The 57,671-nt window shown below is 50.3% G+C and carries 51 protein-coding genes (1 of these 51 running past the window's edge); 26 read left to right on the top strand and 25 right to left on the bottom strand.

The genetic code is table 11. The features are described from left to right. The 12 genes from DWB84_RS09985 to DWB84_RS09930 form a co-directional block, all read left to right on the top strand. A protein-coding gene (locus tag DWB84_RS09985; RefSeq protein ID WP_187409660.1) for an NAD(P)H-hydrate dehydratase crosses the window boundary here: on the top strand, positions 1–655 show its 3' portion. 839 nt of this gene lie to the left of the window's left edge; only the last 655 of its 1,494 coding nucleotides appear in the window; its start codon lies off the left edge, out of view; its stop codon occupies positions 653–655. Continuing rightward, a complete protein-coding gene (gene tsaE, locus DWB84_RS09980; protein ID WP_187409659.1) occupies positions 652–1,170 on the top strand; it encodes a tRNA (adenosine(37)-N6)-threonylcarbamoyltransferase complex ATPase subunit type 1 TsaE in 519 nt (172 codons plus the stop codon). The genes DWB84_RS09985 and tsaE overlap by 4 nt, the downstream gene beginning before the upstream one ends. 7 nt (positions 1,171–1,177) lie before the next feature. After that, positions 1,178–2,557, top strand: a complete 1,380-nt coding sequence (locus tag DWB84_RS09975) for an N-acetylmuramoyl-L-alanine amidase (protein WP_187409658.1) — start codon at positions 1,178–1,180, stop codon at positions 2,555–2,557. 104 nt (positions 2,558–2,661) lie between these two features. After that, positions 2,662–4,476, top strand: a complete 1,815-nt coding sequence (gene mutL / locus DWB84_RS09970; protein ID WP_187409657.1) for a DNA mismatch repair endonuclease MutL — start codon at positions 2,662–2,664, stop codon at positions 4,474–4,476. Beyond that, a complete protein-coding gene (miaA, locus tag DWB84_RS09965) occupies positions 4,476–5,432 on the top strand; it encodes a tRNA (adenosine(37)-N6)-dimethylallyltransferase MiaA (RefSeq protein ID WP_187409656.1) in 957 nt (318 codons plus the stop codon). The genes mutL and miaA overlap by 1 nt, the downstream gene beginning before the upstream one ends. 162 nt (positions 5,433–5,594) lie before the next feature. Beyond that, complete coding sequence (hfq, locus tag DWB84_RS09960; RefSeq protein ID WP_187409655.1) at positions 5,595–5,861, top strand: RNA chaperone Hfq; 267 nt, start codon at positions 5,595–5,597, stop codon at positions 5,859–5,861. Between the two features lie 11 nt (positions 5,862–5,872). After that, positions 5,873–7,174, top strand: a complete 1,302-nt coding sequence (hflX, locus tag DWB84_RS09955; RefSeq protein ID WP_187409654.1) for a ribosome rescue GTPase HflX — start codon at positions 5,873–5,875, stop codon at positions 7,172–7,174. Positions 7,175–7,300: 126 nt separating this feature from the next. Beyond that, positions 7,301–8,473, top strand: coding sequence for an FtsH protease activity modulator HflK (hflK, locus tag DWB84_RS09950; RefSeq protein ID WP_187409653.1), 1,173 nt, complete (start codon positions 7,301–7,303; stop codon positions 8,471–8,473). Next, complete coding sequence (gene hflC / locus DWB84_RS09945) at positions 8,473–9,345, top strand: protease modulator HflC (protein ID WP_187409652.1); 873 nt, start codon at positions 8,473–8,475, stop codon at positions 9,343–9,345. The genes hflK and hflC overlap by 1 nt, the downstream gene beginning before the upstream one ends. 136 nt (positions 9,346–9,481) lie before the next feature. Then, a complete protein-coding gene (locus DWB84_RS09940) occupies positions 9,482–9,667 on the top strand; it encodes a DUF2065 domain-containing protein (protein WP_187409651.1) in 186 nt (61 codons plus the stop codon). 165 nt (positions 9,668–9,832) lie between these two features. Then, positions 9,833–11,014: an ATP phosphoribosyltransferase regulatory subunit gene (locus DWB84_RS09935; RefSeq protein ID WP_187409650.1), complete on the top strand. Its 1,182-nt coding sequence runs from the start codon at positions 9,833–9,835 to the stop codon at positions 11,012–11,014. A gap of 74 nt (positions 11,015–11,088) precedes the next feature. Further along, positions 11,089–12,384, top strand: a complete 1,296-nt coding sequence (locus tag DWB84_RS09930) for an adenylosuccinate synthase (protein ID WP_187409649.1) — start codon at positions 11,089–11,091, stop codon at positions 12,382–12,384. A 192-nt stretch (positions 12,385–12,576) separates the two neighbouring features. Here DWB84_RS09930 and DWB84_RS19360 read toward each other — a convergent pair whose 3' ends face one another. The 5 genes from DWB84_RS19360 to DWB84_RS09905 form a co-directional block, all read right to left on the bottom strand. Beyond that, entirely contained in the window at positions 12,577–16,281 is a 3,705-nt protein-coding gene (locus tag DWB84_RS19360) for a thrombospondin type 3 repeat-containing protein (protein ID WP_222868128.1), read from the bottom strand. A 102-nt stretch (positions 16,282–16,383) separates the two neighbouring features. Next, entirely contained in the window at positions 16,384–17,553 is a 1,170-nt protein-coding gene (locus tag DWB84_RS09920; RefSeq protein WP_187409648.1) for an ABC transporter permease, read from the bottom strand. 2 nt (positions 17,554–17,555) lie between these two features. Beyond that, positions 17,556–18,722 carry an ABC transporter permease gene (locus DWB84_RS09915; RefSeq protein WP_187409647.1) on the bottom strand — a complete coding sequence of 389 codons (1,167 nt, stop codon included), beginning with the start codon at positions 18,720–18,722 and terminating at the stop codon, positions 17,556–17,558. Continuing rightward, complete coding sequence (locus tag DWB84_RS09910) at positions 18,719–19,411, bottom strand: ABC transporter ATP-binding protein (protein WP_187409646.1); 693 nt, start codon at positions 19,409–19,411, stop codon at positions 18,719–18,721. The genes DWB84_RS09915 and DWB84_RS09910 overlap by 4 nt, the downstream gene beginning before the upstream one ends. Then, the gene (locus DWB84_RS09905) at positions 19,408–20,412 is read right to left on the bottom strand and encodes an efflux RND transporter periplasmic adaptor subunit (protein WP_187409645.1); all 1,005 of its coding nucleotides are present in this window, start codon (positions 20,410–20,412) and stop codon (positions 19,408–19,410) included. Before DWB84_RS09905 ends, DWB84_RS09910 begins: the two co-directional genes overlap by 4 nt. 187 nt (positions 20,413–20,599) lie before the next feature. Here DWB84_RS09905 and DWB84_RS09900 point away from each other — a divergent pair, with 187 nt between their 5' ends. From DWB84_RS09900 to DWB84_RS09890, 3 genes are all read left to right on the top strand, one after another. Beyond that, entirely contained in the window at positions 20,600–22,762 is a 2,163-nt protein-coding gene (locus tag DWB84_RS09900; RefSeq protein WP_187409644.1) for an FdhF/YdeP family oxidoreductase, read from the top strand. A 321-nt stretch (positions 22,763–23,083) separates the two neighbouring features. Continuing rightward, positions 23,084–24,421 carry a hypothetical protein gene (locus tag DWB84_RS09895; protein WP_187409643.1) on the top strand — a complete coding sequence of 446 codons (1,338 nt, stop codon included), beginning with the start codon at positions 23,084–23,086 and terminating at the stop codon, positions 24,419–24,421. Between the two features lie 197 nt (positions 24,422–24,618). Further along, on the top strand, positions 24,619–26,028 hold the full coding sequence (locus DWB84_RS09890; RefSeq protein ID WP_187409642.1) for a hypothetical protein: 1,410 nt from the start codon (positions 24,619–24,621) through the stop codon (positions 26,026–26,028). Between the two features lie 51 nt (positions 26,029–26,079). Here the strand turns inward: DWB84_RS09890 and DWB84_RS09885 are convergent, their stop codons facing one another. The 4 genes from DWB84_RS09885 to DWB84_RS09870 form a co-directional block, all read right to left on the bottom strand. Beyond that, positions 26,080–28,341 (bottom strand): LemA family protein, encoded by a 2,262-nt coding sequence (locus DWB84_RS09885; protein ID WP_187409641.1) that lies wholly within the window; start codon positions 28,339–28,341, stop codon positions 26,080–26,082. 49 nt (positions 28,342–28,390) lie between these two features. Beyond that, positions 28,391–28,741 carry a DMT family protein gene (locus tag DWB84_RS09880; RefSeq protein ID WP_187409640.1) on the bottom strand — a complete coding sequence of 117 codons (351 nt, stop codon included), beginning with the start codon at positions 28,739–28,741 and terminating at the stop codon, positions 28,391–28,393. Between the two features lie 115 nt (positions 28,742–28,856). Next, positions 28,857–30,689 (bottom strand): glycoside hydrolase family 9 protein, encoded by a 1,833-nt coding sequence (locus DWB84_RS09875; protein WP_187409639.1) that lies wholly within the window; start codon positions 30,687–30,689, stop codon positions 28,857–28,859. 82 nt (positions 30,690–30,771) lie between these two features. After that, positions 30,772–31,053, bottom strand: coding sequence for an acylphosphatase (locus tag DWB84_RS09870; RefSeq protein ID WP_187409638.1), 282 nt, complete (start codon positions 31,051–31,053; stop codon positions 30,772–30,774). A gap of 58 nt (positions 31,054–31,111) precedes the next feature. Between DWB84_RS09870 and DWB84_RS09865 the strand changes: the two genes are divergently transcribed. The 3 genes from DWB84_RS09865 to DWB84_RS09855 all read left to right on the top strand — a co-directional run bounded on the left by DWB84_RS09865 (position 31,112) and on the right by DWB84_RS09855 (position 34,656). Beyond that, the gene (locus tag DWB84_RS09865) at positions 31,112–31,870 is read left to right on the top strand and encodes an endonuclease V (protein ID WP_222868127.1); all 759 of its coding nucleotides are present in this window, start codon (positions 31,112–31,114) and stop codon (positions 31,868–31,870) included. Positions 31,871–31,951: 81 nt separating this feature from the next. Then, a complete protein-coding gene (locus DWB84_RS09860; protein WP_187409637.1) occupies positions 31,952–33,295 on the top strand; it encodes a DUF2868 domain-containing protein in 1,344 nt (447 codons plus the stop codon). After that, a complete protein-coding gene (locus DWB84_RS09855) occupies positions 33,292–34,656 on the top strand; it encodes a GTPase/DUF3482 domain-containing protein (RefSeq protein ID WP_187409636.1) in 1,365 nt (454 codons plus the stop codon). Before DWB84_RS09860 ends, DWB84_RS09855 begins: the two co-directional genes overlap by 4 nt. Here the strand turns inward: DWB84_RS09855 and DWB84_RS09850 are convergent. After that, a complete protein-coding gene (locus DWB84_RS09850; RefSeq protein ID WP_187409635.1) occupies positions 34,653–35,570 on the bottom strand; it encodes a DMT family transporter in 918 nt (305 codons plus the stop codon). The genes DWB84_RS09855 and DWB84_RS09850 overlap by 4 nt on opposite strands. 124 nt (positions 35,571–35,694) lie before the next feature. Between DWB84_RS09850 and DWB84_RS09845 the strand changes: the two genes are divergently transcribed. Further along, positions 35,695–36,210 (top strand): VOC family protein, encoded by a 516-nt coding sequence (locus tag DWB84_RS09845; protein ID WP_187409634.1) that lies wholly within the window; start codon positions 35,695–35,697, stop codon positions 36,208–36,210. Between the two features lie 60 nt (positions 36,211–36,270). On the opposite strand, the gene DWB84_RS09840 is transcribed toward DWB84_RS09845, so the two are convergent. After that, positions 36,271–37,032 (bottom strand): ABC transporter permease, encoded by a 762-nt coding sequence (locus tag DWB84_RS09840; protein WP_187409633.1) that lies wholly within the window; start codon positions 37,030–37,032, stop codon positions 36,271–36,273. Next, on the bottom strand, positions 37,032–37,955 hold the full coding sequence (locus DWB84_RS09835; RefSeq protein WP_187409632.1) for an ABC transporter ATP-binding protein: 924 nt from the start codon (positions 37,953–37,955) through the stop codon (positions 37,032–37,034). The genes DWB84_RS09840 and DWB84_RS09835 overlap by 1 nt, the downstream gene beginning before the upstream one ends. 502 nt (positions 37,956–38,457) lie before the next feature. Here DWB84_RS09835 and DWB84_RS09830 point away from each other — a divergent pair. The 5 genes from DWB84_RS09830 (at position 38,458) to DWB84_RS09810 (ending at position 42,680) form a co-directional block, all read left to right on the top strand. Beyond that, positions 38,458–39,675 carry a triacylglycerol lipase gene (locus tag DWB84_RS09830; protein WP_187409631.1) on the top strand — a complete coding sequence of 406 codons (1,218 nt, stop codon included), beginning with the start codon at positions 38,458–38,460 and terminating at the stop codon, positions 39,673–39,675. A gap of 296 nt (positions 39,676–39,971) precedes the next feature. After that, positions 39,972–40,607: an FMN-binding negative transcriptional regulator gene (locus DWB84_RS09825; RefSeq protein ID WP_187409630.1), complete on the top strand. Its 636-nt coding sequence runs from the start codon at positions 39,972–39,974 to the stop codon at positions 40,605–40,607. 160 nt (positions 40,608–40,767) lie between these two features. Continuing rightward, positions 40,768–41,175, top strand: a complete 408-nt coding sequence (locus DWB84_RS09820) for a ketosteroid isomerase-related protein (protein WP_187409629.1) — start codon at positions 40,768–40,770, stop codon at positions 41,173–41,175. Positions 41,176–41,193: 18 nt separating this feature from the next. Next, positions 41,194–41,793 (top strand): GNAT family N-acetyltransferase, encoded by a 600-nt coding sequence (locus DWB84_RS09815; protein WP_187409628.1) that lies wholly within the window; start codon positions 41,194–41,196, stop codon positions 41,791–41,793. Further along, positions 41,793–42,680, top strand: coding sequence for a carbon-nitrogen hydrolase family protein (locus DWB84_RS09810; protein ID WP_187409627.1), 888 nt, complete (start codon positions 41,793–41,795; stop codon positions 42,678–42,680). The genes DWB84_RS09815 and DWB84_RS09810 overlap by 1 nt, the downstream gene beginning before the upstream one ends. A 28-nt stretch (positions 42,681–42,708) precedes the next feature. On the opposite strand, the gene DWB84_RS09805 is transcribed toward DWB84_RS09810, so the two are convergent. Continuing rightward, the gene (locus DWB84_RS09805; RefSeq protein WP_187409626.1) at positions 42,709–43,617 is read right to left on the bottom strand and encodes a LysR family transcriptional regulator; all 909 of its coding nucleotides are present in this window, start codon (positions 43,615–43,617) and stop codon (positions 42,709–42,711) included. Between the two features lie 145 nt (positions 43,618–43,762). Between DWB84_RS09805 and DWB84_RS09800 the strand changes: the two genes are divergently transcribed. Further along, entirely contained in the window at positions 43,763–44,458 is a 696-nt protein-coding gene (locus DWB84_RS09800) for a glutamine amidotransferase (protein WP_187409625.1), read from the top strand. Positions 44,459–44,505: 47 nt separating this feature from the next. Here the strand turns inward: DWB84_RS09800 and DWB84_RS09795 are convergent, their stop codons facing one another. The 9 genes from DWB84_RS09795 to DWB84_RS09755 all read right to left on the bottom strand — a co-directional run bounded on the left by DWB84_RS09795 (position 44,506) and on the right by DWB84_RS09755 (position 52,756). Then, positions 44,506–44,958 carry a DUF2799 domain-containing protein gene (locus DWB84_RS09795; protein WP_187409624.1) on the bottom strand — a complete coding sequence of 151 codons (453 nt, stop codon included), beginning with the start codon at positions 44,956–44,958 and terminating at the stop codon, positions 44,506–44,508. Between the two features lie 11 nt (positions 44,959–44,969). Next, a complete protein-coding gene (locus tag DWB84_RS09790; RefSeq protein ID WP_187409623.1) occupies positions 44,970–46,355 on the bottom strand; it encodes a tetratricopeptide repeat protein in 1,386 nt (461 codons plus the stop codon). Positions 46,356–46,363: 8 nt separating this feature from the next. Next, the gene (locus DWB84_RS09785) at positions 46,364–47,050 is read right to left on the bottom strand and encodes an energy transducer TonB (RefSeq protein WP_187409622.1); all 687 of its coding nucleotides are present in this window, start codon (positions 47,048–47,050) and stop codon (positions 46,364–46,366) included. Next, positions 47,043–47,450, bottom strand: coding sequence for a biopolymer transporter ExbD (locus tag DWB84_RS09780; RefSeq protein ID WP_187409621.1), 408 nt, complete (start codon positions 47,448–47,450; stop codon positions 47,043–47,045). Before DWB84_RS09780 ends, DWB84_RS09785 begins: the two co-directional genes overlap by 8 nt. Then, complete coding sequence (locus DWB84_RS09775; protein WP_187409620.1) at positions 47,434–47,850, bottom strand: MotA/TolQ/ExbB proton channel family protein; 417 nt, start codon at positions 47,848–47,850, stop codon at positions 47,434–47,436. Before DWB84_RS09775 ends, DWB84_RS09780 begins: the two co-directional genes overlap by 17 nt. 10 nt (positions 47,851–47,860) lie before the next feature. Next, positions 47,861–49,159, bottom strand: a complete 1,299-nt coding sequence (locus DWB84_RS19040) for a MotA/TolQ/ExbB proton channel family protein (RefSeq protein WP_187409619.1) — start codon at positions 49,157–49,159, stop codon at positions 47,861–47,863. A 10-nt stretch (positions 49,160–49,169) separates the two neighbouring features. Then, positions 49,170–49,931 carry a DUF3450 family protein gene (locus DWB84_RS09765; RefSeq protein WP_187409618.1) on the bottom strand — a complete coding sequence of 254 codons (762 nt, stop codon included), beginning with the start codon at positions 49,929–49,931 and terminating at the stop codon, positions 49,170–49,172. 311 nt (positions 49,932–50,242) lie between these two features. Beyond that, positions 50,243–50,827, bottom strand: a complete 585-nt coding sequence (locus DWB84_RS09760) for a GNAT family N-acetyltransferase (RefSeq protein ID WP_187409617.1) — start codon at positions 50,825–50,827, stop codon at positions 50,243–50,245. A 30-nt stretch (positions 50,828–50,857) separates the two neighbouring features. Continuing rightward, positions 50,858–52,756 carry an ATP-binding protein gene (locus tag DWB84_RS09755; RefSeq protein WP_187409616.1) on the bottom strand — a complete coding sequence of 633 codons (1,899 nt, stop codon included), beginning with the start codon at positions 52,754–52,756 and terminating at the stop codon, positions 50,858–50,860. 205 nt (positions 52,757–52,961) lie between these two features. On the opposite strand from DWB84_RS09755, the gene DWB84_RS09750 reads away from it, so the two are divergent. Further along, on the top strand, positions 52,962–53,909 hold the full coding sequence (locus tag DWB84_RS09750) for an ABC transporter substrate-binding protein (RefSeq protein ID WP_187409615.1): 948 nt from the start codon (positions 52,962–52,964) through the stop codon (positions 53,907–53,909). A 10-nt stretch (positions 53,910–53,919) separates the two neighbouring features. Here DWB84_RS09750 and DWB84_RS09745 read toward each other — a convergent pair whose 3' ends face one another. From DWB84_RS09745 to DWB84_RS09735, 3 genes are all read right to left on the bottom strand, one after another. Further along, positions 53,920–55,833, bottom strand: a complete 1,914-nt coding sequence (locus tag DWB84_RS09745; RefSeq protein WP_187409614.1) for a PilZ domain-containing protein — start codon at positions 55,831–55,833, stop codon at positions 53,920–53,922. A gap of 445 nt (positions 55,834–56,278) precedes the next feature. Next, positions 56,279–56,968 (bottom strand): hypothetical protein, encoded by a 690-nt coding sequence (locus DWB84_RS09740; RefSeq protein WP_187409613.1) that lies wholly within the window; start codon positions 56,966–56,968, stop codon positions 56,279–56,281. 167 nt (positions 56,969–57,135) lie between these two features. Next, positions 57,136–57,645, bottom strand: coding sequence for a hypothetical protein (locus DWB84_RS09735; protein WP_187409612.1), 510 nt, complete (start codon positions 57,643–57,645; stop codon positions 57,136–57,138). Positions 57,646–57,671 lie beyond the last annotated feature (26 nt).

The raw sequence follows: 57,671 nt of genomic DNA, 5'->3' as shown, positions 1-57,671 counted from the left end.
CTTGGCAACGCGTTCTGAGCATGTATCGGCAGCCTTGGTTCGTCGACCTGAATTGATGGTGATCGGTGTGCCTTCGGGACAGGAGCTGGAGCCATATCTGGAACGTCCGACTGTACTAGTGGTGGGCCCTGGGTTGGGTCGCACCCCCTGGTCGGAACAACTGCTGCAACAAGCCTTCAATAGTGGCCTGCCACTGGTGCTCGACGCCGACGCGCTCAATATCCTGGCGCAGCGCCGTATTCCTCTGCCCGGTCACTGTCGCTGGGTATTGACCCCCCATCCTGGCGAAGCAGCGCGCTTGTTGGAGTGCAGCACCCAAGATGTGCAGGAAAATCGCATCGATGCCGTCCAAGAGCTGCACAGCCGCTTCGGCGGAGTGGTGGTGCTCAAAGGCGCGGGAACTCTGATTTTCGATGGCGTCCAACTGAGCGTAGCGAAAGTCGGCAATCCCGGACTGGCCACCGGTGGAACCGGCGATGTCTTGAGCGGATTGATCGGCAGTTTGATCGCGCAAGGTTTGGAGCTGGTCGATGCGGCCCGGCTGGCGGTTTGCTTGCACGGCAACGCCGCCGATCTCGCCGTGGAAGAAACTGGCATGGCCGGTCTGCAGGCTTCTGAGTTAATTCCCTATGTGCGGGAGCTGCTCAAACCATGACGCTGGCCAGCCTACAGTTTCAGTTGAGGGATGAGCAGGCGACGGTCGAACTAGGCGGGCGTTTAGCCAAGGCATTGGGAAAAGGCGGTGCAGTGGTATTTCTGCAGGGCACTTTAGGCGCGGGCAAAACGACTCTGACCCGCGGTGTATTGCAGGCTCTTGGGCATCAAGGGGCGGTAAAAAGCCCGACCTATACCCTGGTGGAACCCTACCAGCTAGGCGATCGCGGAGTGTTCCATTTCGACCTTTATCGCCTGGGCAGCCCGGAAGAACTGGAATATATGGGCATAAGAGACTATTTTTTAGATCAAAATCTTTGCATCGTCGAATGGCCGGAAAGGGGGGAGAGTGTTCTGCCGGGGCCGGATTTGACGGTGGATCTCAGCGCCAGCGGCGCGGGACGCTTAGCCGTTTTTACAGCATCCACGGAACGGGGACATGCCATTCTTAAAGCGATTTTTATGGGACCAAATTTATCCGCTATGGAACCCAACTCTACCCAAGCAGAGCCATAGGAGCTGTATGCGGATGTTGCGCATAGTGACAGGGGTTTTGTTGTGCCTGCTTGTTCAGCTGGCTATTGCGGCACCGGCGCGGATTGACGGTGTGCGGGCATGGCGCGCGCCGGACAGTACGCGTCTGGTGTTCGATTTGAGCGCGCCTGTGACCTACAACATGTTTACCCTGGACTCGCCTAGCCGAGTCGTTATAGACGTGGACAATGTGGCGGTCGCCAAAGGTATTGCTGATCCGGCTCTTGCTGGCACGCCCGTCAGCGCGGTTCGCTACGGCAGTCGTGGCAATGGCGTGCGCGTGGTGCTCGATCTGCGGGGTTCCGTGCAACCGCGCAGCTTTTTGCTGCCGAAACACGGCGACAAGGCGGATCGCCTAGTGATCGACTTGTTCGATAACAAGCCGGCTGCAAGCGCACCCACTTCTACAGCATCTACATCATCTGCTGCCGCCAGTTCAAAACCCGTTGTTACCCAAGCGCTCGACGATCTGATTCCGGGCAAGCGCGACATCATTATTGCTGTGGACGCTGGTCACGGCGGCGAAGATCCGGGCGCAATCGGACCGGGAAAAATTCAGGAAAAAGCCATTGTTCTGGCGATCAGTCAGCAATTGGTGGACATGATCAACCGCGAGCCGGGTTATAAAGCTCACTTGGTGCGCACCGGCGACTACTACATCCCTTTGCGCAACCGCCGCGACAAAGCCCGGCAGCTGCGCGCGGACTTGTTTGTGTCAGTCCACGCCGACGCCTTTAAAAATCCCAGCGCCGCCGGCGCTTCCGTGTTTGCTCTGTCGCGCAGTGGGGCAACGAGTGAAACCGCGCGCTTTTTGGCGCAAAAGGAGAATGAAGCGGACTTGATCGGCGGTGTTGGTGGGGTAAACCTGAATGAGGTGGACAACGTATTGGCGGGAGTCCTGGTGGATCTCTCGATGACGGCGACTTTGACCAACAGCCTGCAGGTTGGCGACCGGGTTTTGAAGGAGATGGGCAAAATCACCAAGCTCCATAAAAACCAAGTGGAGCAGGCGGGTTTTGCGGTGCTGAAATCACCTGATGTGCCGTCGATCCTGGTGGAAACTGGCTTTATCTCCAATCCGCAGGAAGCGCAAAAACTAAACACGCCCAGCCATCGTCGCGCTTTAGCCGAAGCCATATTCCGCGGCATCAAGGATTACTTCTACGACGTGCCGCCAGCGGGTACTCATATCGCCTGGGTTAAATCCCAGGGAGGTAAACAACAGCATTACACCATTGCTAGTGGCGATACCCTGTCGGATATAGCCAAGCGTCACAATATCAGCCTGGCAAAACTGTTGGAGCACAACGGGTTGGAGCCTTCAGCGGTGATTCGCGTCGGGCAGAAGCTGGTGATTCCGTCGAGCTGATGTGCCAACTCGGCTGAATGAGTATCCCCGGCGCAGCCTAAGGTTGCGCTGGACTCTTTGGGCGCCGACAATGAAGCGCTTCACCCGGCCGTCTGATCAGTGTTATGTCCCGAATCCAACTGTTAAGCCCTCGTCTCGCCAACCAAATCGCCGCTGGGGAAGTGGTTGAGCGTCCCGCTTCTGTTATCAAAGAGCTGATGGAGAACAGCCTCGATGCCGGCGCCACGCAGTTGGATGTCGAGATTGAAGGCGGCGGCGTCAAACTGATGCGCGTGCGCGACAACGGCGGCGGAATCGCGAAAGAGGATCTGCCACTGGCGTTGTCCCGCCACGCCACCAGCAAAATCCGCGATTTGGATGATCTCGAAGCCGTGGCCACGCTCGGATTTCGCGGCGAGGCTTTGGCGAGTATTAGTTCCGTTTCGCGCCTGGAATTGATCAGCCGCACTGCGGAGCAGGACTGCGCCTGGTCGGTAAAGGTCGAAGGCCGTGATATGGAAGCCGAGATCAGCCCTGCAGCCCATCCTTGCGGCACCACTGTCGAAGTGCGCGATTTGTTTTTCAATACGCCCGCCCGGCGCAAGTTCTTGCGCACCGAAACGACCGAATATGCGCGTATTGAAGAGGTGGTGAAGCGCTTGGCTCTGGTTAATTTCCGCGCCGGATTCAGCCTGAAAAATAATGGGCGAGTTGTACACTCCTGGCGGCCAGCATTGGAAACCGTAGAACAACAGCGCCGCGCGGCGCAGATCTGCGGTCCGGCGTTTATGGAAAACGCGATTTACGTGGATTTTGAGCGCGCCGGTTTGCATTTGTGGGGCTGGGTGGCGCTGCCGACCTTCTCGCGAAGTCAGGCTGATTTGCAGCATTTTTACGTCAATTCGCGCGCGATTCGCGACAAATTGGTGACTCATGCGGTGCGTCAGGCGTATCAGGATGTGCTCTATCACGGCCGTCATCCCGCTTATGTGTTGTTTCTCAGTCTCGACCCGGCGGCGGTGGACGTAAACGTTCATCCAACCAAACACGAAGTGCGTTTCCGCGATTCGCGTTTGGTACACGATTTCCTGTTCAGCTCGTTGCACAAAGCGCTGGCGGATGTCCGCCCGGACACGGTTAGCACGAGCGCTCCCGTGGCGAAATTAACTGCAGTTGCAGACACGCCCGCTCCAGTACAGGCGCCTTTCCGCTTCAGCTATGACCGGCATGAACCTGCGCCGGCGCGCCCCAGTTTCAATTTTGATGTCGCTGAGCAAATTCAGACGTATCAGAGCTTGATCACTCCCCGCCCGAGCCTTGTCCCGCGTGAAGAACCTGAGTCCGCTGAGGAGCAGATTCCGCCCCTCGGTTTTGCCATAGCGCAGCTCAAAGGCATCTATATCCTGGCGGAAAATGCCCATGGTTTGGTGCTGGTCGATATGCACGCGGCGCACGAGCGCATTACCTATGAGCGCATGAAATGCCAGTACGACCAGAATGGTGTCCAGTCGCAGCCGTTATTGGTACCGCGCTCCATGGCCGTCAGTGAGCGGGAGGCCAACTATGCCGAAAACAATATCGATGTCTTCACCCAGCTGGGATTTGTGATCGAGCGGGCGGGGCCGGAAAGTTTGCTGGTGCGCCAGGTTCCCGTGCTGCTCAACCGCGCTGATGTCGAGACGCTAGTGCGCGATGTGCTGGCGGATTTGATCGAGCACGGCCAGAGCCAGCGCATCAAATCGGAAATGAACAGCGTGCTCGGTACTATGGCTTGTCACGGCAGCGTGCGCGCCAACCGCAAACTGACCATCCCGGAGATGAACGCTCTGTTGCGCGATATGGAATCTACCGAGCGCAGCGGGCAGTGTAATCACGGTCGACCGACTTGGGTGCAGCTGTCGCTGGGTCAGCTGGACAGCCTGTTTATGCGTGGGCAGTAATGAAACCGCTTGCTATTGCTCTGATGGGCCCCACCGCCGCCGGCAAAACCGATTTGGCGATTGCGTTACACGAACACTTGGGAGCGGACATCATCAGCGTGGATTCCGCGTTGATCTACCGCGGTATGGATATAGGTACGGCCAAGCCGTCGGCGGAGGAGTTGCGGCGCGCGCCGCATCGGCTAATCGATATCCGCGATCCGGCGGAAGCCTATTCGGCGGCGGAATTCGTGCGCGACGCAAGTGCAGCTATGGAGGAAATCGTCGCTGCAGGACGAATCCCCCTGTTGGTGGGCGGCACCATGTTGTATTTCAAAGCGCTGCTGGAGGGTTTGTCCCCCATGCCGCCGTCCGATCCAAAAATTCGCGCGCAGATCGAACAGGAAGCGGCAAAGTCGGGCTGGCCGGCTATGCATGCGCAGCTCGCCGAGATAGACCCCGAGTGCGCTGCCCGATTACATCCCAATCACTCTCAGCGAATCAGTCGCGCACTCGAGGTCTATCGAATTTCTGGCAAACCTATGAGTGAATGGCAAGCGGCTGAAGGGCAGGGGTTATTGGATTCTTATCGCTGGATTCAAGTCGCTGTTGCACCACAAGAGCGCAGCGTGCTCCACCGGCGCATTGCAGAACGATTCGACAAAATGCTCCGCATCGGCTTTATTGAAGAGGTGGAAGCACTGTTTCGTCGCGGTGACTTGCACGAAGACATGCCATCCATACGGGCGGTGGGATACCGGCAGGTCTGGCAATATCTCAAGGGTGAGATCAGCGCCAGCGAAATGCGGGAGCAGGGTATAGCCGCCACACGTCAATTGGCAAAACGCCAGTTGACTTGGCTGCGAGGTTGGCACGCTTTGAGCTGGATAAACACGCTTGACGACGCTGGCAAGGCTCTCGCAAATGATGAAATTTTGCGGAAAACCTTGAATATTGTGGAGCAAACAACCATATAATGGCGGCTCCCCTGAACTTTGGGGTGTTCTTTTGTGTCTGTGAAGCGCCTGACTTGCTTACTACCGTTCTTCCGATGGTAAATGGGCCGATGGTATGGGCGATTCGAGCCAGCGTGGAATGCGCTTAAATAATCCAAATTAATCCTGACTAGGAGAATCACCATGTCAAAAGGGCACAGCTTACAAGACCCTTATTTGAATGTTTTGCGCAAAGAACGTATCCCTGTTTCCATCTATTTGGTCAACGGAATTAAATTGCAGGGGCAAGTTGAATCTTTCGACCAGTTTGTTGTGTTGTTGAAAAACACCGTAAGCCAAATGGTTTACAAACATGCAATCTCCACCGTTGTTCCATCACGTCCAGTTCGGGTGCCTATGTTGAACCCTGATGCGGCTGGTGGCAGCGATGACGGCGAGATTGAAGCGTAAAGAGGTAAAGATTGTTTTTTGATCGCCCCGCCTCCGGTGAACTTGCTGTTTTGGTTCACTTGGAGTTGACGCAATCGGACGAAGCCGACGATCCGCGTGAGTTTGAAGAACTTGTCCTTTCGGCAGGGGGTGATCCTGTCGCCTTTCTGACGGGTGCCCGTGCGGCACCCAACGCTAAATTCTTTATAGGTACTGGCAAACTCGAAGAGCTGAAACAGCTCGTTGCAGAGCACAAGGCCGAACTGGTGATTTTCAACCACGTTTTGTCCCCCAGCCAGGAACGCAATCTGGAAAAAGAATTGAAGTGCCGTGTTCTCGACAGGACCGGGCTGATTCTCGACATCTTTGCTCAGCGCGCCCGCACCCATGAAGGTAAGCTCCAGGTGGAGCTGGCCCAGTTGCACCATATGTCCACCCGTTTGATTCGCGGTTGGACGCACTTGGAGCGGCAAAAGGGTGGTATTGGTCTGCGCGGTCCTGGTGAAACTCAGCTCGAAACCGACCGTCGTTTGTTGCGTGCGCGCATTAAAACCATTGAAAAACGCCTTGAGAAAGTGCGTCGCCAGCGCGATCAAGGGCGTCGAGCGCGCACCCGCGCCGAGATTCCTACGGTTTCGCTGGTGGGTTATACCAACGCAGGAAAATCCACGCTCTTTAACGCGATAACGACCGCGGACGTGTACGTGCAGGATCAGCTGTTCGCCACTCTGGATCCGACCATGCGGCGGATTGAACTCGAGCGGGTGGGCGCGGCAATTCTGGCGGACACCGTAGGTTTTATCAGCCACTTGCCACACAAGCTGGTTGAAGCCTTTCGCGCGACCCTGGAAGAAGCCAGTAATTCTGACTTGCTGTTGCACGTCATAGATGCGGCCACAGAAGATCGTCAGCGCAATATAGAACAAGTTCATGAAGTGTTAACGGAAATTGGTGCCGACCAGATTCCGCAACTCTACGTGTATAACAAAACCGATCTGCTCGAAGGCATGCCGCCGCGCATTGATCGTGATGAGCACGGCCGGCCAGTCGCTGTTTGGGTATCGGCAAAAAATAAAATCGGCTTGGAAGAATTGCGCCAGGCACTCGTCGAACTGTTGGGCAACAAAATGTTCGAAGGGCACGTGCGCCTTACCAGTCAAATGGGAAGGTTGCGCGCCAAGTTCCACAACGCCAACGCCGTGGTGGAGGAACATTATCAGGATGATGGCGGATGTGTTTTGTGGTTACGTCTACCAGAAATGGATCTCAATCGAATTCTTGCCGCGGAAACTGTTTCACGCAGCGACTTGGAATGGTTGATAAACGCTGCCTGATTGCAGTTGTCCAAAGCAGCTCCATGATTTAGCGGTGTTTTTGCTAGATCACATACCTTAAAATGCCAGCTTTTTTATTCCTTTAGCCTGTTTTCACTCACTCGAAGTCCTTAACGGAGCAATCCTATGGCCTGGAACGAACCGGGTAATAACAACAACGATCCCTGGGGGAATCGTAATCGCAATAGCGGCGGGAAAAATGACGGCCCGCCGGATCTCGATGAATTTCTTCGTAAAACCTTTGGCCGTTTTTTGCGTGGCGGTGGCGGTTCTGGCGGTGGATCGCGCAGCGGCAGCGGCGGATCATCCGGATCGACGGTTATAGTCGTCGTTATTGCCGTGCTGGCGGTTCTTTATTTCATTAAAGGTATCGGCATAGTCAACGAGCAGGAGCGGGCGGTTGTACTGCGCTTCGGTGAATATAAAGAAACGCGCGGCCCAGGTTTCCGCTGGAACCCGCCTTTTATCGACAAAGTATTTACGGAAAACGTCACGCAAGTACGCACCTGGAGTACCAAGGAGCAAATGCTGACGAAAGACCTCAACATCGTCGATATCAAACTGTCCGTGCAATTCAGTATCGATAGTGCGCGGGATTTTGTGTTGAACACCAAAAATCCCGAAATGAGTTTGCAGCAAGCGTCTTACTCCGCGTTGCGTCACGTAGTGGGCTCCACGGTGATGCACGAGGTTTTGACTGAAGGTCGAAGCCGCATTGCGGTGGAAGTCGAAGAGCGTTTGCAGTCCTATCTCGACGCATACACGACCGGTATCAACGTACAAAAGGTCAACATCGAAGACACCAACCCGCCGAAAGAAGTGCAGTGGGCATTTGACGATGTGATCAAAGCGCGCGAAGACGAAGAGCGTTACAAAAACGAAGCACAAGCCTATGCCAACGACGTTATCCCCCGCGCACGCGGTCGCGCGCAGCGGATGGTGGAAGAGGCGAGCGGTTATCGCGATCAGGTGATCGCCCGGGCGGAAGGTGAGGCTGCGCGTTTCAAATCGCTGCTGACGGAATACCGCAAAGCGCCTGAAGTGACACGCGAACGTCTGTATCTCGAAATGATGCAGGAAGTGCTCAGCAATTCCTCAAAAATCCTTGTTGATGTGGAAGGTGGAAATAACCTGATGTATTTGCCGCTGGATAAATTGATGGAAAACCGTCCGCGTACGACTGTTCGCGCCACTCCGGTAACCAGCGGCAGTGAGCTGGATGAATTGGCAGCGCGGGTTGTGGAGCGTCTGCAGGCTGAAAGCCAGTCCAATAATTTGCGTCGTCGGGAGGGCCGCTAATGACACCGCGAGCTATGTTTAGCCTTGTCGCCCTGGTGGTCGTCATACTGCTGGGCGCGCAATCGGTTTATATCATCACAGAAATCGAACGTGCCGTTCTGTTGCGTTTGGGGAAGGTAGTTAACCCGGATGTCAGCACAGGTCTGCATTGGAAAATTCCCTTTGTCGATCAGGTGCGCCGCTTTGATGGCCGTATTCTTACCTTGGAAGCACGCGCCGAGCGGTTTCTGACGGTTGAGAAGAAAAGTACCCAGGTCGATTCCTACGCAAAATGGCGCATTGTCGACGTAACCCGCTACTACACTGCGACCAGCGGTGATCAGGAGCGTGCCGAGCGACTGCTGTCGCAGCGCATCAATGAAGGTTTGCGCAACGAATTCGCCACCCGTTCTCTGCAGGAAGTGGTCAGTGGTGAGCGCGACCAATTGATGGTCGACCTGCGTGCGAGCCTCAACAGAATCATGGTCGAATCCATGGGCGTCGAAGTGGTCGACGTGCGGGTCAAGAAGATCGATCTGCCCGACGAAGTCAGCGAGCAGGTCTACAAACGGATGAGCGCCGAGCGGGAGAGAGAGGCCAAAGAGCACCGCGCCATAGGTAACGAACAGGCGGAAATCATCCGCGCTGAGGCCGATCGCCAGCGTGTGGTCATCGAGGCCAATGCCTACAGTCAGGCGGAAAAAATTCGCGGTGAGGGGGATGCTCGCGCGGCTTCCATTTATGCGGAAGCGTTTGGCCAAAGCCCTGAATTTTATTCATTTATCCGCTCATTGAATGCGTATAAGGAAACCTTCTCCGGGCGTGAGGATCTGATCCTGCTCGATCCGAAGAGCGACTTCTTCCGTTATTTCAATGCGCTGAACAAAAAATAAACTATTCTTTGAGCAACGGTGCGCATTATTTGCGCATTACCCCGGAGCGAGCTTTTTCGTCCGGGGTAAACGGTGGTAAAATTCCGCAGCCGGGTCAACCCCGGTTTTTTTATGTCGTCTACTCACAGGCTGAAGTATGTGGGAAAGTTTAGTCCAGGCCTTGTGCTTGTTATTGATCATTGAAGGTATGGCACCTTTCATACACCCGGCGCGCTGGCGCAAACTGGTAACGTCCATAGCGACGGTTAAAGACCAGCAGCTGCGTGCTTTTGGGCTGGCGAGCATGCTGCTCGGCCTAGCCGTGTTGACTCTGTTGACCTGATTTACCCAGGCTTTAGTCGAACCCCAGCCACCGGAACATCCGGAGGGTGCTGATTTGCGACGGCTTTGGGTCGCAGGTTATGAAAATGCCCATCGGATTAGTCCGGCCAGCCTTCTGTGACGGTTTTGCACAACGCAGTCTTTGAACAATGAAATAGGCTTCGAAATGACGCCAGTGGAACGATGGATGCTGCCCGACGGCATCGAAGAGATTTTGCCGCCCGAAGCGCAGCAAGTTGAACATTTGCGCCGCAGTCTTCTCGATCTCTTCCATCGGTGGGGATACGACCTGGTAATACCCCCGATGGTGGAATTTACGGATTCCCTCTTGGTTGGCTTAGGCAAGGATATTGATCTGCTGACTTTCAAGGTGACAGATCAACTGTCCGGCCGCAGCATGGGTATCCGCGCTGACATGACTCCTCAAATTGCCCGTATTGACGCCCACAGCTTGAAGCGCAGTGGCGTCAACCGGCTTTGTTACGCCGGTCATGTCATCAAAGCGCAGATGCCCAGCGCCTTGGACACGCGCAGTCCGATTCATGTGGGTGTCGAGCTGTACGGCGAGAAAGGGCTGGAAGCGGACGCTGAGGTGATATCTCTGCTGCTCGCCACCTTTGCTCATGCCCAGGTGGACAATGTCTGCCTGGATCTGGGGCACGTCGGTATCTACCGCGCTCTGGCCAAGGCCGCTGGCCTGACTCCAGAGCAAGAGGACACCTTCTTCAATTTGCTCCAGGGCAAGTCTATTACTGATATTCAGGCCTGGATTGCGGCGCATGTATCAGATCCGCAAGCGGCGGGCTGGTTGTCCGAGTTGCCGCGGCTGGCTGGGGCAAAGAATGTGCTGGCGGTGGCCCGTAAAGTCTTTGCCAATGCACCAGCCGAACTTTTCTCAGCGCTGGATGAACTGGAAGCCGTCGCTGACACTGTGCAGCAGCGCTACCCGGAGGCTCAGCTTTATTTTGACTTGAGCGAGCTGACGGGGTACCACTATCTGACGGGAATCGTATTCGCCGCCTTCGTACCGGGCAAAGGCGCAGCGATTGGCCGGGGTGGCCGTTATGATCGTATCGGTGAAGTATTTGGCCGTTCACGTTGCGCCACCGGCTTCACCGCTGACCTGATCGCCCTCAGTCGTGTGGGTCGATTTGATTTGGATATCACGCCCGGTATTTATGCACCGCAATCCTCCCGGCCGGATTTTTGGCAGTCGGTTCAAGCTTTGCGCAGTCAGGGGGAGCGAGTTGTTGTTGGGCTGGTTGGCCAGTCGCAACCGGAAAGCCATCAATTGTGCAACCGCATCCTGGTTGAGGAAGAAGGACAGTTTCAGGTTAAGCCGCTGTAGTAGTTCGGTAGACCTATCCAATTAATTGATTAATCCACCTTAATTTATTGAATTTATCGCGAGAGCACTTACTCATGGGTAAGAACGTTGTTGTTTTGGGCACTCAATGGGGTGACGAGGGGAAAGGAAAAATCGTCGACTTGCTGACGGAACAGGTGAAGTATGTAGTGCGTTTTCAAGGCGGTCACAACGCCGGACACACTCTGGTTATCGAGGGTAAAAAGACGGTTTTGCACTTGATCCCTTCCGGCATCCTGCACGAGGGCGTGCTCTGCCTGATCGGCAACGGCGTGGTGCTCGCGCCCGATGCATTGATGAAGGAGATCCGCGAGCTGGAATCACAAGGTGTGCCGGTGCGCGAGCGCCTGCGCCTGTCGCCCGCTTGCCCGTTGATTCTGCCGTTCCACTCGGCGTTGGACCAGGCGCGTGAAAAAGCGCGCGGCGACGCCAAGATTGGTACTACTGGTCGTGGTATCGGTCCTGCCTATGAAGATAAAGTCGCGCGCCGCAGCTTGCGTCTCGGCGACCTATTGGACAAAGAGCGTTTTGCCAGCAAGCTGCGCGAAGTGATGGACTACCACAATTTCGTTCTGGCGAATTATTACAAGGCCGAACCCCTCGATTACGACACTGTGTTGCAGCAATCCCTGGTATTGGGCGAGCAACTGCGTCCGATGATTGCGGATGTCTCCTGCATTCTCCACGCAGCGCGCGCTGCGGGTGAACATATCATGTTCGAAGGCGCTCAAGGTTCCTTGTTGGACGTTGACCACGGTACCTATCCGTTCGTGACCTCTTCCAACACCACCGCCGGTGGTGCTGCCACAGGTACCGGCTTCGGACCTCTGTATCTGGATTACGTCCTCGGTATCACCAAAGCCTATACCACCCGTGTGGGTTCTGGCCCTTTCCCGACGGAATTGTCCTGTGAAGTTGGTGAGCACCTCGGTATCAAAGGTCACGAGTTCGGCGCGACCACGGGCCGCAAACGCCGTACCGGTTGGTTCGATGCAGTTGCTCTGCGCCACGCTGTGCAGATCAATAGCGTCAGCGGAATTTGTTTGACCAAACTCGACGTGCTCGACGGCATGGACGAAGTGAAAATCTGCGTGGAATATCGCGATAAAGCGGGCAATCCGGTCGGTGTTCCGTGCGACGCGGAAGGTTGGGAGGAAGTGCAGCCGGTGTATGAAACTCTGCCGGGCTGGAAAGAAACAACTGAAGGCGCTAAAAAACTGGAAGATTTGCCGGAAAATGCGCGCCGTTATATCCAGCGCCTCGAACAATTGATCGGTGCTCCAGTAGATATTATTTCAACCGGCCCAGACCGAGTTGAAACCATTATCTTACGCCATCCATTCGCTGGTTAATTCTTTGCCCAATTTAATCGGCTGAGGATTTAATTAGGTTCTTACGAAAACCCCGGATATGTCCGGGGTTTTTTGTTGGTGCACCTCGTATCAGACTCAATAACATTCGTGAGAGATTCGGTGATGTTTTTCAGGAAGTCTGAAAAATGGAGCCAATTAAAGACCCCGGATTTAAATCCGGGGTTTTTAAAACTAAGCGGCTTTTTTTCTGCAAAGAGGCGCTGCTGCCAGCATCAATAAAAGGAAAAATCCGCTGATAGGGAAGGCGCCGGCTTGAGCGGTATTGGCATTTTGGATTTCTTCATGTTCGGAAGATTCTTCCTCAAATAAGGGTTCCAGCTCTTCGGCTGGATCGATTGGCTCCTGCTTAAACGCGAAACTGTCTAGCTCCATTTCTTCATAGGTATACCAGCCGATGTTGGCTGCGAAGGTGACTTCCTGTATACGCCCAACTCCAAATAACGGATGGCCATATTCGTAACGGATTGTCACGGTTGGATAGGTATTTCCTGCTATCGAAACATTGCCGAAGTCCACGATCTGCAAGCGGATTTCAAATTCGCTGCCGCTACCAAAACCGTCTGACTGGATACCTGTGGATGTGATTTTCTGACCTAGTTTCAGTTGATTCGGGAGATAGAGAAAATTGTCATATAGGGAGCCGCGGAAAGTACTGGAGCTCGCCCGGCTTAGCATGTAAATGCCGTCGTCGCGTATTTCATAGCGCTCGGATGTTCCATCGGTACTGATAACGGCAGTTTCATCGCGACCGCTGAGTTTGCGGATTTCCCTGATGACATAGACCAATTCATTGACGTAGGCATATTCACCTTCCTTCAATGGAAGGAAAACTGTCATATCCAAATATGGAAATTCGTCCGGCTCAGATGGATTATTACCTGTTCTAATTTCCAAAATGTTGCTGACGCCATCATTGTCGTAATCCAGTTCTGCATCTTCGGGGTTATACGGATCTAAGAACTCAAATTGAGCTTCAATATCATTGGTTAGCCCATCACCGTCTATATCATCATCACACGCGTCACCTATATTGTCGTGATCAAGATCGGCTTGGTCGGTGTTAGCAACCAAAGGACAGTTATCTCGGGAATCAGGAATTTTATCCTTGTCGGCATCTGGCGGACGATTGTCGATGGCGTCGCACGCATCACCAATTCCATCACCATCAACATCTTCTTGATTGGGATTTGAATTTGCAGGGCAATTATCCTCGTAATCAACAATGCCGTCGCCATCCAAATCGGCTGGCTCGTCTGGTTCATAAGGATAGGGATCGCAGGAATCGCCGATGCCATCTTCGTCGGCGTCCCTTTGATAGGGGTTGTAGAAAGTAGGACAGTTATCGACGTCGTCAAAAAAACCATCATGGTCGCTATCGATTCCCAAGATTAAATTATCGATGAGAAAATATTCGTCGTTGCCAAAATCAAGCGTGTGCTGCGCGCTGGAGCGGAAAGTGATGGTATGTAATCCCGCGTCAACCGAAATAAAGTTGGTTGTCCATAAATAAAATCCATCCAAAGTTGCGACTACATTTCCATCAATTAACACCTGAAGGTATCTGACAAAGTAGAGCGGGCCGATGCTGACAAATTGAAAGCTAAGAGAGGTGTGCTCTTCGAATAGAGCTGTAAAGCTAACATCGCTATGCGGTTGCAAGCTGGAGATAGGGCCTGAGCGCAGCCCATTCCCTGTGAAGCCTTGCGAAGACAGAGACCAGCGATTCTCTTCCTGCCCCAGATTGAACCAACCGGTGCCGGATTCAAAGTCCTCGACATAATGAGTTAGCGCTGTAGGCCTGTCGTCAGGGTTGTCCAGCAAAAAACCAAGAATGGCTTCAATACGATTGGAGACCCCGTCGCCGTCCAGATCCAAATCAGCGTCGGTTGGATCTAAGGGATTCAAACCGACTTGTAGTTCAATTACGTTGCTGATTTGGTCGTTATCTGCATCGGTATCACAACTGTCGCCTATGCCATCCTGATCGAAGTCGGCTTGATCCGGATTAGCAATGTCCGGGCAGTTGTCCAGAAAATCATTGACTGTGTCGAAGTCTGAGTCGGATAAATCATCCAAATCAAATGCAATGATTTGAGGTCCTTGTGCAGTCTGTTTAACCAGCACTAAATCATCATTGATTGCGAAGATGCGGACGTTTGAGGTGTCGTTCAGATCATATGAATTAATTAATTCGAAATCATTATTCCAAAATTGCAATTGTGTGCCCGAAGAATCGATCGTTACCAGTCGACCACTAATCGATGCGGCATCACTGATTGTAGAGGAAAGAGTTTCCACTATGCGGAGCGACTGAGCATTAAGTACCTGTCCGGCACCGTTTAATAGGTAGTTGCCATTGTTTATGACCCGCAGAGGCGCAACGATCTGTAGTTGATTGCCATGATAGGGCGATTCTCCTGTTTGGCCCCATTGCCCCGTGACCTGATTAACCTCCCCCCAGTCGATATCGCTGACCGGTAGTCCTACCTGGTAGTGATAGATGCGATTAAGTTCTGGATTGAAAACAAATGCCGTTCCGCTGGGGCGCTGTGAGAAATGGACAGTAATAGTACCCTGCGCATCAAAAAGATATTGAGCATTCCAAACCCCAGAATCATCGGCTGCAAAGAGAAAGTTGCCAACGGCGAGCAGGCCAGTAGAAGCTGCCGCCAAGGTAGAAAAATGCGTTTCGACGGCGTTTGGGTCGGTGACATCAAAAAAGGTAATGCGTCCGTCTTGATAAGCGATATACAAACGTTCATGCGCTGATGAATAGGTCACCCAGGTGGGCGCATTTCCCAGCCACCAACTTTCCAGGTATTTGTTTTGGCTGACAGACCAACGGAAAATACTCTGGGTTTGTTCATCCACAAGATAAATCAGATCCTCCCCATCCGTTTCAATAAATTCCGGTGTGTAGTTCGTAGTATTTGGATCTGCTGGCTGGCCTGGTTCCGGTAGGACAAAATCAGATAGGTCAAAGGTTCTGCAGGAATAATCCGCATCACCAATGAAAAACGCGGTAATGGTATTGTCCAAGCTTGCCAAATACAGCGGGGTCTGATTGATGGAAATGGACCCCAATGACAAGAATGTGTCGCTGAATAGTTCAAGTTGCCCGGCTCGAGCAACAACGGGTTTATCTCCAACAAATGTCAATGCTTCAAAGCTACCTCCCAGGCTGCCCGCATAGGTCAGATCAGAGGTGTGGTAAACAATTCCGTTATCCTCAATTAACCTTGTTTGCGAGGCGTTAAGGTAAAGCCTGCTACCAATTGGATACTCTGCGCCGTAGGGAGAGTCTAAGATTGAATCCACCGAGCCTGAATTATTCAGGCTGAATTTATAAATGTCGGGATAGAAAACGTCTGGATCGCGGGAAAAGATCGCATTTAGATCAGGTGAAACAACGAAATGTGGGCCGGCATCAAAAGTATTCGTGGTGCCGACCAGGGTTAGAGAAGCAATATCCAGATAGTGGAAGGATCTTGAGCTTTTTTCCTTGATGTAAATAAATCCGCCGAGAATGCCGATATCTGTAATAGTGTAGGGAAAATTATGCACAAATTGGCTGCTGCCATTGGCAAGATCGATCGCAAATAAGTCTCTGTTTAATCCGACATAAGCAATGCCGTTATATATTGCTAATGCGGTTGGCGCATTATCCAGACTGATGTCGGGCAGCTTTCCGCTGGTGAGATGGTAGCGCGCCAGTTTATTCGGTTCTGAATAAAGGAAATAAACGATATTATCTTTTTGAACAGTTGTAATATGCTTCGCGTGGCTGATGGGGGTGTAAAGACTGGTAATAAAGAGAAAAATAAGAAAATTAAATGGTAAACAAAAATTTTTGACTCCCGGAGGTTTACGCAGCATTTTCATCTCCTGATGATAATGTGGTGGGGGTAAATAAATGTATAACATATTTATTTTTACAAATATATCAGGCGCAAAGGTTGTTGGTCGGATTTGGTTTTTTCAGCGAATTGTAGCGAACGCTTGTTTTACGGGTAGGCGAGCTGCGCGAAATGCTGGGTGCAAGCCGCCGCTAAATCCAATAGTAAGCGCCAGGATAATTCCTTGTATAAAAACATTTGCGTTCATTTCAAATTGAAATGTGATTTGGGTAAATCCATTACCCATGGTTGATGCGGAAATCCCATCGAAAAACAAGAAGGCGATTGTCGTGCCAATGATTCCGCCTACAAAAGATAGCACCAGTGACTCAAGCAGGGTGGCAGTGAATATTGGCAAGCCGGAAAAGCCGATTGCGCGCAGTGTTGCAATTTCGCCAGTGCGCTGAGCGACGGAGTTGTACATGGTGTTCAACGCACCAGCCAGGGCGCCGAGCGACATGGTGATGGCAAGCGGCCAGCCGATATAAAAAATAAGATTTGAAATTCCTTGGGATTGCTTTTGGTAAAAGGCTTTTTCGGTTTTGACATCCAGGTTGAGGCGCTGATCGGCATTAATGGCATTGAGAATTGGATTAACATCACCTGTATTGACCAGCTTGGCCCGAACAATTTGAAAAGTGTTGCCGCGGTTGAACTGATTTTGCAGAGTGCGCACGTCTGTCCAAATTTCCCCGTCGAATATGGATCCGCGGGCGCTGAATATTCCGACCACCTGCCATTCGGTATTTCCAAGTTTGACAGTATTGCCCAGTTCAAAACCTGCGAATTCGCGCTGAATGGCTTCGCCCACGACAATTTCATTTTTCCCTGGTTCAAACATGCGGCCGGCTTTAAGGTGAATATTGGGGCGCAATTCGAGCCCTCGTTCGTCGAGTCCTCGAAATGGTAAATTGACCTTGGATTGTGAATTGCGTTGCTTGGCATCCACTGTCAAATACAGCTCGGCAGAGATCAGTGCTCCTTTGTGATCACGAGCAATTCCTGCGGACTCTGCAATAATGTTGACCTGGTCTCGAGTTAAGACGCTGGTCAGTTCCGCTTGTGAGCCGGAGCGTAACATCATGGCAAAATCATCTGAGCCTGAACCTTCGAGCGTGGTGCGGAATCCATTAGCCATGGCAAGAAAGGTGAGCAGTACCGCGACGACTACGGCAATTGCCGTAACACTTGCCAGCGACATCCAAAAACGCAGAGGAATAGTACGGAGATTCAGCAAAATTATGGCAAACATTTTTACCTCCTGGTCAGTCCGTTAACGATATTCAATTGCATGGCGCGGTAAGCAGGAACAAATCCCGTAATGAATCCCAATGCGATCATGTAAAAAACGGCTTGCAAAAAAATACTTCTGCTTAGTGATAGCCCAGGGAAAATGGCGCGGATTTGTGGTGATTGACTCATGCCGCCGACAAACATATGCGCTAATGCCAAACCAGCGAATCCGCCCAAGGCAGCGAGCAGTACAGATTCTGACAGTACAAGGCTGAAAATTTTTTGCGCGGAAAATCCTAATGTTTTATAAACAGCGATTTCCTGAGTGCGTTCGCGAACCGCAAGCGCCATTGAATTGCCAACGATCAAAAGCAGGGTGAAGAAGGCGGCGGCAACTACGGAGGTGACGATAAAGCCGATATTGCCAAATTGTTGCAGAAACGCTTTGTTGAACTGCCTCTCGCTCGTGGTTTCAGTTTCATAAAAGGAGTTGGCAAACTGATCATCGATTTTATTGATGATGTCTTCATTAAGAGCAGGATCAACGGTCGTCAGAACGACCCAGCCGATCCAATCACTGCCGAAGGTTTGGGTCTCTATAAAATATTGGTAATGGAATAGCAGAAAGTTCGTATCGGTTTGTAAGTCAGTTCCGGTGAAAATGCCCTCCACCACCATGTCCCAAACCTGGGATCCATCCGCTTTATAAAAAATATTGGACGATATAGGAATTCGGTCGCCAATATTCCAGGCGAAAGTCTGTGCCAGTTTTTCGCCTATCAGAACGCCCTGGCGATTACGCTGCCATGCACGTTTTTGCGTGGTATCTACCAAGAAAGAATCGGCATGGACCTCCAGATAGGTTTCCGGGTCGACCGCAAACCCAGCGAAATAGGTTTGTGAACCCTGTGCATAAGCGCCGAACCAATTTGCATGGGTTGCCAGTTTTACACCGTCAAGTGCGCGGATTTTTTCTACGTGGCCAAGTGGAAGAGGCTGGGTAAAGCTGATTTTATTGAACACTATCAGCCGATTATTTTCAGATGGCTCTAACCCGGCGTGCAGGGCTTTGTTCACGCTGCCCAGTACACCGAAGAGAAAAAAGGCGACCAGAATGGCAAAGGTGTTTAGCAGTAAATGCGGTTTATCGCGCGTCAGATTTTTAACGATCAGATAAAGGTTAATCATGCTGCAGTCTCCAGATCCGTAAATATGCCTTTATCGAGGTGCAGCTGGCGGCTTGAATATTTCGCCACTTCTGGATCGTGCGTCACCATGATGATGGTTTTATTAAATTCGCGATTCAGTGTTTGCAGCATTTCCATAATTTGCGTCGCAGTGGTGCGATCCAGGTCGCCAGTCGGCTCATCGCACAAAACAATATCCGGATCCGTCACTATGGCGCGGGCAATTGCAACCCGCTGTTGCTGGCCACCGGATAATTCACGTGGATAATGCTTGGCCCGCTCCTGCAATCCGACCAAGGTCAAAGCCGCATTTACCCGTTTTTTGCGCTCCGCGCGGCTCAGATTTTTTAACAATAATGGCAATTCCACATTACGCTCGGCGGATAGCATGGGCATAAGGTTGTAAAACTGAAAAATAAAACCCACGTGGTCGGCCCGCCATTTGGCCAGCTGGCTTTCACTAAATTGCGCAATATCCGTGTGTTGAAAAAAGAGCTGCCCATGTGTCGGTTTGTCGATCCCACCGAGCATATTGAGCAGGGTGGTTTTTCCGGACCCGGAAGGACCCATAATGGTAATAAATTCGCCTCGCTTTATATGCAAGCAAAGGTTGTCAAAAATAGTGATCTTTTGTTTACCCCGGCTAAATTCTTTATGAACGTTGTGTAATCTAAACAGATCATCATTCATTGTTCAGTTCCTCCGGCTAAAAAACTGACTTTTACGCCCATCTCAGGCAGGATCTTGGAGCTTTTTTCCAGTATGCGAATGCGCACGCGCACAGTGCCTTTAGCGCGATCCGCGGTGGGAATAAGGGTGATGACGCGTGCGGGAATTTTCCAATCGGGATACGCATCGAGAACCGCCGCTACGGGTTGTCCTTGATATACGCGGCCGATGTAGGCCTCATTGACGTCGACCTGAATTTCCAGAGAATCCATATCGACGATGGTGCATATGCCCGTACGGGTAAATCCGCCCCCGGCGGAACTCGGCGCAATGATTTCTCCTGCCTGGGCATTTTTCCCTGTAATGATTCCAGCAAATGGCGCTCGGATTACATAATTGTGCAGGAGGCTTTGCTGTTGCGCGACTTGAAAATGCGTCGCTGTTAATTCTGTTTCTGCGCGACGAATCGAATTTCTTAATTTTGCTGCATGAGTTTGTGCGCGGGTGAGTTGGGATTCACTGGAAAAGTTTTTAAGATTTTCCAGACGCTGCAGTTCACGCACAGCAGCCGCATATTCAATACGCAAGCCATCAAGAACTGACTCCTGAGTTGCAACTCTGGTTTTGGCCAGATCGAATGCAATACGCGCCTGGGAATCGTCGATGCGGGCGAGAACCTGTCCCTTTTCAACGGACATGCCTTCTTCGACATCAACGCTGACAAGCAAGCCCATGACCTGTGCAGATACAGTGGCGATCTGGCGTGCAGTGATATAACCGGAAGCGTTGAGAATATGGCTTGTTGTATTCGAATGATTGGATTCGGGGGGAGCGGTAATTGAGCTGACGTTATCGAGAGCGTCTACAGATGGATTTTGCGTGCTTGACGTTAGAACCTGCCAAGCCAGCGTGCCGGCTAGAACACTACCTATGGCAACCGGCCAAAGCCTGGGACTTTTTTGGGCTGTGTTGCTGCTATTGTCTAAACGCAACTGCTGCAATAGTGCCTTGCTGTCCATCATATTCACACACCTTTTCCGATGGTGAAAATGTCGCACAAAGACAGCACCAGCCACCATGCACGCCTGTCATGACTTCAGCATGACAAACGTCATAATCTTTTGCTGGTCAAATTTCCATAAGTGATTTGACGGATAGAGCCGCAGGGGAATTTCGGCTAGTCTTAGGAGAGGTTCATTCGGAGGTTTTATGGTTGTCGGTGGTGGTTGGAAGGCGGTTCGCAGTGTACTGCGTTACAGCTCGCGTATTGGCCCTTTTAAACTCTTGCAAACGCTGCGTTCGAAGAATGCCTGTAAGGCCTGTGCCTTTGGCACCGGTGGGCAAAATGGTGGATTTTGGAACGAGGCGCGGCACGGTATTGAAATCTGCAATAAAAATATTCAGGCCCATTTGAGCGATATACGGCCTGCCATCCCTGTGCCGTTGTTTTTGCAAAAATCCATTGCGGACCTCTCGCAACTCAGTGGTAAACAACTGGAAGATCTCGGTCGTTTGACCATGCCGCTTTATAAGGCTGCTGGTGATTCCCATTACCGACCGATGGATTACGATGAAGCACTGCAGATTTGCGCTGACCGTTTGCGCAAAACCTCGCCGGAGCGCAGTTTCTTTTACGCTTCAGGCCGCAGTTCCAATGAGGCCGCATTTTTATTGCAGCTGCTGGCGCGGTTATACGGCACCAATAACGTCAATAATTGCAGTTATTACTGTCACCAGGCTTCTGGTGTTGCACTTGGTGAAACCATTGGTACGGGCACAGCAACGGTTCAGTATGGTGATATCGAAAAAGCCGATTTAATTTTTGTCTTCGGCGCTAATCCGGCCTCCAACCATCCCCGTTTTGTCAAAACCCTGATTCACCTGCGCCGCCGCGGCGGTACGGTAGTAGTGGTCAATCCGGCTAAAGAACCGGGAATGGTGAGATTTGCTTCGCCGAGCGATTGGCGCTCTATGATGAAGGGTGGCGAAAAAATCGCATCGGAATATGTGCAGCCACATTTAGGTGGCGATTTGGCGTTTATTCAAGGCGTTGCCAAAGCGGTATTGGAGCAGGGCGGGCAAAATAGGGAATTTATTGAAAATCACACCGCGGGATTTTATGGATTTGCCCAAACGCTTTCTCAATTCAGTTGGGAGGAAATTGAGCGCAGTTCCGGTGTGGAGCGCAAAATCATCGAAAAAATCGCCGATATTTATTGCCGCTCGCAAAATTGCATTTTTACCTGGAGCATGGGACTGACGCACCACACTCACGGCGTCCATACGATTCAAGCACTGGTAAGCCTGGCATTGTTGCGCGGCATGATCGGCAAGCCGGGTGCTGGTTTGTTGCCGTTGCGCGGCCACAGCAATATCCAGGGTACTGGCTCCATGGGTTTTACGCCAGAGCTGAAAAAAGCCATTGAAGTAAAATTGGAACAGACGCTCGGTCATACTCTGCCAAAGCAACGCGGCTTGGACACTATGGCGTGTATGCACGCAGCAGCCAATCAGGAAATCGATGTTGCCATAATGTTGGGCGGAAATTTATTGGCGTCCAATCCTCATACGGCATTTGCCACTGCAGCGCTCAATAAAATTCCATTTAAATGCTTTTTTAGCCCCACTATCAATATGAGCCACGTACACGGCGTGGAGCAGGAAGTAGTGATATTCCCGGTACGCACGCGCGATGAAGAGCAGCAGGGCACAACCCAGGAGTCCATGTTTAATTTTGTACGCTTAAGCGATGGCGGCATCAACCGATTTGCCCAGTTGCGATCGGAAGTGGAATTGATTTGTCGTCTGGGTGAATTATTGATTGATCGCGCACGTCTGGATTTTTCTATCTTCCGCAGCCACGAGAAAATCCGCAAAATGATCGGCGATGTTATTCCCGGCTTTGGCAAAATTACCGATATCGATCAAAGCAAGGAAGAATTCCATATCGAAGGGCGCACTCTGCATACGCCGGTATTCAATACTCCGGATAAAAAAGGCCATTTTTTTGCGCATCCACTGCCGGTGCGTGAGGAAGGGGTATTTTATTTGACGAGCGTACGCAGTGAAGGGCAGTTTAATTCGATTATTTATCACGAATACGACACTTATCGTGAGCAAACAGATCGTTGGGTGGTGTTGATGAATCCGACTGATATGGCCAGACAGGGTTGGAAACCAGATCAAAAAGTGGATTTGGTCACACCAGTAGGGAAGATGTCCGGCGTTAAGGTAAAACCTTTCGAGATAAGACCGGGCAATTTAATGACGTATTATCCGGAAGCGAACGTTCTGATCAGCAATCATGTCGACCCGCACAGCAAAACGCCCGGATTTAAATCGCTGCCAGTCTTTGTTATTCCCGCTGTATAAAACCATTATCTCAATGGGCTTGTGATAGGTATCACAAGCCCTGCATCCTATTGTCGGTCATTAAACAAATTGAGGTAAGTTAACCTGGTACCCGCTCTGTGATTCAAAGAGATTGGGTATCTCTCCCGAGAGTGCGTTCTCTGATGGCGGGTTAAGAATAATGAATGACCGCCTCAGGGCGGCATAGGGAGCTTCGTCATGCAGCTTTACAAAGTTTGGCTGCCGTTTTTCTTGTTGATCAGTTTGGCGGCCTGTAAATCGGACGATACCAATTCGAGTTCGTCATCCTCCAGTTCTTCCAGCTCGTCCAGCAGTTCGGGTGTGTTTGAAGGTTCGGAAGAGCAACGGAATTTCTTGACGTGGAATACGGATTTTCTTCGGGCTCACGACCACGGAAATGGCCGGCAATTACAGATTTTCAAAAATCAACAAGTTGTTCTTGCGCCCTCTTCGCAAGCAAATTTCTCGGATTTTCTGCAAAAATTTGACTTGATTTTGCCGGGGCATAATTTCGAAGTGGCTTTAAAAAAGCTCGCGGCGGCCTTTATGTTCGAGATTATGGCTGCAACAAATGGCGTTCGTCCTGAAGAAGAAATTCAATGGCCTCGAGAAGTTACGCCCGGTGGATACCGACTTTTTAGACAAGGCGTAGCAGATACTCGGCATTTATATGTCATAGATCAAACCCTCACGCTCTCATCGAGCGACTGCCAAGGGCAAAGTTGCAAGGTGGTGGTCCAGGCAAACGTCGAGCTGGGTTCCTCTGTGACGGGCACCTATACACTAGACGAAAGCCAAACTGACGTCATTTTTAAATACATATTCGATAAGGGCAGCATTCAAATAACCGGTTTATACATCGAAAATCAGGGGATTTCACTTCAGTTTACTGGCAATCTCGCAATAACTTTCGAAAAGATACTGACTGAGCATCTCACCGGGCCAGGTTTGGGATCCGAAGTCTTCACCAATATCTGGGTTTATCCTGAAAAGCTGGATATTTACGGCGCTACGCTGTCCTATAACGGCTTTATTGTTATTGCCAACTCAGATACAGCACAGGAGACGGTTTTGGATCTTAATGTGGCAGCGATATTAGAGCCCAATGTGGTTCTGGTATCTCTGCCCAGCATCACTCCTACTTTTGATTTTTCTGTTCTGTTTTCAAATGTGGACCAAAGTATTCAGCTGTTATCAGAGATCAAGTTGGAAGAGCAGAACCGCAGTGTAAACGCGGGTTTTGAAGGCTACTTGGTTATCCCAAAAGGCCAGCATGCTTTGGCAGATCTTAAAAAAGATTGGCGATCGCTTTGGATTAATAACCCGGATTGGTCATCGCGACTTGGATTTGTCAAAGCGAGATTCAGCGGCACCTACGCTGAAAACGACGATGAAATATTAAAAGTCAGTTCGGATCTGGAAGTGTTTCTTCTTGAGAAGAATCACTATCAAGTGACCACTGCGGAGCAGGTTCTTAATCATGAGCATATCCGGGAACTAAGCGGATCTTGGCTGAAATTGGATGCGCAGGGAGAGGATATATCTATAACAGTTTCCCATGGTGCTGACGGAAAACTGCAAGGCTATATCAGCGGCGATCCTCCACTTCAGATCAATAAAGATAATTTTGCCGAGTGGTATCAGGCAGAACAAAATTAGATTTCAATAGGGAGTTTATAGGTAGGGAAGCAAGCGGAGAAGCTATATCAAAGTTGGGTCGAGAAATACAGGCACTTTTGAAATGGCTTTTAGAAAAAGTAGGTGAATCTGTAGGACCTCCCAATGTGGAGAATGATTCATCGGGGTAACGATAAAACATTTCAAAACCACAACCCTTTGATACTGGGAGGCAGTATATGAAATACCTTAAATTTACTTTGGCATTGCTGATATGGATCAGCATGTCGGCGTGTAGAGATACGGATACAACATCCAACGGCTCTAGTTCATCGAGTTCCAGTTCATCAAGCTCGAGTGCGTCCAGCAGTTCTGCTTCATCCAGCAGCAGCTCCAGTTCATCCAGTTCGAGTTCGGGGCGTGTGGATTTATCGTCATTTGTCGAGTGGAATCGAAACCTGCAGAGTTCCTATATTGTCGGTAATGCTCGCCATCTGATACATCTCGATGCGCACGAGTGGCTGCTGGATCAGAATCGCGTCTCTGGATATAGGCGCATTTTATCTGGCCTGCTTGCTGACGATATCCAGGTTGAGCAGAAAATTATTAGTCTTTCTCCGGTATTGCTGCAGGATTTTTTGGATCACCTTTTAACTGAGCTGCAGAAATTTCCCTTTCCTACGGACGGTAGTGGATTCCAATTGGCAGTCGATTATCAAAGGGATGGCGAAGTGGTAGCCAACGATACTATTTGTTTTTCCTCCGATTGCAGGGTTTATGTTCAGGCGGATATTCGTTTTACAGCGGATTTTCCACCGGGCTATCTCGAGCAGATACCGCGTTACCAAATACCATTTCCCAATGTGGTTTTAAGCATCAATAAATTGCGCCTGGTGCGGCCAGCAAGTTCTTTGGAACTGGAAAAGCCGGTGACCATTCACTTTGATGTGTTCGATTATCCACCACCCGGAAGCAGTGATGGCAATGCGCCTTTGCCGGATGCAAAATTGGAAGCGCGCGGATTATCCATTCCAGATGCGGCAACATTCGTCATCCGAGATACGGAAAAACCCGAAGATCATTCCATTAAATTCAGTGTAGCGGCACCTGCGCCGATTGAACTGATCAGTCTCAACTTGAATACCAATGTGCTGACTCTGAGTGCGCACCAAAGTCCTGTTGTTGGCAAATTGGAGTTTAATCAGGGCAGTGATCGTGTTCTGTTGGATTATGCACTGGATTTAACGGCGAGCGATTTGAGCCGCGAAATGAACAATGTGCTGCAAGAATTCACCAGTCTATGGATGGATAATCCTGGCTGGGACGGAGCCAAATCGAGTTTCGAAGGCGAATTAAATTATCTCGTGGTGCTCGATGGTGAAACGCTGTTGACCAGTCGCTATGGGGTATCTGCCGGTACTGAAGAACTCAATGAGCATACCCTTAACTATCAGGACCGGGAATACCGTCAGACCTACTCGCGCAGTAATTCCAGGGTTCAGTGGTTGAAAGGTCGGGATGAAGCGCGGGGTTTGAATTTGAATATTGTCTACGCGGATAACTTAGGTGTGATCGAGGACGATAATGGCAATGCTCTAGCAGAGATTACCTTCTCGTTCTGGAATTGGATACTGCGGTATTTGCCGTAACATTGGCAGACAGTGGCCCTCGCGGCCACTGTTTTATTAGTTTGTCTAATTCTATTCAGTAATCAGTTCCAAACGCCGGAAATAAAAAAACTTGGCCAGTATGATATCCGGTATGGAAGTAATGCGGGTGTTGTAGGCTGTTGCCGCGTCGTTATAACCCTGCCTTAAGAGTGCAATTTCCGTTTCTCCGTCGCTGATCACCGTCATTAACCGTTGCATCAATTCCCGGCTTTTAAGATCCGGATAATTCTCGGCGACCGCACGCAATAATCGCTGAAAGGCTTTTTCCTGGCGTAAATATTCCGCTACCTTTATTTGGTTCCCTTGGGTTTGTGTCAGGGCAGCGCGTAGCAGCGACAATTTTTGCAACAGATTACGCTCATGCTGAAGTACAGTTTGCGCAGTTTTTGCCAGGGCGTCGATCAGGTCTTTGCGTTTTTTTAGCGATACATCGATGTTGGCCCAATTGCGCAAAGCGCGCTGGCGTAAAAAGATCAGATCGTTGTAATGCAGGATCAGCATGATCACCAGCATATAAATGGGAAGTACGGCAGCCGCAATTAGAGAATCCAGCGGTGAAAAACTGCCGTGGATGCCAAACGCCAACATGACCGCAAGCAACACACCGCTGACTGCAGCACAAAGCGACAACATGCTGCTGCTCGCTTTGCTTAACATCACTTCCTGCTCGGCATAATTGCTCAAAATAAAAGGCTCTTTCATGTCCCCTGCGCGCAGCATCAAGCGGTCTGGCTGTGCCGGATCTATAGCCGCGACTGCCACTGCATATATTGGATCGCCCGCTTTCAACACCGCCTGGGTGTAACGCAATTTGCCCACAGTTTTGCGCGTGACATGGCGGGTGATGACCTCTGCATTATCTGCTTGAACAGGCAATTGGCCTTCGGCATCGCGCACAAAAAATGGCGCATTGCGAATTTCTCGTTCCAGCGGATGCCAGCGTGCATTTTTTCCTGCGCCGCGTTTTTCTTCTTTTTTGTAGAGATACCAAAGACATTTGGTGGCGAAATATGGTGTGGTCAACAATTCCGCACCTTCGGCCGGCTGAATTTCTCCGCAGATTTCCGTCAGGCCGCAACTGACACCGCGAGTTGGAGAGGTAGTGAGATTTTCGATAAGTCGTTTAACGCGAATCGTCCGCAAGGCAGTCCACGTGAAAATTAACGCGACCAGGGCGGCGATTGTCATGGCAATCCACGGGAGTAAACCAGGCAAGTGCGTTTGCGGAAATTCGGCGAGTTGGCGACGGATTTCCACTTCGTCTTCGGGATCCATTCCTTTTATAGGTGCGGGTGGAGTCAGTTCCCAAACCGGCAATAACCAGCGCTCCGGTGCAGAATTCATTTGCACAGCCAAACGTTGTTGGTTGATTGCCAGATACCGCTGATAAGCACGCAGGCGTTTTTCATCCTCAGCGGAGAGATTGGCTTGTGCCAGAGATTGCCAACCGTCCCAAGTCAGACCCTGCGCGTTAAAAAGCGCAGCCGCTTGGGATTCGGCGGCAGCATTTTGTTGGTGAAAGCGCTCGATGCCGCTGCGCAAATCAGCGCGGATCATCAGCAGGGAGAGATGAATCAGCGCGACCATTTGCACCACGCCGAGCAGGCTGACAAAAGCCAAAATCCGGTGCACACCGAGCACATGCGCCAGCGCAAAAACCGCAATCGCTAAGCAGGAGAGCCCGCCCCATAAAGTCCATAAACCGCTGTTGCCAAAACGGCTTTGCGAGCTGGCCTGGGAATAATGGGAGAGAATCGGGTTGTACGCGCCCTGCCGGTCAAAATGCAGGGCCATGCCATGTTCAGCCAACTCGGCTTTGCCGAACACGAAAACCTTATCGCCGGGTTCCAGGCGCCATTCGGTGTGGCGGATATCGCCATGGGTTTCGACAAACGACTGGCGCAACGACCACTGCACGGCGTCCGCGTGGTCGGCGATGCGCACGCGCAGATGGCCGGATAAGTCTTCCAATAAAAAATCGACGCCGTCGGTATGACGGAACTCAGTGCGCCACTGGGTTTTGCCGTCGCTGTCGACAGTCTTGCGTTCGCGGGTGTAGTGATAAAACAGACTGGGTGTCTGGGTGTAATAACTGCCCGTGGTGTGCTGGTCGACAACCGCTGTAGCGTTAAGTGTGACTTCTCCAGGTAACACATAGGCAGCTTGCGCCGCTGGCACGCGCTCGAGTTGGCGCAGTGCCTGAATTTTGCCGAAGCCTGTTTGCAGCAGCCATCCGCCGAGCGCCGCCGCTGCTACTAGCAGGGCGAGATAACCCAGCTTTTTTAGGATCATTTACCACTTATCCTCTACAGGGATTTCTTTTTCCCGAATCAAACTGCTGTCAGCCCAGTTTGTCGCGAAACATAAAATATACGGCGCCCAGCATACACAGGCCCGCCCATAAATAATCCAGCTTTAAAGGTTCTTTTAAATAAAAAATCGCAAAGGGCACAAATACGGTGAGGGTAATGACTTCCTGGGCGATTTTAAGTTGTCCAACGCTCAGCACCGTATAACCGATGCGATTGGCGGGAACCTGAAATAAATATTCCACCAGTGCAATGCCCCAGCTCACCAGAGCGGCAATCAACCAGGGTTTGTGGTTGAGTTCTTTTAAATGAGCGTACCAGGCGAAAGTCATAAAAATATTGCTGCAAAACAGCAGGCCTACGGCAGTAATAATCGGATGCATAAGTAGTGGTGGAGAAAAAGGTGGAGTGAGGAGCGGGGTAAATACTGGCCAGCGCTTTGTCGGGTGTCAAGCGCTGGCCAGCGGAGGGGTTATTTCAAGGATCTAGGGATGCGGTTTAGGGGTTAAGAATGGCCGCAGTCACATAAACCAATGGGGCGTTCCAGTTGATGGTGACTTCGTTGGTGGAGTAGCTGCACCAGGTATCCAGGTAGGATTTGGCCGGTATCTTGGACGGATATCCGGGGCATTCATCTTGCTGGCCATCGTGCGGGCCGCCGACCAGGAAGCCGGGCACTGGATCGGCTATACCATCCGCGCGTGATTGACGGTGGTGGATGTCCTTGGGCGATTTGTGGCCGAAGCCGGTGACGAAGGAGTAATCCGTCGCATTGCGGCCCAACACATAATCCAGCATCGCGTAGGCAGCGTTGTAATAGGATACGTCTTTGGTCAGACGGTAAGCCTGCAACAACATCAAGGCCTGGTTCATACCGCCACTGTTGGAGCCCCAGACGAAATCGTCTTTGGTCAGAGAGACGCCGTAGGCGGAGCTCTGCTGCAGGCCCCTCAGGTAATTGGCGGTTGAAAGCAACGCATTGGTCACCTTCTGATAGTCCGTAGAGCTCAGCTTGCCCTGGCCGTGAGTCGCCAGAGAGATGTAACCCAGAGCTCCGACGCCACCCCACCAAGGCGCATAAGCAGGTGCATCCGCCGCCCAGAATTCGTTGAGATAGGACTGCTCGCCGGTTTGTAGATACAGCTCCGCCGCTGCCCAGGCAAATTCGTCGTTGAAGGTGAGGTCGCCGTATTCACCGGTTTTGATGTCGTTGGGCTGGCGATAGGGGACGTTGGCGTTGGCTTTCGCCCAGTTCCACGCTTTCACTGCGGCGCTGGCGTAAGCGGCGGATTTGCCCGGGAACTGCCCTTCATAGTCCGCCAGGACGCGGCTTGCCACCGCCATGACGGCGGCGAAGTTCAGCGTGGCAGCGGTTGTCTTCTGCACCACATAGCGCTGTGAGTTGGTGCGGTCAGGCATGACTTCGCCAGCGAAGTTCTGGGTCGTCAGCTTGTGGTACACGCCGCCGTCCAGATCCTGCATTTTTTCCATCCACTCGACGTTCCACATAATTTCATCCAGCAGGTCGGGCACTGAGTTGCTGGACTCGGGAATATTGTGGTTGCGCGTCTGATAGAAACGGGAGAAGTGCTCGTAGGCGATCAGCAATGTGTAGGTCGAAATACCCGAGTTGACTATGTACTTGTTGTAATCCCCGGCGTCGTACCAGCCCTTGGGTGCAGAGATCACAGTGCCAGTCGGGCGCTGCGCGGTTGCGGCAGAGCTGTGGACCTGCACGTTGGTGTCGGGGTGACCGGCGGCGCGCGCCCATTGGCCAGCATATTGCGCGGTGAGGGCGGTACTGGCGCGGTTGAAGTAATAGGCTTTTGCCGCAGCGTCGTGCAGATCGTTGAACACGTCTTTATCGATGCGGAAAGAGTTGGAATCCGCCAGACCGGCAACGCGGATGCGGTAGGTGCCCGGCGTGCTGAAGGAAGAAAAGTCCGCTTTGCGCACGTTTTCCTGCGATGGCTCCCAGGTGGCTGCGGCGGACAGGTTGCCGCTAAACACCGTATTGTTCTGGCCGTCGATCAAAGCAAAGGTGGTCGCGCCTGTATTGGGCACAATCGCAACTTTGGGACCTGCTGGCAGGAAGCCGAGCTGATTGACCTTGATCTTGTCGTTGGAGGGAATCACCACTCCACTTGAAGAGCTGGAACTGCTCGAGCTGCTGGAAGAGCTTGAGCTGGATGAAGAACTACTGGACGAGCTGGAGCTGCTCGAAGAACTGGAACTGCTGGAGGATCCGCCCGGATTACCACTGCTGGTATCGGATCCGCAGGCGGTCAGCCCGATACAGGATCCGATGATCAACGCGCTTATTATTCTCATTTCTGCCCCTTTCAGTCAGAAGAACACTATGGAAGGGACAGTGTACCGGTTTGTCCTGTCTGGAAATGCGAATGCCTGCTCGTTAACGAATCTCAAAGTCTCGCAAACTTGTTACAGAATCATCGGTTGATTCCGGCGCTACACAGAGATCGGTCACCTCGGCTAGCTCAGGCCCGTTTTGCAGCCAAGTAACCAACTGGTCCAATGCCGCGCGCTCGCCGCACGCCACGCCCTCAACCCGCCCGTCCGGCAGATTGCGCACCCAGCCGGTCAGGCCCAGGTTGCGGGCGGTATCCTGGGTGCTCTTGCGAAAATAAACCCCTTGAACACGGCCGGTTACCCAAAAGTGAATCGCTGTTTGCATTCGTTGTCCTCTTAATGGATTGATGGGTTTAGCTAAAAACCAAGTTGGGTGAAAGCAGGTGAAAGCACCAAGTATGGGCGTAAACATCCTCCAATCGATAGTGATTAAAAAACGTTTAGTGATTAATAAGGGGAATGGCGTGGAAAAAGTGCACTGGCAAGGCAATACCGTTGAATTGCGCAAGTTGCAGGAGCGTTTGCGCGAGCAGATTTCCGAGGCGCCTCTGGGACGGCGGCCGCGCACCATCGGCGGCGCGGACGTGTCCCTCAACCGCGGCAGCAAAACGGTCTACGCTGGCATAGTGGTGCTGGATTACGAAACTCTGCAGCCGATTACCCAAAGTGGGGTGGTGGAAGAAGTGGAAGTGCCCTACGTGCCCGGCTATTTATCGTTCCGCGAAGTTCCCGCTCTGTATCGCGCCTGGGGCGGGTTAGAGCTCAAACCGGACGTGGTGATGGTGGACGGCCACGGCATTATGCATCCGCGCAAAATGGGGGTTGCCAGTCACTTTGGCTTGGCGGCTGAGGTGCCGAGCCTGGGGTGCGCCAAAAAACCTTTGTCAGGTGAATTTATCGACCCCGAGTTGCTGCCGGGCTCCATCAGCACCGTGAAATACCAAGGCGAAATGCGCGGTTTTTGTTATCGCAGCCGCAAGAACAGCCGGCCGATTTTTATTTCCCCCGGCACTGGTATGAGCTGTGACGACGCACTGGAGATTACCCGCCATTGTCTGCGCGGTTATCGCTTGCCGGAGCCGACGCGGCTTGCGCATCTCTATGTCAATCAATTGCGGATCAACAGTGCTATACCCACATAAGAGGTTTGGTAGTTCTAGGTCCTATCAAAAAGCCACCGTCCGGTGTATGTTCGCCGCTCTTTTGGATACGAAAACCGCCCAGTGTCTCTATCGTTTGAACAACAACTGCTCGCCGAACAAATCCGCGCTTTGGAGGAAACTCAAGGTGCTGAACCCGCCGTTGCCGTTCCTTCAGATGGCAAGGATTTTTTCTCCTGGCTGCGGCTGCGCAATCAACAGCTGCAACAAAAACCCCATATAGCTGCGGCTCTGCATCAGGCGCCTGTACTGTTCCGCCGCTTATTGATCGGCGTGTGCCTGATCGCCGCGCTCGGCGGTGCCATCACCAGCATCAAAGCCCTCAGCAATGCGGGCAGCGAGCTGAATATTTTCTGGGTGCTCGGCGTTCTGCTCGGGCTTAGCTGGTTGTCGCTTTTGTTATGGGCGGTAACGCTGCTGTTGAATCGGGACCATGCCGCCGGTGTAGTCGCCCCTTTATTTAGCGGGCTGCTCAATCGTTTTATGCCGGCGCGGGAGAAACCGACAGCGGCGCAGGCGGCGAGTCGTATTTGGTTGCAGCGGCATTTTTTCTCCCCGGCGGGTACTGCGCGCTTCGGCTGGATTACCCATACGATTTGGAGCGCTTATTTAGCCGGCGGAGTTATCGGTTTGCTGTTGCTATTTACCACCCGGCAATTCGATTTTGTGTGGGAATCCACTCTGCTCGGCGGCGGCAGTTTTGTGCAGCTCACGGAAATTCTAAAAATGCCACTGCAGGTCTTGGGTTTACCGGTGCCTGAGGCGACGCAAGTTATCGCCAGCCGCATCGATATACGCGGCGCAGACGCCGGGGAAATTCGCCGGGTATGGGCGCTGTTTCTGCTGGGATGTGTGGTGATCTACGGTTTGCTGCCTAGGTTATTGGTGGGCGGCATTTGCTGGTTGGTCGAGCGGCGTTTGCAGGCGCGTATGGAATTGGATGCGACTCAACCTTACTACGTGCGTTTGCAGCGGGAATTCTGGCCCAAGGCGCGCCAGGGTGAAGTGCTCGATCCCGATCAACACAAGCCGCAGCCAGTTGCTGCGGAAAATATTTCAGCGGCCGTTTTGCCCGGTAATTGTGTCTGGCTGGGATTGGAGTTGCCGCGCCAATTTGCCCTACCTGAAATGGCAAAAGATTTAATTAATATTCGTGATGAAGCGACCTTTCAGCTGGCGCTACGTCATTTACAGCAGCATCAGAGGTTGCCGGTTGCGCTGCTGGCTGATGGCAATCGCGCGGTGGATCGAGGCATGCAGCGGGTGATCATTCGATTGGCAGAATCCGTTGGGCCGCGCAATCTCTGGCTGGTAATTCAGCCTGCGCCTATAGAGACGGGACGACAAGGTTGGATGCAAACCGCCGCACGCGCGGGGCTTACTCCGGAGCAGGTGAATTTTTTATGACCACATCTCCCGCACTGCCGCTCAAGCTCGCCGTTGTCGGCCATACCAATACCGGCAAAACCTCGCTGATGCGAACGTTGTTGCGCAGCGTGGAATTCGGCGAAATTCAAAATAGCGCCGGCACTACGCGCCATGTGGAAGCGGCGCAAATCATGTTGCGCGGGCAGAGTTATATCGAACTGCGCGATACACCCGGATTGGAAGACTCCGTCGCTTTAAGTACTCATCTCAAAGCACTGCAAACGCAAGGGTTGCGCGGTCGTGCTTGTCTGGAACATTTCATCGAAAATTCCGCGCCTGCGGTGCTCACAGAATTTGAGCAGGAAATCAAAGTGTTGCGCCAAGCGCTGGACTGCAACGCGCTGCTGTACGTGATCGACAGCCGCGAAGAGGTGCTGGAAAAATACCGCGAAGAAATTCTCTCCCTCAAACTCGCCTCGCGTCCCATTTTGCCGGTGTTGAATTTTATTCAGGACAACGCCGAACAATTATCCCTGTGGCGCGCGGAACTGGCCGAACTCGGTCTACATGCGCTGGTGGAGTTCGATACAGTCGCGTTCGATTTTGAGGCGGAAAAACGCCTCTACCAAAAATTGCAGACTTTATTGGAAGCTTGGTATCAACCGCTGCAAACCCTGCTGGATCACCGCGCCGCCGAATGGAAACAAACCTGCGATGCCTGCATTGCGCAGGTGGCCAATTTATTAGTCGATATGGCGACGGTTACTGTGTCCGTGGACAGCGGAAATGCGCAGACAGATTTGCAAAACCGCGTGCGCCAGCGCGAGCAAGAGTGCCTGCACAATATTCTTTTCACCCTGAAATTTTCCCCCGCTGATGTGCAGATGAGTAATTTGCCGGTGCGCGATGGCGAGTGGGAATTGGATTTATTTGCGCCGGAAACCTTAAAACGTTTCGGGCTGGATGCCGCATCCGCCGCAGCAACTGGAGCTGCCATAGGCGCGGGGGTGGATTTATTGCTCGCAGGTTTGAGTCTCGGCACCGCCAGTCTGACCGGAGCGGCCCTTGGCACTGCCTGGCATACCGGGCGCCGCTACGGCAAAGATCTACTCGCGCGACTGCGCGGAGACAAAATTTTGTGTGTGGATGACGCGACTTTAAATTTATTACTGCTGCGCCAATTGTCCCTGTTGCGCCATTTATTCCGGCGCGGCCATGCGGCGCAAACCGCGTTTCGGTTGGATGATCAAACGTCGAAAGCCGCCAATAAAATTCCGGACGGTTGGCAGCATCAGCTGCGCAAAATCCGCACTTTATTAAATGCCAAAGTGAGTGCCGATAGCCGCGAGTACAACCTGGTTATTTCGGGGTTAAAAAACTGGCTCGCTGGCGCTGTTTAATCGCCGGTACCGGCTTTGCGTTTGGCGCTGGATTTTAAGGCGATCATCAATCCCGACGCAGCAATAATGAGCATGCCGATCGAGCTTAAATGATCCGGCGTGGTGCCAAACACCAGCCAGCCCAACAGCGCCGCCCACAACAATTGCAAATAAATAATCGGCCCGAGCACCGAGGCGGGAGCGTAGCGATAGGCCAAAGTAAAAAAGTAGTGCCCTAAGCCGCCCGCTGCGCCCATGGCAACAAATAAAACATATTCCAACATCGAGGGCACGTCGCTTTCCCATGTCCACGGCAGGGCCAGACCAAACACCAAGGAGCCGACCAGAGCCGTGTAAAACAACATGGACACGGCTTTTTCCGTAGTGGCGAGCAGGCGCGACAACAGTTGATAGACGGCGTTGGCGGCAGCAGCCAAAAGCGCGAAAAAAATGCCCACGCCATCAAGCCCGCTACCGGGCCGCGCAAGCAACAAAACACCGCAAAAACCCATTAAGGCCGCAGCCCAACCCAGCAGGCCGATGCGCTCGCCTAAAACAGGGAAGGCCAGCAGTGCTACCAGCATAGGTGCCAGGAAGGTAATGGCTGTGGTATCCGCCTGCGGCATACGATGCAAAGCCATACCCACTGAAATGGATGACACCACCAGCGCAAAAGATCGCACAATCACCAGCCCGCGCCGGTTGGCGTGCAGCAAAGGCGCCGAGCCCTTCGGAGCGAGAATCAGCACCATCAAACCGAAATGCACCAGATAACGCCAAGCCACCACAAAAGGCACGTTGTAATGGTGCGTTAAATATTTGGTGATGGAATCCATGCCGGCAAACAGCAGCAAGCCAATCGCTGCAAACAGGACACCTTTGAGAAGTTGGGAGTTGGCGCTAGACCGCGACGCACCGGGGGATAACTCAGACATCGAAACTGCTTGGCAAAGCCGTGGCTGAAAAAACTCAATTTTATACCAGGGCTGGCAAATTGCATTGCCATTTCAAGGGAATCGCTATCCAATAGCGAGACATAAAAAACAATGGAGAGGACATATGTTGAAAACACCGGTTGGACACATTTTTGCTAACAGCAAAAGCGATGCGCGACCTATTCGCCAGCGGCTGCATTTGATTTTATTGGGCGTTGAGGATGTAGCGAGGGCCGCGACTTTTTATGAGTCATTGGGTTGGCGCCGCTCGTCCACCGGCCACGACGGCTTCGTCAAGTTTGATTTAGGTGGCTACGCTCTGTGCTTAATATCCCGCCGCGATTTCGCCCAGGATGCCCTGGCGCCATCCCACGAGGGATCGGGCTTCTCTGGCGTTGGGCTGATCTATCTGGCGGAAACTCCGGAAGAGGTTCCCGCTATATTGGCCAAAGCCGAGAGTGCCGGAGGCACCATCGTCAAGCCAGCCACTCGAACTCCTTATGGCATTGCCGGATATTTCAAAGATCCGGACGGGCATTTATTTGAGGTGGATTACGAAGAAGTCTGGGTTTTCGATAAGGACCACAAATTGGAAGTGGAAAAACTCAATGAGCGAACGATTGATCCGGTGCAAGGGTAAATAGGCAAAGTGGCCAGAGCAATCTGGCCACTTTAATGTCTTCCGGCTGCGAGAATTTTTTTAAACTTTCAGTTTATAACCCGTCTTAAACATCCAGGCGATGATCGCAAGACAAATCAAAATAAATATTCCGATCATCCCGAGACTGATGCCCACCTGCACGTCGGACACGCCGTAAAAACTCCAGCGAAACCCGCTCACCAGATATACCACGGGATTAAACAAGGTAATGGTTTGCCAAAGCGGCGGCAGCATATGGATGGAATAAAAACTACCGCCGAGAAACGCCAGCGGGGCGATGATCATCAAAGGCACAATTTGCAGTTGCTCAAAACTCTGCGCCCAAACTCCGATAATAAATCCCAAAAGGCTGAAACTGATGGAGGTCAAAACCAGGAACGCCAGCATCCAAAAAGGATGTTGGATGGAAAAATCCACAAAAAATGTGGCCGTTATTAGAATGATCAATCCCAAAACAATGGATTTACTCGCCGCAGCGCCAACATAGCCGATCACAATTTCCGCGGCGGAAATGGGAGCGGAGAGAATTTCATAAATAGTGCCGGAAAATTTCGGCATATAAATGCCGAAGGACGCGTTGGACGTGCTCTCTGTTAAGACGGTCAGCATAATCAAACCGGGGATAATATAAGCACCGTAGCTAATGCCGTCGATCTCCGCCATGCGCGAGCCTATGGCAGAGCCGAATACAATAAAATACAGTGAGGTCGACAGCACCGGCGAGGCGATGCTCTGCATCAGGGTGCGCCAAGTGCGCGCCATTTCGAATAAATAAATGGCCTTGATTGCGTAGAAATTCATTATTTGCCCTCCACCAAGCTGACAAAAATATCTTCCAGTGAACTTTGCGATGTATTCAAATCGCGGAACTCGATTTGCAAATCCGCCAGGCGGCGCAGCAAATCGGTGATTTTGACCTTCTCGTTTTGCTCGTCGTAGGTATAAATCAATTGTTCACCATTACTGCTCAGGCTGAGTGGGTATTCCGCCAGACTCGCGGGAATTTCGCTGAGTCGCTGGGCCAGCTGCAAAGTGAGCTGTTTTTTGCCCAGCTTTTTCATCAACGATACTTTTTCTTCCACCAGGATCAATTGACCTTTATTGATAACGCCGATGCGATCCGCCATTTCTTCCGCTTCGTCGATGTAATGGGTGGTCAGAATAATGGTCACGCCGTTATCGCGCAGCCCGCGAATCATTTGCCACATATCCCGGCGCAGTTCCACGTCTACGCCTGCGGTGGGTTCATCGAGGAATAGAATGCGCGGTTGGTGCGCCAAGGCCTTGGCAATCAAGACGCGTCGCTTCATGCCGCCGGATAAGGTCATAATTTTGGAGTGGCGTTTATCCCAAAGGGACAAATCGCGCAGCAATTGCTCCAGATAGGCCGCATCCAAAGGTTTGCCAGACAGACCTCGGCTAAATTTCACTGTGTCCCAAACGGTTTCAAAAATAGGCACAGACAGTTCTTGCGGAACCAGGCCAATAAGCTGTCGGGCGGAACGAAAGTCTTTAACGATATCGAACCCGCCAGCCACCACTTTCCCTTCGCCCGGATTAACAATGCCGCAGATAATGCTGATTAAAGTCGTTTTGCCTGCACCATTGGGGCCTAAAAGAGCAAATATTTCACCGTGGTAAATATCGAGATTGATGGATTTAAGTGCATGGAAACCGCCAGGGTATACCTTGCTGAGATTTTGAACGGAAAGAATCGATTGCACATGAACTCCTTCGTGCTGGTGTCAGTTGATTGTAATCCAAGGCCGTTTGCCCATATGGCTCCGTTTTATGAATGGCGAGTGCGGGGAAACGTTGAGAATGGCGAGCATAAACCTCTCATTTCCCCTAGTCGATTAATGATCGACAAAATCGACAGTATACATTTGGTTGCGATGGCGAACTGTCAAATTTTGTTTTTATGTTGGCGCATAATTCAACGTGAGCTACCCCTCTCTCTGTAGGTGGACAAGGATAGCTTTTGATGCGGCCCGAAAATAAACCGACTTCAACAAAGTCGAGAGTTGAGTCATTTTGGGGAGGAAGAAACCCGGATAAAAAAACTAAAGATTAGAATGGCTTTTTCAAAATTAAACCAGGGAAATTTTCCACTTGCAGAAGTGACAAAATGGCTTGCCTTTGTGTCGATGCAATGATTTATTGTAATCCTACGAACAGCAGTTGGAGTAAAGCATGATTAATTGATAAACGTTTGAGGGCATGGATATGGCTAATACAATCGTTTTAATTCACGGCTATTCTGATAAAGGAGATTCATTCGCCAAGTGGCACCAAGTTTTGGCGAACGCAGGATACGATGTTACGCAGATCTATGTAGGAAACTATGTTTCCTTGTCCAATGAAGTCACAATTAAAGATATCGCGGAAGGTTTTGATCGCGCTTTGAAATATGAAGCCGGTTTGGACCCAAATGAACCCTTTGATGCGATTGTCCATTCCACAGGGATGTTGGTTATAAGATCCTGGTTGACAACCTACGCCACCGAAGAACACCGCAAAAAGCGGCTTAGACGTTTAATTGCATTGGCGCCAGCCTCGTTTGGTTCGCCATTAGCCCATAAGGGGCGTAGCTGGTTGGGGGCAGTGTTTAAAGGTTCAAAAGCCATTCTCAAGCCGGATTTTTTAGAGGCGGGGAATGAGGTTTTGAGTGCGCTTGAATTGGGAAGTGCTTTTACTTGGGATCTCGCCCATAAGGATCTTATAGGTGAAAACGCAATCTTTTCCGACCATGAGGATTCGCCGTTTGTTTTTACCTTTTGTGGAAATCGCGGTTACAAAGGACTCTCTTCATTAATTAATCCAGATGGCAGCGACGGTACAGTTCGCTGGGCCGGCTGTCCTCTCAACACCCGCAAGATAACCATCAAACTGCTGGAAGATGTTCCGGATGGCGAGCGCGTAAAACTCGAACCCTGGGGAAATCCGCAAATCCCTTTAATTCCAATTGATGATGCAGATCACGGATCCATTTTGCGCGAACCATCGAAAGAGTTGATTGCGCTGGTGGTAGATGCATTTAAAGTCAATAGCAGAAATGAATTTACCGATTGGGTGAACAATGCATTGGAAAAAACCAAAACCACGCGTGAAAAGATGAGGCGCTGGCAGCAATTTGTGGTCCGCGTTGTTGATGAGCGGGGCGATCCGGTTAGTGATTGGAACATGCAGCTTTGTCGAAAACAAAAGGGCAGTGCATGCCTTACCGATTTTGATCTCGATGTGCACGTTTACGAATATGATAAAAGCTTGCGTTGTTTCCATGTCGATCTGGATCATCTGCAGCCGGAGGTTTTGGAAGAGCTGCATATGAAGCTAATCGCCACTACAGGCACCGAGCTTGTGTGTTATTACGGTAAAGGCAGCGAGCGTTTCAACGCTGCAGGTAAAAAAAAATCCCCGAGGAAAATGGGACGCGCAGTTTGATCTTTCCCCATTTTTTCATACCGAGAAGTTCAAATTCTTTTACCCATTTACGACGACATTGGTGGAAATTCGCTTGAACCGCGAGCCTATGCCCTTGGGAGGCCGCAATAACGTATTCTGGCTGTCATCTCCAAAATAAAGCCGTGATGCATACTTGTTCAAGATTGTGCCGGTGCATATTTATGCCAGCCTGGTTGGGGAATGTTTGAACTGTAGTAGGCTTTTATCTGTTGATAAAAAGCCTGGATCGATACAAGCTAGTGATCCCTTGTCGTGAATACATTAGGAGACTTTAGTTGTATATTCCCCAACACTTCGAACCTCCCAGCAGGGATGCTATGCGCCAGCTAATGCAAAATTATCCCTTCGCCACCTTAATCACACTCGATGGCGAAGAATTTTGCGCGGATCATATTCCTTTTGAATTGCGCAAAGAGCCAGGGCCTTATGGCACTCTGGTTGGTCATGTCGCACGGGCAAATCCTGTATGGCAAAAGGCAGACGGGGCTAAGGCTTTAGTGGTTTTTCACGGGCCGGACGGTTATATCTCGCCATCCTGGTATGCGTTGAAGCAGGAAACCGGCAAAGTTGTGCCGACCTGGAATTTCGCTGTAGTACAAGCCTACGGAAATATTCGTGTTATTCATGAAGCGCAATTTATTAAGGCTCATATCGAAAAATTAACCGATCGACAAGAATCCGTATTTGCGAAACCTTGGTCAGTTGGTGATGCACCTCAGGAATTTACCGATATGCTGGCCAAGCATATTGTCGGCATTGAAATTGTCATCAGCAAATTGGTCGGCAAATGGAAGCTCAGTCAAAATCGCTCAGCTGCAGATAAAGCCGGTGCAATTAAAGGTTTGCGCGAGCAGGGGAACCATGAGTTGGCGAATTTGATGGATTTGAATTTTCAATCGCCAGCGGTTTAACAAAGATTTTGGAATTATAAAGACGCATTCAAGATCCATAAGTGTTGCGCCAGCAACATAAGTACACATTGCCCTTGCTCTGCAATAAAATAAGCTTTTCTCCTCCAGGTAAGCGCAACGCTGGGGGAAAGTGTCCTTTATCCTTCTTGTGGAACCGCAAATGACAGCAACAGCCGAACTTATTGCCCGCTATTACGCCGCCTTTAATGCCAAGAATTGGGAGGCCATGCTGGCCTGCGTATCTGACTCCATCCGCCACGATGTCAATGAAGGAAACCGGCGCGGCGGCAAGGAGAAATTTCGCGATTTCGTGAGTTATATGGATGTTTGTTATGACGAAAACCTGACCGATATCGCCATTATGACCTCTCCGGATGGCACTCGCGCCGCTGCGGAATTTATCGTCAATGGTGTCTATAAGAAAACAGATGGCGATTTGCCCGAAGCGCGCGGCCAGACCTACAAGTTACCTGCGGGAGCATTCTTCGAAGTGCGCAATGGCCTTATCGACCGAGTCACCACTTACTACAACTTGAAAGAATGGCTGCGCCAGGTGTCCCAGGCGTGATGGAAAGACAATAGCCTTATGAAAAGAAGCGATATCGAAATCAAAAGTGTTTGTGGCGCGGGAATTGAAGAATTGATTCCTCGTCTTGCGGATTTGCGCATCCGCATTTTTGCCGCCTATCCGTATTTATACTCAGGTTCTGTCGCCTACGAGGAAAAATATCTGCGTCAATTCGCCGCAGCACCGGATGCTTTGGTCGTGGCTGCAACCAATGCGGCGGGTGATGTGATCGGCTGTGCGACCGGCTCTTCTTTGGCTGGCCACCATCAAGAATTTTCCGCGCCTTTAGCGGCGGCGGGATACGACCTCAGCAAGATTTTTTATTTTGGCGAATCCGTATTGGACCCTGCCTATCGCGGCTACGGTATAGGCCACACATTTTTTGATGCGCGCGAAGCTCACGCCAAATCGCTTGGCTACAGCGCTGCCTGTTTTTGCGCCGTGGTGCGATCTGCCGACGATCCGCGACGTCCAGCGGATTATTCTCCGCTCGATTCCTTCTGGAATAAGCGCGGTTATTTTCGTCTGCCTGGAGTCGAAGCCATTTACGACTGGCCAGAGGAAGCCGGCGGCCCATCGCTGCCGCATCCAATGGCCTATTGGATGAAGGAGTTCTGATGTCCCAAGTCATCCGTATAGCTGCAGCACAATACCCCATCGAAGAGCCGAAAAATCTGGCGGAATTTTTCGCCAAGATCACCCGTTGGGTGGACCAGGCCGCGCAGGATTCTGATTTATTGGTATTTCCGGAATACGGCGGCGCCGAAGTCATGGCGGTGTTGGGCCGGGAATTAAATCGCGATTTATTGGCTGCCACGCGCGGGATTCAATCGCTGATACCAGAAATCGACGCACATCTTGCACAGCTTGCGCGCAGTCGTGGCCTATTTATTCTGGCGCCGAGTTTGCCGGTAGAAAATTCTGCTGGCGAAATACAAAACGTCGCGCGCTTTCATGCGCCTTCGGGAAAAAGCGAAGTGCAAGCCAAACTGGTTTTAACACCGTTTGATAGGGAAATCTGGCAGTTAAGTCCGGCACGCACACAAACTTTATTTGATACACCATTTGGCAAAATCGGCGTCGCCATTTGTTACGACGTGGAATTTCCGCTGCAAGTACGTGCACTGGCAGAAGCAGGAGCGAGGCTGATTTTGTGTCCTTCCTGCACAGACACAGAAGCTGGCTACTGGCGCGTACGTGTCGGCGCTATGGCGCGCGCGTTGGAAAATCAATGTGTCGTTGTGCAGTCGCCCACGGTAGGAAATGTCAGCTGGACCAACGCCCTTGATATCAACCGCGGCGCCGCAGGCGTTTTTGCTCCACCGGATATGGCCATTTCTTCCAATGGAGTGCTCGCTCTTGGCTCTATGGATCGCGCGCAATGGCTGAAATTCACTGTCGATCTCGGCCGTCTCGAGGATATACGCCAGCGCGGGGAAGTGCGTACATTTAATGATTGGCCCAAGCAGATGTCCGGAAGTGTGAAGCTGGTGGAACTGAATTAGCTCCACTCAAGTCGAGATTATTTTCGAATCAAATTAATTTTTCACAAATAAAATCCACAAAACTCTTCACCTTTAAAGGCACATACCGAGTCGGTGGATATAGCATCCAGACATCCCCCTGATAATTGGTCGTGAATTGCCAGTCCTGCAGGACTGGCAAAAGCTCCCCGCTCGCAAGAGCCTCTTCGGCCATAAATTTTGGCACGCAGCCAATTCCCACATGCTGTTTTATTGCGTCCAACCGCGCGGCTGCGTGGTTTACCGTGTAGCGGCCTTTGATATCCACATGCAAAGTGCGTGAGCCTTTGGAGAATTTCCAGCGCGAATCTATGGGATTTTCGCTCAGGGTAATGCAGCTGTGTTCGGTTAATTGTTTTGGGTTGTGCGGCGTGCCGGCGCGTTGGAGATATTCCGGGGTCGCGCAGACGATTTGTTCGATGCGAAATAATTTGCGCCCTTTTAATCCCGGCGGTGGGTCGTCCGTAATGCAAAACGCCAAATCCACATGATCTTCGATTAAATCCACTGGGCGATCTTCCATAGAGAAAACCACATCGACTTGCGGATATTTCGCCAGAAATTCCGCAATATGCGGATGGATTAAATGGCGCCCCAAAGCGCGCGGCGCGCTGATGCGCAGCTTGCCCGATGGCTCGATTTGTTTTTCCCCGGCGACATCTGCCACTGCTTCAATCGCGCGCAGCATATCCTGACAGTGGCGATAGGCTTCGACACCCGCTTCGCTTAAGCGCAGCTTGCGGGTGGTGCGTTGCAAAAGCGGCGTGTGCAGGGCGGCTTCCAAACGACTTATGGCCCGACTGACTGCGGAGGGCGCCGTGCCTAGTTGGCGCGCGGCCTCGGAGAAGCTGCCGGCCTCGACAACTTGGACGAATACCGCCATTTCGTACATCAAAGGGAGTAGTGGATTTGTGCGCATACCGCAAAGATCTATTGCAAATTTGCCTAATTGTGCAGCTTGTCGGCACTAATCACAATGACAGTACACTAAACCTGATCCATACGATCATTTGCGCCGCCCGTTGGGATGCAGTGTAAATTCATCAGTTTCTGAGGATGTTGTTATGGCCAAACCGATTCTGATCATTTCTGCCGGAACATCTTTTACGGAAATTACTTCTCTCCACGGTGATTTTGGTGATTGGATTGCGTCTGGTCTGAACGATGCCAATGTGCAGCATGTGAATGCAACCGTGGAAAAATTGCCTGATCCAACAACCACCGCGGGAGCCGTGATCAGCGGCTCTCATGCGATGGTGACCGATAGAGAGCCTTGGAGTGAAACTCTGGCGGAGTGGATCAGACAGGCCGCTTCGGTTGACTTACCGGTACTTGGTATTTGTTATGGGCACCAGTTAATCGCCCATGCATTGGGTGGTGCTGTGGGCTACAGGAACGATGGTTTTGAGCTGGGTAGTCATTTAATTGAATTGCAAATGGGCGTCGACAGCGACCCATTGTTCAGCAAGTTGCCGGTTCTCTTCCATGCCCATCTGGTTCATGCTCAATCAGTTATACGGCTCCCGCCACAAGCAACCTTGCTCGGTTCAAGCGCTGGTGAACCGCATCAATGCTATCGCGTAGGTAAGCATCTATGGGGAGTGCAGTTTCATCCGGAATTCAATGAAACCATCATGCAGCTCTATATTGACCATCTTGTGCACGCGGGAAAAATTTCCCCGGTTGCAGCCAAAGTAAAATCAACTCCGCATGCAGCGGAGTTGTTGCGTTATTTTGCGGAATATGTGCGGGGAAAATAATTCACTAGCTGCGGAAAATATTGGGCCGAGCTAAATGCTCGGCAGATTTATTTCCCGTAACTTGTGTCTGCCGCTTTTTCAGCGCTTGTGCGCTCCTGCATGGAGGCTTCATCTTCGTTAAAGCGTTTAAGCTTGCTCAGCTTTTCGCGAAATTCGATGATACCGACGGAATGTCCTTTGGCAAAGGCGGGTTTCAGTTCGGTAGGGCAGACGTCCGGCAGGGCTTTATTCTCGGAACCTAGCTCGTAGCCATTTTCGTAAGTACAGAATTCAATAATACCGCGGGTATAACCATCGAGATATTGATTCATAGCCCCTGGCTCCAGATTTTCTCCACAACCATCCCTATATGGATCAAAGGTTCTCACGGATTTTCCTTTTTTGCCTGTTTGATAGCCAAAATCTTCCCAATCCAGGCCAGCGCAGGACACCTCTTTGACACTGCCAGCGCAACCACTCAAGCTAGCCGCTATTAACAATCCGAATATTTGTTGTTTCATAAAAGTGTCCTCTAACGTAGTTTGGTATCGTTTGATTTATCCAGCGCAATGATATTTTCAATAATCTCGATATTATCCTTGACGCCGGCACTGTCCGGATACTTCTGGTGGATTTGTCGCAAGAGTTCCAATGCGCTTTTGTAATTTTGCATTTCTATATACAGCTGAGCACGGCCTAATTGAGCTTGTTTTTCTACACTGCTTAATGCATCTGCGCGCATATAGAGCAGTTCGGCGCGAATATAATCTTTTTGTTTGGTTAAAAATTCTGCGTAGGCGAGCAGGCATTCGCCGTTCGTTGGATCCAAATTTAATGAGCGATTAAACATCTGATCAGCCTGAGTGAAACGCTTTCGTTGCACCTCAAGTTGCGCCATATGCAGATAGTAGCGGCTTTGCTGCGCAGGTTTTAATTTGCCGAGATGTTTGCCCGCAATATCCAAGAGCTTTTTCAGATCGTCCCAAAGTTCCAAGTGGCTCAGCCAGGTGAAATATTCCGTCACGCTAGCGATATCAAAATCATTGCGGCCGAAGCTTTTTTCCAGCAGGGCCATAGCGCGATCATAGCTGCCCAGTTGTAAATGCAATTTGGCCGACGTTTGCAGATTGCGCTGATCTTCGTTGCCGAGCAATAGCGCCATCTCCAGGCTGGTAAGGGCTCGACGATAATCTTCCTTATGTAATGCAAGCGTCGCTTTGTTCAGCCAAAGCTCCGGCATATTCGGTTTTCTGGCGGTTATTTCGTCGAGCAGCGCTTCCGCCGCATCGTACATGCGTGCTTGTATCAGTGCGGCTAATAAACCTTGCTGCCATTGAAAATTGTCCGGCTCCAATGCAGCGGCCTGTTGATAACTGCTGATTGCACTGTACGGTCCATATTGAGTCAGATTTAAATACGCCAACTGGCCGTGCACAAGCGCCTCGTTCGATCCCAGCGCGACGGCCCGGGCGAAATGATGACGGGCCTTTTGCGGTTGTTCCCGAACTAAATAAAGCTGTCCCAAATCGCTGTGGGCTCTTATTAACTGCGGCATGCGCTTGAGCACTTCCAGATAGGTCGCCTCGGCTTTGTCATACATTTCCAGTGAGAAATAAATCTGTGCCTGCAGCATGAGCATCGCCGGGCTAAGTTCGATGGAATAGAATTTTTCCAATTCCGCAAGAACTTGCTGACGTTTGCCGGCATCCAATAATTCCCGTAGCCGCTCTGCTGTCTCATATTCCTCAAGCGCAATAGAGGCCTCTCGCTCCTGGTAGGGGCCGGTAAACTGGGGTAAAACAAATTCCGGTTTGCCGAGCTTAATCTCAAATTGCGGCGCGGCCGCCGTGCCTTCTGATAGAGAAAGTGTATATGTCAGAAAAAGCGCCGCCGCTAAAACAGTCCTTCGAATGCTCATGGTTGCCACTAAACCTTATTAATAAACATAAGCGTGTACAGATAAACCGCTTGCACAGGGCGGCCGTTTTTGGTGGGTGTAGTAAAACGGGAATCGTTAATTGCTTTGCGAATAATGTCGACCATTTCCGGATAGACAGGATCAATAATTTTTTTAACGTAGGCCCGGCCTTGCTGATCGATGATAATTTCCACCTGGGTGGCAACTCGATTAACGCCTCTCTCTCTTAATGTTCGAGGAAAGTTGATTCGATTGGTGGATAACAACCTCGGAACACTGTCCAGTTCCTGTACTTCGAGAATCGGAAAGTCGACGCTGAGATTGGCCGCCAAGTCTATTTTATTTCGGTCAAATTGTGGTTGTTCCACTTTTGCCAGATTATTCATTGCGGGCTTGGCGCTTTCGGAATAAGTCAGTTCCGGCCCGTTCCCCGGCCCCATTAAGTTGATGCTCGGCGTGGGATTGGATGTTTGTTCAACCGGTCTTTCCGGCGGAGGTGGTTCGGGTGGCGGCGTCAATTGCACATCCAATGGCCGAACAACTAGAGTTTCCGGTTTTTCTGCGGGTTCGACTTTGGTTAACAAGATCAAAGATAACAATGCGAAAATTGATAAAGCACCAAACATCCATGGAACCAGCAGAGTAAACAGCAGGTTCGGCTTTTTCGACATGGATGGGGCAGTAGTGCTATTCATTGGTGGTAGCAATATTGATGTTTTCGATACCGGCCAATTTGGCCTGATCCAACACTTTTACTAATAATTCTGTTGGAACGCTTTTATCGGCTTGAATAACCAGTGGCCGCGGATTGTTGCGGTTTAGTTGTAAAAAGGTCGATCGCACGCCTTCTACACCTATATTGGTGCCACCATAAAAAACATCGCCGGAGGCCGTAATAGCGAGCAAATAAACGCTTTTCTGCAGATTTTGTGTAGATACAGCGGTGGGCTTATCAACCTGAACGCCGGTTTCGCGGACGAAAGCGGTAGTGACAATAAAAAAGATCAGAAGAATAAACACCACGTCGATCAGCGGCGCCAGATCTATGTCCTGACTTTTTGCTTCTTCCAATTTTTGTTCAATCGATGACTTCATGTGCAGCCCTGATCAGCCAATTTCGTCGTTGATGGTGCAGCAGGCCTACCAACACCAGGCCGGGCACCACTAACACTAGGCCCAGTTGGGTGGTAAACAGCGCATCGCCTAAACCGCCGGTAATCAATTCCTGCAAAGCCAATCCGCCACCCTTCGACATGGTGATGAATGTGTGCATCAACCCGGTTATGGTTCCCAGCAGGCCGAGAAGCGGTAACGCAGTGAGCATTTGTTTGATTCCGGTAAGCCAATATTGCGTTAGATCAAACCAGCGTTGATCACGTCTTTCAAAAATGCAAAAACGAATCAGCAAACTATGGCACACAACACCATCCAGCAGGATGGCCCAAACCACCGGGTTATCCAGCAGGAATAATTGTTGTGAGTAGTGATCCAACATCTTCTGCTGCTCAAGTGAAGCTGATTTTGCTCAGCTTAATGGCGAAATTTTCCAGTTTATGGCAATAACTTTTTATTTGCCGTGTCAAAAGCGCGCTTACTACCAGTGAAGGAATTGCCACGATCAAACCCAATTCTGTGGTAACCAGAGCTTCCGAAATACCGCCGGAGACTGTAGCGGCGTCTCCAGAACCAAAAATCGTCATCATTTTGAAGGTGCTGATCATGCCGGATACGGTACCGAGCAGGCCGAGCAGAGGCGCAATAGCGGCGCTGGTTGCAACCACGCCCATATATTTTTCCAATTTATGCTTGTGTTCCATCAAAAATGCGACCAACAGATCATCTCTTTGTTGGGATACAGGAACACTGCGCGCAATGGAAACGAGTTCGCGCTGGTCTGGACCTGCTTGAGAGCTGACCTGGTCGATCGCGGAGTGATCCGCATCTTTATTGACAAGAGCCTGAATTTCCTCCGCCAAATTGCGTTTGACTTTGGGCAGCCGCAGAATCTGTGCAGTCTTCAACAATGCGATCATCAGAGACAAAGCACCGAAAATCAGAATCGGAATTGCCCATAAACCACCTTTGCGCAGATGGTCCGTTAATTTTTCGTTGTGATGATGCAGTTGCAGCGCATTTCCAAGCGTTGGATCAAAGGTGTATAAGCCAGTGCCGGTTTGATGCAGTGCAAAAAATTCTTTGTTGGAGGCAGAATTAAAAACGCTGATCATTCTTGAGGGTTGACCAGTTTCTTTGATTATCAAACCTGCGGATTGCGTCTCTGTTTCAAGTCCTATAGATACGGGGCCAAGTGTTAGGGAAGGAACCGCATAAATGTGGCCATCGGAGGAGAGAACGTCACTCTCCTGCCAGGCTGGATTCAGCGCCGCGTTAATTCGCTCAGCCGCCAGATCCAAAATGCGATATTTAGATCCATCGGCAACGTTCATCTGTGTGGCAATGCTGTATTCGGTAAGAATATGTTGCTGATAATGACTTTGCGCAGACCATTGCTCCACGCGTTCCTTCAACTTTTCAAGACTCACCAATTGTTCATCCGCCAAGCGCTGCTGCGCCGCGGCCTGGTTTCTCAGCTCCTGAATAGTGGCTTCTTTTTTGCGCAGCCGGTCGGCGTAGGTATTACTTTTATTGGTGATCTCTCTCTCAAGAGCTTGTAGCTCGTTTTTGGATTTAGTGAGTCGTTCCAATAATTGTGTTTCGATAGTCTGTGATTGTTGTGCAATGGAAAAATTGCAAAGTGCAACCAACAACAGCATGGATGAAATCTGGAATAAAAAGCGCGGCACGGCAGGGTCCTTATTGGGCAACTTTTATCGGTAGGGCGACAAATGCGGCGGTCGTTGGATTTTCCATAATGTTTAAGACATCGGCGATCATTTTGGGCGTCAATTCGCGACCCAATTCCTGGTAAGCATCCTCATTGTGCCACCATCGCCATCCCAAGGGAGTCGATCTGCCGTATCCATAACTTTTACCGTCGTCGCTTACGTACCAGCCTTGGCTGACGCCGAGATAGATCTGTGTGACGAATATGGAACGCGTTTCCGGATTTTCGATAGCGCCTTTGTGTAGGGCAACGCGGCTGTTGAACTCTTCGATGGCTTTAAAAAATTCAAGTTGGCGTTGCAAACTTTCGCTATTGCTTAAGTTGCTTGTGCTTAAGAGCTCGATTTTATCCTTCCAGTCTGCTTGGAGAGGAGGAGGGAGGCGAGGTAGCAAAGTCTGCGAGAATTGCAGGTTCTTTTGCAGAAGGGTTTTGAGTTCGGCTTGCTCCCGTTCGAGCACTTCTTGTTGCTCGAGGTATTCGAGCCGGCGCTGGTCGGAGTCACTGGTCAAATTAGCGCGCTGAGCAACAGATTCTTCCAGTCTTTTTTGCTCAATGTCCATTAACATCAGGCGATGTTCTATGTCTTTTTCCCGCTGATTCCAATTGGATCTCAGTTGGCCCTTTTGGATTTCCAGGTTTAGCCAGTCATTCACCAGTCGTTCGGAAGTGCTCTCCGCACTGGCTTCGGCAAGCAAAAAAAACACTGACAACATCCAGAGAAAACGCATCATGATATTCCCTTGAAAAAGCTTGGCGGATCATTGCTTTGCATCATTATTATAGTTGGGTAAGTCTCCTGCTTTGGTAAAGTCAGAGGAAACTTTCTGGATCATACCTTATAAAATAAGACTTCGGGAAGTATTAGGTGCTACCTCGAAAATATACCCAACGTGTCTCAGCTCAAATGCTTACGCTGCCTGATCTTCCTGAACTCGGCTGATGGATAAGATGTTTTAGTGCTCTTGTGTAAGTTTACGTGTTATGGAATCGATTACCTGTAAATACAGAATGTGAAATTGCTCTCTTATGCATGATCGGTTCATTAAAAATCCTTTTTGTTCTCGTTTGGTGATAACGGAGTGGCTGTTGAGTAGGCCAATTCGTAAAAGTCATTTTGGTTGTAGTGAAATTCCGCAATGACCTGCAGGCCGATTTTTTGTGTGTGTGCAATAAATGAGCGCGGATTCCTTTTATTGATAAATGTCACCAAATATGGATATCGTCGCTCCATGTGTTGGCGGGAATATTCGAACATGCGCTCAAGTAAGCCCTGGCCGCGGAATTCTCGGGCGATGCAGACAGGGCCGTATTGATAAGAGTTTTCAGTGGTGAGAGGTTGATTGTCGAAGGTCAGTTTATGCAAGTTTTCGATCATATAAACAAACATTGGCCACTGCGACCAAAATTCCCACGACGCCGCCATGATATACCCGGCGATCTGACCTCGCGCATAGGCAACGACTATCCCTTGCTCCTCTTCGATTAAATTTTTTATCTGAGCCTGGGTGAAACTGGTAGTGACGAAACCGTGAGCTATATCTTCCGGCGCTATGGAAGATAGGTGATAGCGAGAATGTAAGTCCAAAATTGCTGGAATGTCGTGAATATCGGCAAGCCGAATCAGCATGGTAGTAACCTTTTGTTGAACAGCAATGATTTATGTGTGTCCATTGACGTGCAATAAAATCTCGCTGAGTTTTTCTGGATCGATCGGTTTTGCTAAAAATTTATCCATGCCATGCTCAATGGCTTTTTCTTCGTGTGTTTCTAATGCGTGCGCTGTCATGGCTACGATTACAATGGATTTTCCACTCGGTCGTTGGGCTCCCAGCGCGCGAATTTCTCTGGCTGCTTGCCAACCATCAATTTCGGGCATTTCGCCATCCATCAAAATCAGGTCAATTTCGTTGGGGTGTTGCCTGCAATAATCAATGGCTTGACGTCCATTGGTTACAACCGCTGGATTGATTCCATACATCTTGAGGTAACCCGTGATCACCATTTGGTTGACCAGATTATCCTCGGCGACCAGGACCCTTAAAGAACTTAGGTCTTGGTAATAGGATGCGCGATAAGGTTTGCTCGAAGGGGTAGCGGCGGCATTTGGGAGAGTCCTGGTGTCGGCGGGTGGGAGTGGTACGCGGAACCAAAACCGGGAGCCGTGGCCAGGTTTGCTGGTTACACCAATTTCTCCGCCCATCAGTTCCACCAAGCGTTTACAAATAGCGAGCCCGAGTCCGGTTCCTCCGTAGCGACGAGTGGTCGAACTGTCCGCTTGGCTGAAAGGTTTGAACAAGCGCTCCAGTTGGTCTGCACCGATACCTATGCCGGTATCCTCAACCGCCATGTTGATCCACTGTCCCTGTGCACTCGCACTGACGGTGATGGTGCCGGATTCAGTGAATTTAAATGCATTACCCAGGAGATTGACCAAGATCTGACGAATTCGCGTGGGATCGCCGAGTACCTGCTCAGGGCATGTCAGATCGAATTTGGAAATAACCTGGATATTGGATTCCCGCGCTTTGTGACTGAACAACTCGATGGAATCATGAATGATTTTTTGCAGGTCAAATGAGGTTTTTTCCAGTTCAATTTTATTAGATTCGATTTTCAGGTGATCCAAAATGTCGTTGATGATAGTCGTCAGTGACTCTGCGGAGCTTTGCATAACTTCGAGATAGCGGCGCTGCTGCTCGTTCAGCTCGGTTTCGCCAAGCAAATGCGATAGACCAATAATGCCGTTCATAGGCGTGCGAATTTCATGACTGACGGCGGCGAGAAAATCACTTTTTGCTTGCGACGCTTTCTCCAGCTCCAGCGTGCGCTCCTGGACTTTGGCTTCCAGATGATTGGCGTAATCGTTGAGGGCTTTATCTTTCTTTGCCAGCGCGAGAGACATTTCCTGAAACGTTCTGGCCATTTCTCCGAGCTCATCAGAACGTTTTAACAGGCGATCACCAAAGTCTCCGTTATGCCCAGTATGATTGCCTTCGGGATTGAGACGGCGCATAGCACTGGTGATCCTGGTTAAAGGAACGCCGACCATGATGCGCATGATGATATAAAAAATTGTGGCCAGCAGAGACGTCTTGAAAATGGCGCTGACTATGGTGATCAAAAATGTGTGGGATGCGCGATTTAGTACTACATTTGAATTGCTGTTCAGCACCAGCTGACCGATGCGGCGGTGTGAGGTGAAGTCGCTTTGGTAAAAGAGGTCGTACCGGAATTCGTACTTTTCAAGAAAGAGTTCTGCCAGGTAGTTTACGCCGGGCCAGTCTTTCATAAAGGTATGTTTATCGGCCGGGGAGTGAAATTCAAAAAGAGGTATGCCGTTGCCATCGAGCAATTGCACCTGGAGAACGTCATAGTTGATACCGAGTACTCCCAGCAGGGAGGTTTTTAGTTGCTCATCATCGACGTTCCAGAGTGCCTTAGAAATGATCGGAGTAAAGGTGCGAGCGACATTTTCGATTTCTTCGGTAAGGCGTTTTTTTTCGTTCTGATATTCCAGCGCCAGTTGGCCCAAAGTTAGGAGTAGCGCGAGGCTCAAGTAAATCGTTAAAACGACACGAAGAAGGGTGGCCGCCAGAGATTTGGTGGCGGAAGCGGATTTTTTTGAGATTCTTAAATTTAAAATAGCTCGTTCCTTTATCGTTCTTCCGCCCGGCGCTTGTAGAGTCCGAATTAATAGGACTGAGTCGGGCTTCTACAAACCCTCCTGCATTCTACAGTAGGATAGGAAAAGTCAGCCAATTGTGCCTCTTTTGATTGCGATGATATGCTTTTTTAGCTTTTCATATAGGAATATGACGATGAAACTCAAATCTTGGATGCAAAGCTTCTTCTTGGCCGCGCTGAATCTGGCGCCGCTTCTGGGAGGCGCGGAGGTCTTGGAGGTCCGCTATCCCTCGGTGCAGCATCCGTATTATGCAAAGCGCGACGCTTACTTTGTGACACTGCTGGAAATGGCGCTGGAGCGGTCTGGGGAGCCCTACCGTCTGGTTGGCGTGAAGTTGCCGGATTACAGCGAGAAGCGCAGTGTGCTCCTTCTCCAGTCCAAGCAATATGATGCGCATTGGCTGAATACCACGCCTGAGCGCGAGCAGGAACTGCTACCCATTCGGATTCCCCTCGATAAAGGAGCAATTGGCTGGCGAGCATTTTTGATCCGTCCGGATCGCCAGTCTGTGTTTGACCAAATCCAATCTGCCGACGATCTCAAGAAACAAGTGTTTGTGCAGGGGCACGACTGGCCCGATGCTCCGGTGCTTTTGGAAAATGGCTTTGCCGTGGAGCGCTCATCCAATTGGCAGGGGCTTTTTCGTATGGTGGTACTAAACCGCGCTCAGGCATTTCCCCGCTCCATTCTGGAAATTTCCGCGGAACAAAGCGAAAGCGTGGCTGAAGGGTTGGTCATCGAAAAAAATCTGATATTGCGCTATCCAGCTGCTTATTATTTCTTTGTGGAAAAAAATAATCTAAAACTGGCGGCGGCAATTGAGCGCGGTTTAAAAAAGAGTGTTGCCGATGGGAGTTTCGATGAATTCTTTTTCAAAAATTTCGGTGAGCCAATTTCCGATTTGAATTTGCAATCGCGCCGAGTCATCTCCATAGACTACCCAGCTCTGAAAATTGAAGATGAGAGCTTGTGGTTTAGTAAGGAGTGGTTTGAAAAAATTAAAGCAAAACATGCGGGTAAATAAAAAGGCCGCACTAAGCGGCGGCCAACTCATAGTGCAATTCTATAGCATCTTGCATTTTTTCCTTCAAAGTATTCAGTCCTGGTGAGTCGGGATCGAAACGGATATGGGCGAGATTTTGCTCGGTCCTGATGACATCCCCTGATATTGAGGCGAAATCAAAGTCCATAACTATGGGAAGACCTGATTCTGGCACTTTGTTTTCTGGAAAGCGAACCAGTGCTCCGCCAAAAGATAAATTTTTCACCAGCATTGGGGTTTGAATTTCATTGTACTGACCCGTGATGAGTTTATGGTAGAACATCCTTGGGTATTTTCTGCGTCCATCAAATGACTTTCGCATATGGAAATCCATGATGATGTAGGAAACCAGATAAGCTACAAAAAATCCTCTAAGAAATCCGAGCGCGCCCCTTGCAAATATATCAATCTGTTCAGGCAAAGGGTCTTTGCTCACTATGATGAAGAGATGCAATATTCCCACAAGCAATCCGTAAACCAAAGCTATCGCTCTAGCATTTTTGTCCGCCTCTCTTTGATCGAAAACATCTTTGGTGAAGCTGTACATTGTTACTATAGCCATGCTGGCGAAAGCAATCGCCAGCCAAAAGTGGGTGATGGACAATTTGCTTGAGTCACCCACCTTGGATGCTCCCAGAAAGTACAAGCTGGATCCAAGAAATGCGAAACAAAACGCTGAAAAATATCCCATGAGACTGTTGCCGCCTGACGAGTTATTCATGGTTTCACGAAAGAATAATCCGAAAAATATGGCGACTATAAGCGATATCCAGGCTCCGACAATCCAACGCGCTGCCAGTGAGAAGGTGAACCATTTTTCTTTGTTTGGAAGCGGATTTACACCAAATTTATCAAAAAGCCAAAATCCAACACAAACAATTATCAAGTTGAGCGCTAATATTCCGATAATGACTGTGATGGCAGGCTTTAATAAATGGCCGTTCAAATCTTTTTGATCCACATATTCGAGATCTAATCCTAACTGTTTGATTCGTACTATTTGAGAAGCTCGGTCTGAATGTGTTTTTACCGCATTCCGAGCTAGGGTTTCAGTAAGCATTTTCAGGTTATTGGTTAGTTCGAGTTTGCCTTGGTAAAAAGCCCCGGGATCCGTCTCAAGATCCAATTGTGGTAATGCGGTGACGGTCGTATTGATCAGCTCATCTGTCTTAATGAGATCTTGTTGATCGGATAGACTTAAATCGAAGGCACGATTTGCTTGGGCCAAATAGGCATTCTTTAGCAATAGCAGCCTAATCTCGCCTTGAGTATCCAAGCCTGAATTTATGAGGTCGAAATCCAGCCAATGGGCTTTGGGATGTCGCATGTTGAGGCGTTCTAATATGTTTTGAATGTGTTTTTTATTTGGAAGGCCGTGTTCCATTGCTGTAAAAATACTGAATTTTAAATTCAGTACATCTTTAGGTATGCGGGCGAGAGCCAAAAGATGACCGCGCCATTTTTCGTCTAGTGTCTGCAAGCGTGGAGCCATCTTAATTCCGCCTTCGAGTAGAATAATGGAGGCGGTTAGAGAGAAATTATCGAGGTTGCTTTTTGCTTTTTCACTGCCAGGTTTTTCTGCGTTAGTTGATGCGTCAGCTATTTCCTTCGCATTATTTAATGCTTCTATTTGCCCTGCGGAACTATTTGCAATGTCATATTTATCTATAAAATTGTTTAGTAAGGTACTTAATTCTGGTATTTGACTAATAGCAAAAGCAAATAATAAATAAGATGCGACGTAGATTGAGCCAAACAAAAAGTATCTTTGCTCGCTAATATAACAGTTTGGTGCGTTGGTAAACTGGCCTTGCTCTGATTTTGGCCATTCATTAAAGCTTGGCAGCAGGAAGCAATAGGCGATTATTATGGATGCTGAAATATCAAAAATAAAAAAATTGTCCATGCATGCATCTCCCTTGTGCCCTGTGACGATAACACGATTCGGCACCGGCTTGGCTTTGGCGCGCTATTGTCATGCGGCTGTAGTTTAATCATAATTCTCAACTCTATAGGCATGTTATATTTTGTGAAAATGCTAGATGCTTGATTTTATTTCTTTTGGCGATTAATTATTTTCTCGTATTCGCTGAAGCAGAAGATAAACTTCCAGATGGCCGGATTTCTGTGAAATTTTCACATAAAAAAGCGGAGCTTTGCTCCGCTTTTTTATTCTCAAGGGGTTAGGATGTTCAGGCGTAACATATGTCGATTCAAACAAATGACAGTTTAAATCGAGATGTTTGTTAATTCTTTGGCAGCTTTTCCTTGCCACGCTCAATCAGCTCCACCGAAGGTTTTGACTCCTGCGGTAGTGGCTGAGCTTTGCCAATATCCTTCGGATTAATAGGTCACTTTAATTCTCCGAACTCTGGCGTAATCGACATGTCCGGGCAAATGGCTTTTACCGCATTCCAGTCGGCAAGGGTTTTAGGGCCCACTTCAAGTCGAAATGAAGCGATAATTTTGTCGGCAAGCTCTAGCATGGGGGCGGGGTTTACTCTGCCGGCTTTGTAGATTGGGGTTCCGCCAAAATCGAAAAACAAACACACTAGTTTTCTATCTGAAATGGGGAAGAAAACGAGACGATTTAATTTGGGATTTTCTTTCGACGTGTTGCCGATCACATGAATATCCATAAGCGCGGCTTTGATCGTGTCGCTGATATCAAGAATTCTCCAGTTCATAGGGCCGCGGAAATGAGGTCTTCCCCCGGTTTTTACATGGCCAAAATATGAGTTTAAATAATCCACGATGGCGCTTTCAAAAACGTTTGGATGGAAGAGACTGCTATCGGAAAAAATCCCCGGTTTATGTGGAGTAACCAGGGAGGCGGATAGAGCTAAAAACGACTCAACTCCCATAAACCATGGTCCCACAAACAACCAAGTTCTCGCAAAAAAATGTTCATGTTGCCAGCGTTGCTGTGTGTGCATTAAGTCCAATTGCCCATTATTAAAAGAATACTGGGTAATGTCACCGCGGCCTGGTGATCGTGACTTGCGCCATAGGCCCGGATCACCCACTGCGGGATTTGCCATGGGGCACCGGAGGTAGAAGTAGGAGTCTCTGAATTGCCATTTGTGTTTCAGCATCCAAGGGATATATGGCCCCCTAGGCGTAACGGGCTCATTGCTGTGGCGTAATGTCAGAGGAAAGTAGCGTAACCAATCGAGCATATTAATTGATTCCAGGTACCAAGCAGGTATTAATTTTTTTGCAGTTTTTCTTTGCCTCGCTCAATCAGCTCCACCAAAGGTTTTGGCTCCTCAGGTAGTGGCTGAGCTTTGCCAATATCCTTTGGATTAATAGGCCACTTCAATTCTCCGAACTCTGATGTAGGCGACATGTCCGGACAAATAGCTTTTACGGCATTCCAATCGGCAAGGGTTTGGGGGCCGACTTCAAGTCGAAATGAAGCGATAATTTTGTCGGCAAGCTCCAGCATGGGAGCGGGATTTACCGAATCTATACCGCTGATTATGGTTCCTCCAAAATCAAAATAAAGATTTACGATCTGGGTGTCAGAAATGGGGAAAAAAATCATGCGTTTTAATTTTGGATGTTCTTTTGATGTATTGCCGATAACGTGGATATCCATGAGAGCGGCTTTGATGGTGTCGCTGATATCGAGAATTTTCCAGTTTAGGGGGCCGCGAAAATGTGGCTTTTGCCCCGTTTTTACATGACCAAAGTATGAGTTCAAATAATCCACCACAGCATTTTCAAACACTCGCGGGTGGA

The sequence above is a fragment of the Saccharophagus sp. K07 genome (assembly GCF_014336955.1).
Lineage (GTDB): Bacteria > Pseudomonadota > Gammaproteobacteria > Pseudomonadales > Cellvibrionaceae > UBA5868.
The sequence above is the reverse complement of the archived record's forward strand: the minus strand, read 5'-3'. Positions and strand labels throughout refer to the sequence as shown.

Excerpts from the sequence above, each read along its gene's own strand:
- DWB84_RS09815 (WP_187409628.1), top strand. The coding sequence starts at position 41,194 with ATGAAAAGAAGCGATATCGAAATCAAAAGTGTTTGTGGCGCGGGAATT.
- DWB84_RS09870 (WP_187409638.1), bottom strand. The coding sequence starts at position 31,053 with ATGCAAACAGCGATTCACTTTTGGGTAACCGGCCGTGTTCAAGGGGTT.
- DWB84_RS09790 (WP_187409623.1), bottom strand. The coding sequence starts at position 46,355 with ATGAGCATTCGAAGGACTGTTTTAGCGGCGGCGCTTTTTCTGACATAT.
- DWB84_RS09880 (WP_187409640.1), bottom strand. The coding sequence starts at position 28,741 with ATGCATCCGATTATTACTGCCGTAGGCCTGCTGTTTTGCAGCAATATT.
- DWB84_RS09785 (WP_187409622.1), bottom strand. The coding sequence starts at position 47,050 with ATGAATAGCACTACTGCCCCATCCATGTCGAAAAAGCCGAACCTGCTG.
- DWB84_RS09745 (WP_187409614.1), bottom strand. The coding sequence starts at position 55,833 with ATGGACAATTTTTTTATTTTTGATATTTCAGCATCCATAATAATCGCC.
- hflC (WP_187409652.1), top strand. The coding sequence starts at position 8,473 with ATGACACCGCGAGCTATGTTTAGCCTTGTCGCCCTGGTGGTCGTCATA.
- DWB84_RS09805 (WP_187409626.1), bottom strand. The coding sequence starts at position 43,617 with ATGCGCACAAATCCACTACTCCCTTTGATGTACGAAATGGCGGTATTC.
- DWB84_RS09765 (WP_187409618.1), bottom strand. The coding sequence starts at position 49,931 with ATGATGCGTTTTCTCTGGATGTTGTCAGTGTTTTTTTTGCTTGCCGAA.
- mutL (WP_187409657.1), top strand. The coding sequence starts at position 2,662 with ATGTCCCGAATCCAACTGTTAAGCCCTCGTCTCGCCAACCAAATCGCC.
- DWB84_RS09875 (WP_187409639.1), bottom strand. The coding sequence starts at position 30,689 with ATGAGAATAATAAGCGCGTTGATCATCGGATCCTGTATCGGGCTGACC.
- DWB84_RS09930 (WP_187409649.1), top strand. The coding sequence starts at position 11,089 with ATGGGTAAGAACGTTGTTGTTTTGGGCACTCAATGGGGTGACGAGGGG.
- DWB84_RS09905 (WP_187409645.1), bottom strand. The coding sequence starts at position 20,412 with ATGATGGACAGCAAGGCACTATTGCAGCAGTTGCGTTTAGACAATAGC.
- DWB84_RS09800 (WP_187409625.1), top strand. The coding sequence starts at position 43,763 with ATGGCCAAACCGATTCTGATCATTTCTGCCGGAACATCTTTTACGGAA.
- DWB84_RS09740 (WP_187409613.1), bottom strand. The coding sequence starts at position 56,968 with ATGGCAAATCCCGCAGTGGGTGATCCGGGCCTATGGCGCAAGTCACGA.
- DWB84_RS09910 (WP_187409646.1), bottom strand. The coding sequence starts at position 19,411 with ATGAATGATGATCTGTTTAGATTACACAACGTTCATAAAGAATTTAGC.
- DWB84_RS09820 (WP_187409629.1), top strand. The coding sequence starts at position 40,768 with ATGACAGCAACAGCCGAACTTATTGCCCGCTATTACGCCGCCTTTAAT.
- DWB84_RS09890 (WP_187409642.1), top strand. The coding sequence starts at position 24,619 with ATGAAATACCTTAAATTTACTTTGGCATTGCTGATATGGATCAGCATG.
- miaA (WP_187409656.1), top strand. The coding sequence starts at position 4,476 with ATGAAACCGCTTGCTATTGCTCTGATGGGCCCCACCGCCGCCGGCAAA.
- DWB84_RS09830 (WP_187409631.1), top strand. The coding sequence starts at position 38,458 with ATGGCTAATACAATCGTTTTAATTCACGGCTATTCTGATAAAGGAGAT.
- DWB84_RS09760 (WP_187409617.1), bottom strand. The coding sequence starts at position 50,827 with ATGCTGATTCGGCTTGCCGATATTCACGACATTCCAGCAATTTTGGAC.
- DWB84_RS09885 (WP_187409641.1), bottom strand. The coding sequence starts at position 28,341 with ATGATCCTAAAAAAGCTGGGTTATCTCGCCCTGCTAGTAGCAGCGGCG.
- DWB84_RS09975 (WP_187409658.1), top strand. The coding sequence starts at position 1,178 with ATGCGGATGTTGCGCATAGTGACAGGGGTTTTGTTGTGCCTGCTTGTT.
- DWB84_RS09850 (WP_187409635.1), bottom strand. The coding sequence starts at position 35,570 with ATGTCTGAGTTATCCCCCGGTGCGTCGCGGTCTAGCGCCAACTCCCAA.
- DWB84_RS09855 (WP_187409636.1), top strand. The coding sequence starts at position 33,292 with ATGACCACATCTCCCGCACTGCCGCTCAAGCTCGCCGTTGTCGGCCAT.
- DWB84_RS09795 (WP_187409624.1), bottom strand. The coding sequence starts at position 44,958 with ATGAAACAACAAATATTCGGATTGTTAATAGCGGCTAGCTTGAGTGGT.
- DWB84_RS09810 (WP_187409627.1), top strand. The coding sequence starts at position 41,793 with ATGTCCCAAGTCATCCGTATAGCTGCAGCACAATACCCCATCGAAGAG.
- DWB84_RS09920 (WP_187409648.1), bottom strand. The coding sequence starts at position 17,553 with ATGTTTGCCATAATTTTGCTGAATCTCCGTACTATTCCTCTGCGTTTT.
- DWB84_RS09900 (WP_187409644.1), top strand. The coding sequence starts at position 20,600 with ATGGTTGTCGGTGGTGGTTGGAAGGCGGTTCGCAGTGTACTGCGTTAC.
- DWB84_RS09840 (WP_187409633.1), bottom strand. The coding sequence starts at position 37,032 with ATGAATTTCTACGCAATCAAGGCCATTTATTTATTCGAAATGGCGCGC.
- DWB84_RS09775 (WP_187409620.1), bottom strand. The coding sequence starts at position 47,850 with ATGTTGGATCACTACTCACAACAATTATTCCTGCTGGATAACCCGGTG.
- hflK (WP_187409653.1), top strand. The coding sequence starts at position 7,301 with ATGGCCTGGAACGAACCGGGTAATAACAACAACGATCCCTGGGGGAAT.
- DWB84_RS09915 (WP_187409647.1), bottom strand. The coding sequence starts at position 18,722 with ATGATTAACCTTTATCTGATCGTTAAAAATCTGACGCGCGATAAACCG.
- DWB84_RS09940 (WP_187409651.1), top strand. The coding sequence starts at position 9,482 with ATGTGGGAAAGTTTAGTCCAGGCCTTGTGCTTGTTATTGATCATTGAA.
- DWB84_RS09780 (WP_187409621.1), bottom strand. The coding sequence starts at position 47,450 with ATGAAGTCATCGATTGAACAAAAATTGGAAGAAGCAAAAAGTCAGGAC.
- DWB84_RS09845 (WP_187409634.1), top strand. The coding sequence starts at position 35,695 with ATGTTGAAAACACCGGTTGGACACATTTTTGCTAACAGCAAAAGCGAT.
- DWB84_RS09935 (WP_187409650.1), top strand. The coding sequence starts at position 9,833 with ATGACGCCAGTGGAACGATGGATGCTGCCCGACGGCATCGAAGAGATT.
- hfq (WP_187409655.1), top strand. The coding sequence starts at position 5,595 with ATGTCAAAAGGGCACAGCTTACAAGACCCTTATTTGAATGTTTTGCGC.
- DWB84_RS19360 (WP_222868128.1), bottom strand. The coding sequence starts at position 16,281 with ATGCTGCGTAAACCTCCGGGAGTCAAAAATTTTTGTTTACCATTTAAT.
- tsaE (WP_187409659.1), top strand. The coding sequence starts at position 652 with ATGACGCTGGCCAGCCTACAGTTTCAGTTGAGGGATGAGCAGGCGACG.